At 57.9% G+C, this 57,671-nt stretch carries 45 protein-coding genes and 1 pseudogene (1 of these 46 running past the window's edge); 20 read left to right on the plus strand and 26 right to left on the minus strand.

What is annotated here, in order from left to right:
* Positions 1-153: 153 nt before the first annotated feature.
* From GS620_RS05420 to GS620_RS05445, 6 genes are all read right to left on the minus strand, one after another.
* Positions 154-1,557 carry an FAD-binding oxidoreductase gene (locus tag GS620_RS05420; RefSeq protein WP_171614513.1) on the minus strand — a complete coding sequence of 468 codons (1,404 nt, stop codon included), beginning with the start codon at positions 1,555-1,557 and terminating at the stop codon, positions 154-156.
* A gap of 37 nt (positions 1,558-1,594) precedes the next feature.
* On the minus strand, positions 1,595-1,981 hold the full coding sequence (locus GS620_RS05425; protein ID WP_216597832.1) for a nuclear transport factor 2 family protein: 387 nt from the start codon (positions 1,979-1,981) through the stop codon (positions 1,595-1,597).
* A gap of 26 nt (positions 1,982-2,007) precedes the next feature.
* Complete coding sequence (locus tag GS620_RS05430) at positions 2,008-2,502, minus strand: universal stress protein (RefSeq protein WP_152460448.1); 495 nt, start codon at positions 2,500-2,502, stop codon at positions 2,008-2,010.
* Positions 2,503-2,519: 17 nt separating this feature from the next.
* Positions 2,520-3,860 carry a TRAP transporter large permease gene (locus GS620_RS05435; protein ID WP_171614514.1) on the minus strand — a complete coding sequence of 447 codons (1,341 nt, stop codon included), beginning with the start codon at positions 3,858-3,860 and terminating at the stop codon, positions 2,520-2,522.
* A gap of 17 nt (positions 3,861-3,877) precedes the next feature.
* A complete protein-coding gene (locus GS620_RS05440; protein ID WP_152460450.1) occupies positions 3,878-4,414 on the minus strand; it encodes a TRAP transporter small permease in 537 nt (178 codons plus the stop codon).
* 67 nt (positions 4,415-4,481) lie between these two features.
* Positions 4,482-5,498 carry a TRAP transporter substrate-binding protein gene (locus GS620_RS05445; protein WP_171614515.1) on the minus strand — a complete coding sequence of 339 codons (1,017 nt, stop codon included), beginning with the start codon at positions 5,496-5,498 and terminating at the stop codon, positions 4,482-4,484.
* A gap of 157 nt (positions 5,499-5,655) precedes the next feature.
* On the opposite strand from GS620_RS05445, the gene GS620_RS05450 reads away from it, so the two are divergent.
* Positions 5,656-6,582, plus strand: coding sequence for a LysR family transcriptional regulator (locus GS620_RS05450; RefSeq protein WP_152460452.1), 927 nt, complete (start codon positions 5,656-5,658; stop codon positions 6,580-6,582).
* A gap of 80 nt (positions 6,583-6,662) precedes the next feature.
* Here GS620_RS05450 and GS620_RS05455 read toward each other — a convergent pair whose 3' ends face one another.
* Positions 6,663-7,007 carry a Rid family hydrolase gene (locus GS620_RS05455; protein ID WP_171614517.1) on the minus strand — a complete coding sequence of 115 codons (345 nt, stop codon included), beginning with the start codon at positions 7,005-7,007 and terminating at the stop codon, positions 6,663-6,665.
* 423 nt (positions 7,008-7,430) lie between these two features.
* Between GS620_RS05455 and GS620_RS05460 the strand changes: the two genes are divergently transcribed.
* Positions 7,431-7,643 carry a hypothetical protein gene (locus GS620_RS05460; protein WP_171229471.1) on the plus strand — a complete coding sequence of 71 codons (213 nt, stop codon included), beginning with the start codon at positions 7,431-7,433 and terminating at the stop codon, positions 7,641-7,643.
* Between the two features lie 132 nt (positions 7,644-7,775).
* Here GS620_RS05460 and GS620_RS05465 read toward each other — a convergent pair whose 3' ends face one another.
* On the minus strand, positions 7,776-8,237 hold the full coding sequence (locus tag GS620_RS05465) for an Lrp/AsnC family transcriptional regulator (RefSeq protein WP_171614519.1): 462 nt from the start codon (positions 8,235-8,237) through the stop codon (positions 7,776-7,778).
* Positions 8,238-8,346: 109 nt separating this feature from the next.
* Here GS620_RS05465 and GS620_RS05470 point away from each other — a divergent pair, with 109 nt between their 5' ends.
* The 3 genes from GS620_RS05470 to GS620_RS05480 all read left to right on the plus strand — a co-directional run bounded on the left by GS620_RS05470 (position 8,347) and on the right by GS620_RS05480 (position 12,086).
* Complete coding sequence (locus GS620_RS05470) at positions 8,347-9,489, plus strand: amidohydrolase (protein ID WP_171614522.1); 1,143 nt, start codon at positions 8,347-8,349, stop codon at positions 9,487-9,489.
* A 14-nt stretch (positions 9,490-9,503) separates the two neighbouring features.
* Entirely contained in the window at positions 9,504-10,676 is a 1,173-nt protein-coding gene (locus GS620_RS05475) for a diaminopropionate ammonia-lyase (RefSeq protein WP_171614524.1), read from the plus strand.
* Positions 10,677-10,817: 141 nt separating this feature from the next.
* Complete coding sequence (locus tag GS620_RS05480; protein ID WP_171169859.1) at positions 10,818-12,086, plus strand: MFS transporter; 1,269 nt, start codon at positions 10,818-10,820, stop codon at positions 12,084-12,086.
* A 48-nt stretch (positions 12,087-12,134) separates the two neighbouring features.
* Here GS620_RS05480 and GS620_RS05485 read toward each other — a convergent pair whose 3' ends face one another.
* Genes GS620_RS05485 through GS620_RS05495 form a run of 3 tightly spaced genes read right to left on the minus strand, consistent with a single transcriptional unit; the run spans position 12,135 to position 14,576 of the window.
* The gene (locus GS620_RS05485) at positions 12,135-13,052 is read right to left on the minus strand and encodes a U32 family peptidase (protein WP_171614525.1); all 918 of its coding nucleotides are present in this window, start codon (positions 13,050-13,052) and stop codon (positions 12,135-12,137) included.
* Positions 13,053-13,056: 4 nt separating this feature from the next.
* The gene (locus GS620_RS05490; RefSeq protein WP_171615258.1) at positions 13,057-14,034 is read right to left on the minus strand and encodes a peptidase U32 family protein; all 978 of its coding nucleotides are present in this window, start codon (positions 14,032-14,034) and stop codon (positions 13,057-13,059) included.
* Entirely contained in the window at positions 14,034-14,576 is a 543-nt protein-coding gene (locus tag GS620_RS05495; protein ID WP_371809773.1) for an SCP2 domain-containing protein, read from the minus strand. Before GS620_RS05495 ends, GS620_RS05490 begins: the two co-directional genes overlap by 1 nt.
* Before the next feature lie 137 nt (positions 14,577-14,713).
* On the opposite strand from GS620_RS05495, the gene GS620_RS05500 reads away from it, so the two are divergent.
* Positions 14,714-16,222 carry a UbiD family decarboxylase gene (locus GS620_RS05500; protein ID WP_171615260.1) on the plus strand — a complete coding sequence of 503 codons (1,509 nt, stop codon included), beginning with the start codon at positions 14,714-14,716 and terminating at the stop codon, positions 16,220-16,222.
* Entirely contained in the window at positions 16,219-16,836 is a 618-nt protein-coding gene (locus GS620_RS05505) for a UbiX family flavin prenyltransferase (protein WP_171614528.1), read from the plus strand. Before GS620_RS05500 ends, GS620_RS05505 begins: the two co-directional genes overlap by 4 nt.
* Before the next feature lie 61 nt (positions 16,837-16,897).
* On the opposite strand, the gene GS620_RS05510 is transcribed toward GS620_RS05505, so the two are convergent.
* From GS620_RS05510 to GS620_RS05520, 3 genes are all read right to left on the minus strand, one after another.
* Complete coding sequence (locus tag GS620_RS05510; protein WP_171614530.1) at positions 16,898-19,315, minus strand: FAD-dependent oxidoreductase; 2,418 nt, start codon at positions 19,313-19,315, stop codon at positions 16,898-16,900.
* Between the two features lie 28 nt (positions 19,316-19,343).
* A complete protein-coding gene (locus tag GS620_RS05515; RefSeq protein ID WP_171117950.1) occupies positions 19,344-20,594 on the minus strand; it encodes an aminotransferase class V-fold PLP-dependent enzyme in 1,251 nt (416 codons plus the stop codon).
* A 241-nt stretch (positions 20,595-20,835) separates the two neighbouring features.
* A complete protein-coding gene (locus tag GS620_RS05520) occupies positions 20,836-23,310 on the minus strand; it encodes a CoA transferase (RefSeq protein WP_171614532.1) in 2,475 nt (824 codons plus the stop codon).
* Between the two features lie 640 nt (positions 23,311-23,950).
* Here GS620_RS05520 and GS620_RS05525 point away from each other — a divergent pair.
* The 6 genes from GS620_RS05525 to GS620_RS05550 all read left to right on the plus strand — a co-directional run bounded on the left by GS620_RS05525 (position 23,951) and on the right by GS620_RS05550 (position 32,572).
* Positions 23,951-25,057, plus strand: a complete 1,107-nt coding sequence (locus GS620_RS05525) for a saccharopine dehydrogenase family protein (protein ID WP_171614534.1) — start codon at positions 23,951-23,953, stop codon at positions 25,055-25,057.
* 18 nt (positions 25,058-25,075) lie between these two features.
* A complete protein-coding gene (locus tag GS620_RS05530) occupies positions 25,076-26,572 on the plus strand; it encodes an aldehyde dehydrogenase family protein (protein ID WP_171615262.1) in 1,497 nt (498 codons plus the stop codon).
* Positions 26,573-26,815: 243 nt separating this feature from the next.
* Positions 26,816-27,103: a hypothetical protein gene (locus GS620_RS05535; RefSeq protein ID WP_171614536.1), complete on the plus strand. Its 288-nt coding sequence runs from the start codon at positions 26,816-26,818 to the stop codon at positions 27,101-27,103.
* Positions 27,104-27,110: 7 nt separating this feature from the next.
* Entirely contained in the window at positions 27,111-28,004 is an 894-nt protein-coding gene (locus GS620_RS05540) for a cyanophycinase (protein ID WP_152460469.1), read from the plus strand.
* A gap of 15 nt (positions 28,005-28,019) precedes the next feature.
* On the plus strand, positions 28,020-30,821 hold the full coding sequence (gene cphA / locus GS620_RS05545; RefSeq protein ID WP_171614538.1) for a cyanophycin synthetase: 2,802 nt from the start codon (positions 28,020-28,022) through the stop codon (positions 30,819-30,821).
* 14 nt (positions 30,822-30,835) lie between these two features.
* Positions 30,836-32,572, plus strand: a complete 1,737-nt coding sequence (locus GS620_RS05550) for a Mur ligase family protein (RefSeq protein ID WP_171614540.1) — start codon at positions 30,836-30,838, stop codon at positions 32,570-32,572.
* 306 nt (positions 32,573-32,878) lie between these two features.
* Here the strand turns inward: GS620_RS05550 and GS620_RS05555 are convergent, their stop codons facing one another.
* From GS620_RS05555 to GS620_RS05570, 4 genes are all read right to left on the minus strand, one after another.
* Positions 32,879-33,658: an IclR family transcriptional regulator gene (locus GS620_RS05555; RefSeq protein WP_171614542.1), complete on the minus strand. Its 780-nt coding sequence runs from the start codon at positions 33,656-33,658 to the stop codon at positions 32,879-32,881.
* 11 nt (positions 33,659-33,669) lie between these two features.
* Positions 33,670-35,028, minus strand: a complete 1,359-nt coding sequence (locus GS620_RS05560; protein WP_171331461.1) for a TRAP transporter large permease — start codon at positions 35,026-35,028, stop codon at positions 33,670-33,672.
* Complete coding sequence (locus GS620_RS05565; RefSeq protein ID WP_152460474.1) at positions 35,028-35,693, minus strand: TRAP transporter small permease; 666 nt, start codon at positions 35,691-35,693, stop codon at positions 35,028-35,030. Before GS620_RS05565 ends, GS620_RS05560 begins: the two co-directional genes overlap by 1 nt.
* A gap of 64 nt (positions 35,694-35,757) precedes the next feature.
* Positions 35,758-36,996 (minus strand): TRAP transporter substrate-binding protein, encoded by a 1,239-nt coding sequence (locus GS620_RS05570; RefSeq protein WP_152460475.1) that lies wholly within the window; start codon positions 36,994-36,996, stop codon positions 35,758-35,760.
* Between the two features lie 109 nt (positions 36,997-37,105).
* Here GS620_RS05570 and GS620_RS05575 point away from each other — a divergent pair, with 109 nt between their 5' ends.
* The gene (locus GS620_RS05575; protein WP_171117970.1) at positions 37,106-38,701 is read left to right on the plus strand and encodes a GMC family oxidoreductase; all 1,596 of its coding nucleotides are present in this window, start codon (positions 37,106-37,108) and stop codon (positions 38,699-38,701) included.
* Between the two features lie 93 nt (positions 38,702-38,794).
* Here GS620_RS05575 and GS620_RS05580 read toward each other — a convergent pair whose 3' ends face one another.
* Together GS620_RS05580 and GS620_RS05585 are read right to left on the minus strand one after the other, a co-directional pair.
* Positions 38,795-40,036: an acyl-CoA dehydrogenase family protein gene (locus GS620_RS05580; RefSeq protein ID WP_152460477.1), complete on the minus strand. Its 1,242-nt coding sequence runs from the start codon at positions 40,034-40,036 to the stop codon at positions 38,795-38,797.
* A gap of 11 nt (positions 40,037-40,047) precedes the next feature.
* A complete protein-coding gene (locus tag GS620_RS05585; protein ID WP_253283803.1) occupies positions 40,048-41,187 on the minus strand; it encodes a phosphotransferase family protein in 1,140 nt (379 codons plus the stop codon).
* On the opposite strand from GS620_RS05585, the gene GS620_RS05590 reads away from it, so the two are divergent.
* Positions 41,186-42,121: a LysR family transcriptional regulator gene (locus GS620_RS05590; RefSeq protein WP_171614544.1), complete on the plus strand. Its 936-nt coding sequence runs from the start codon at positions 41,186-41,188 to the stop codon at positions 42,119-42,121. The two genes, GS620_RS05585 and GS620_RS05590, sit on opposite strands and share 2 nt — an antisense overlap.
* An 81-nt stretch (positions 42,122-42,202) precedes the next feature.
* Here the strand turns inward: GS620_RS05590 and GS620_RS05595 are convergent, their stop codons facing one another.
* The gene (locus tag GS620_RS05595) at positions 42,203-43,273 is read right to left on the minus strand and encodes a glycoside hydrolase family 99-like domain-containing protein (RefSeq protein ID WP_216597833.1); all 1,071 of its coding nucleotides are present in this window, start codon (positions 43,271-43,273) and stop codon (positions 42,203-42,205) included.
* A 284-nt stretch (positions 43,274-43,557) separates the two neighbouring features.
* On the opposite strand from GS620_RS05595, the pseudogene GS620_RS05600 reads away from it, so the two are divergent.
* Together GS620_RS05600 and GS620_RS05605 are read left to right on the plus strand one after the other, a co-directional pair.
* Positions 43,558-44,909, plus strand: a pseudogene (locus GS620_RS05600) (IS3 family transposase).
* Positions 44,910-45,211: 302 nt separating this feature from the next.
* On the plus strand, positions 45,212-46,096 hold the full coding sequence (locus tag GS620_RS05605; RefSeq protein WP_253283804.1) for a glycosyltransferase family 2 protein: 885 nt from the start codon (positions 45,212-45,214) through the stop codon (positions 46,094-46,096).
* 73 nt (positions 46,097-46,169) lie between these two features.
* On the opposite strand, the gene rfbA is transcribed toward GS620_RS05605, so the two are convergent.
* The 5 genes from rfbA to GS620_RS05630 all read right to left on the minus strand — a co-directional run bounded on the left by rfbA (position 46,170) and on the right by GS620_RS05630 (position 51,947).
* The gene (gene rfbA / locus GS620_RS05610) at positions 46,170-47,036 is read right to left on the minus strand and encodes a glucose-1-phosphate thymidylyltransferase RfbA (protein WP_171229451.1); all 867 of its coding nucleotides are present in this window, start codon (positions 47,034-47,036) and stop codon (positions 46,170-46,172) included.
* 18 nt (positions 47,037-47,054) lie between these two features.
* Entirely contained in the window at positions 47,055-47,918 is an 864-nt protein-coding gene (gene rfbD, locus GS620_RS05615) for a dTDP-4-dehydrorhamnose reductase (protein ID WP_171614546.1), read from the minus strand.
* Positions 47,915-48,955 carry a dTDP-glucose 4,6-dehydratase gene (gene rfbB, locus GS620_RS05620; protein ID WP_171614548.1) on the minus strand — a complete coding sequence of 347 codons (1,041 nt, stop codon included), beginning with the start codon at positions 48,953-48,955 and terminating at the stop codon, positions 47,915-47,917. Before rfbB ends, rfbD begins: the two co-directional genes overlap by 4 nt.
* Positions 48,952-49,521: a dTDP-4-dehydrorhamnose 3,5-epimerase gene (rfbC, locus tag GS620_RS05625; protein ID WP_171169900.1), complete on the minus strand. Its 570-nt coding sequence runs from the start codon at positions 49,519-49,521 to the stop codon at positions 48,952-48,954. The genes rfbB and rfbC overlap by 4 nt, the downstream gene beginning before the upstream one ends.
* A gap of 377 nt (positions 49,522-49,898) precedes the next feature.
* Complete coding sequence (locus GS620_RS05630; protein ID WP_253283805.1) at positions 49,899-51,947, minus strand: dockerin type I domain-containing protein; 2,049 nt, start codon at positions 51,945-51,947, stop codon at positions 49,899-49,901.
* 160 nt (positions 51,948-52,107) lie between these two features.
* Here GS620_RS05630 and GS620_RS05635 point away from each other — a divergent pair, with 160 nt between their 5' ends.
* The 3 genes in view from GS620_RS05635 to GS620_RS05645 are tightly spaced (at most 47 nt apart) and all read left to right on the plus strand, a layout consistent with a single transcriptional unit that may run on beyond the window.
* Positions 52,108-56,019 carry an Ig-like domain-containing protein gene (locus GS620_RS05635; RefSeq protein WP_253283806.1) on the plus strand — a complete coding sequence of 1,304 codons (3,912 nt, stop codon included), beginning with the start codon at positions 52,108-52,110 and terminating at the stop codon, positions 56,017-56,019.
* 47 nt (positions 56,020-56,066) lie between these two features.
* Positions 56,067-56,900, plus strand: a complete 834-nt coding sequence (locus tag GS620_RS05640) for a SapC family protein (RefSeq protein ID WP_171614550.1) — start codon at positions 56,067-56,069, stop codon at positions 56,898-56,900.
* On the plus strand, positions 56,887-57,671 hold the 5' portion of the coding sequence (locus GS620_RS05645; RefSeq protein WP_171614552.1) for a TolC family protein. Its footprint extends 559 nt past the window's final position; only the first 785 of its 1,344 coding nucleotides appear in the window; its start codon is at positions 56,887-56,889; its stop codon lies beyond the right edge, outside the window. Before GS620_RS05640 ends, GS620_RS05645 begins: the two co-directional genes overlap by 14 nt.

Below are 57,671 nucleotides of genomic sequence, written 5' to 3' on the forward strand. Positions count from 1 at the left end.
GGAACAAGTCCGAGATCGGCATCATCGCAGATCCAATGATCCCGAACGCATGCTCAATCCCGTGCATCTGCAAAACCTTAACAAACGCCTCTTCCGTCGTCATCTTCATCTGAGTTCTTCCTTGTCTTTTCAGGGCGCCGAAGCCCCTGTGAGTTACAGTATTTCGTCTTTGAGGTAGTAGCCGACATACGCCATACGCTGTCCCAGTCGACGGAAAGGCGTCAGGATGCCGTGGCTCGGCAATGGGGAGGTGAAGATCGGCAGTTCAAACGCCTTGTCCTTTTTGCCGGCAACCAACTGCGCCATGCGTCGTCCGGCCTGGGCCGAGTACATGACGCCATTGCCGCCGTAGCCCATGGCATAGAACACGTTCTGATCTGGATCGGGCCGAAAAATGCGCGGCATCATGTCGTGGCTGACATCAACCCAGCCCCACCAGGAGTAGTCGAGGTTGATATCCTCGAGCGCCGGGAACTTGCGGGCAAGTCCCTTTTTCAGCAAGTCCAGATGTTTGCCGTTCTCGGCATCACGCCCTGTTACGGCGCTGCGGCTGCCGATCTGCATCCGATTGTCCGGCAACAGGCGGTAATAGTGGCGCAGCGTGCGCGTGTCGGTCAGGGGGGATCTGGTCTGAATACCGCATTCGTCCAACTCGGCCCGGGTCAGAGGCCGTGTCACCATCGAATTTGACAGGATCGGCATCAAGCGGTGCCTGGTGCGGTTGTTGAGCCCCGGGGGTGTATAACCGGCCGTTGCCAAGGCCACCGATTTCGCGCGCACAATACCGCCCGGCGTACGCAGATGATGCACTCTGTCCTTGGTTTGCCACCCCATGACCGGGCTGCCGGTATGGATTTTCACACCCAGCCTGCGCGCCATGTTGACATAGCCAAAAGCCAGCTTGCCGGCGTGGATACACGTTCCGTCCGGCTCCCACATCGCGCCTACGGCTTCCATGTCGCGCACGTGGTTTTCATGAAGTTCGTCCCGGGAAATGATACGCGAGCCGTAGCCGAACACGTCGTTCAGCAGCTTGCACTCTTTCTTGAGCGACGGCATGACCTTTTCACGGTGCGCGATATAGTAATGGCCACCCGGCTGCGGTTCGCAGTCGATGTCATCCGACGCGATGAGATCGTTGAACAACTCGAAAGCTTCGGTGACTTCGGCGTGCATGCCCTTGGCCACATCCGTGCCCCAGCGCTGAATCCATTGCGACCGTTTAAGCCGCCCGGATGAGATCTGGGCCTGCCCGCCATTGCGCGTCGAGCATCCCCAGGCCACGGTATTCGCTTCAAGAACAACCGCCTGGATTCCGTGTTCCTTGGCAAGGTGAATGGCGGTGGACAGGCCGGTATAACCCGACCCGATCACCACCACATCCGCATCCATATCGCTGGACACCGGACCATCATCGGCCGGGGGCGTACCGGCCGTTCCGATCCAGTATGTGGGCGCGTGGTCGCGATTGTGACCGGGACCCGCATCGATGATGGGGTCATATTTCGGGTCATAGCTGGCCTTGGGCCAATGACGCGGGATGCTGTTGTCCACCATTCTTGTTTTTCTCCGAAGCTGCGCACAGTGCGGCGGATCAGGCCTTGAACATGGGGCGCGTTTTGCGAAGCGCCTGTTTTACGACGATTTTCCCGTCACGCAGAGTGAACAGATCCGCACCTTCCGCTTCGATCCGCATGCCGTCTGCATCGGTTCCCGAAAACGTCCATTCCGATACGGCGCGATCACCGTGGACAAAGTGGCCGTGGTGATCCCAATGGGCGTCCTTCATGCCTGCCCAGACGCCTGAAAACGCGGCGGCGATAGCCTCTGCTCCTTCAATCTTGTTGCCGTATTTCTCGTCACCGGCCACGGTGTAGAACACGCAGTCGTCGGCGAAGTGGGTCATCACGCCGTCGATGTCGTGGCGGTTGAACGCGTCGAACGTGTCCGCCAGGTCCTGCGCGGTCAGGGTCTCGCTCATTTTGTACTTCCTTGTCAGTGGGGTTGTTACGTTTCGTCCGGGTTCGGAACGATCAGTGTCGGTATCTTGGAGCGCCGCAAAACACGCTTTGCGACGGTGCCCAGAAACGTATGCGAAAAGCCGTGATCATGCGCGCCCAGCACGATCAGATCACAGCCCAGTTCGACCGAGCGGCGCAGGATCACTTCGGCCGGGTGGCCATCTGTGACCTCGACCGAAGTGACCTGATCGCGAATTCTCTCATCGTCACCATCGAACTGAGCCCAGAACTTGGCTTGCCGTTCGGCCAGAACCTTGCGCACCATCTCGTGACGGCGCGCAGCGGCGGTTTTGCGGGTCTCTTCATTCAGGATGAAGATCTCCATCGTGATCTTGGCATCGTCCGACAGTGGCTCATTCACATGCAGCACGTGAATTTCAGCCCCCGTGGCCTGCGCGATGCTGGCGGCATGGCGCATGGCGTGACCCGAGTTTTCGGACAGGTCAGTGGCAAAGAGGATGTTTGTGACCAGTTGTTTCATGTCGTCATCCTTTCGGGTCAGTAGCCGAACAGCCGTGGAAGCCACAGCGACAGTTCAGGGAAGAAGGCGATGATGAAGATCGCCACCGTGTTGGCTGCGGCAAAAGGCAGAGCGCGCAACGAGATCTGTTCGATGGTGATGTTCGAGATACCCGACGCGATGAACAGGTTTTCGCCCAGCGGCGGCGTCTGGAAACCGATACCCAGCGTGCAGACCATCACCACGCCAAAGTGGATCGGGTCGATACCCACCGAATAGGCCACCGGCAGCATCACCGGAACCAGGATCAGGATGGTGGCCAGCGTCTCCATGAACATGCCGACGAACAGCAGGAAGAAGATGATCAGCGCCCAGATGACATAGAGGTTGTCCGTGAAGCTGAGCATCGAATCCGCGATGATCGCCGGGATCTGGTTTTCCACCAGCAGTCGGCCAAACACCGTCGCGGTGAACAGGATCAGCAGAACACGCCCAGTCAGCCATGTGGTGGCCTCGAGCGACTGGAACAGCGACTGCCAGGTCAGTTCGCGGTAGATAACCACGCCCACGAACAGGGTGTAGAAGATTGCTACGATTGCCGCCTCGGTCGGGGTGAAGAACCCGGTATAGATACCGCCCAGGATCACCAGCGGCGCCATCAGCGACCAGAATCCGCGATACATTTCGCAACCCACGTGACGGATCGACCAACCTTCGGAAACGCCTTTGTAGCCGCGCTTTTTCGACATGAAGAAGTTCAGGATCAGCAGGCTGGTAGCGATCAGGAAGGCCGGGACGAATCCGGCGATGAACAGTTTCGAGATCGAAACCGACTGGAAGGAACCGAACTTTTCCACCGCTTCCGGCGGCGGCGCCATACCGAGCGCGGCAATGCCGAAGATCACCATCGGGATAGAGGGAGGAATGATAATCCCAAGGCCGCCAGAGGACGCAGTGATCGCCGAGGCATAGCCGCGCTCATAGCCGCGGTCGATCATCGCAGGGATCATCAGCATCCCAACGGCCGCGGTTGTTGCCGGGCCCGAGCCCGAAATGGCGCCGAAGAAAAGACATGCCATGACCGTCGCAGCCGAAATACCGCCGGTGAAAGGACCGGCCAGGCTTTCAGCAACATTGATCAGGCGTTTCGAGATACCGGCGGCCTCCATCAGGGCCCCGGCAAGAATGAAGGCAGGCAACGCCATCAGGGGGAAAGCACCCACCGAGGTAAAGGCGATTTGCACGAATTTGATCGGGTTCTCGTCCAGGTAGAGGAATGAGACCAGCGACGCCACACCCAGCGCCACCGTGATCGGCGCGCCAATGAGCAGCAGAAACAGGAAAGACCCAAACAGGATTGTGACAATTTCGGATTCCATGGTTTATCCCCCTGCCCTTAGGATTTCTTTGCTGCTTCAGTCGCAGCTTTGATTTCGTCGAGGTCGATCTGATCAGGATCGTGAATATCCTCGCCCTTGATAAGGCGGCGGTAATTCACCTGAATGATGCGGACGGTCATCAGCGCAAACGCGATGGGCAGCACCATGTAGATGTACTTCATCTCGATACCCAGAGTCTGGGACTTCCAGAATTTGTTCATCTTGTTGAAGACAAAATCTGTCGCCAGATACAGGAAGTAGACATTGAAGAAGAGCCAGAAGAGATCGGCGAAGGCTTCGATGTATTTGATCGAGCCATCGGGCAGGAACTTGAACTGGAATGTCACGCGGTTATGCGCACCTTTCAGAGCGGCGTAACTTGCGCCGAAATAGACGAACCAGACGAACATGTAGACCGAAAGCTCCTCGATCCAGCTGATCGAAAAGCCGAAGACTTCGCGCGCGATGATCTGCACGAACAAAAGGCAGACGAAGCCGGATAAGAGGATCCGGCAGATGACACTTTCTATGTTGTCCAGAAATTTCCAGAACATGTGGTTTCACTCCTCCCTGAAACGAGAAGAGCGCCGCAGCGCTCTTCCCGGTATCGCCGTGCGACGATTATTGCTGGACCGGCTCGCGGCCGATGGCTTCGAGAACTGCATTCAGTTTCTCGACACCACCAATGGACTCGTAGAATTGCGGCCATACAGCTTCGGTCGCCAGTTGGATGAACTCGGCTTCGTCGTTCTCGGGGTCAATGATTTCCATACCCTTGGCCGTCAGCTCTTCCTTGATGGCTGCCTCCGAGTCCCGCAGGAACTGTGCCGAGACCTGAGTGGCTTCCTGCCCTGCTTCCAGGATCATTTGCTGTTCCTCTTCGGACAGGTCCTGGAACACGGCTTCCGAGATGATCAGCGGTTCGATCGAGAAGATGTAACGCAGGTTGGTGACGTGGTCCTGAACCTCGTAGAACTTCATCGCATTGATCGTCAGGTAAGGGTTGTCCTGACCGTCAACCACTTTGGTCTGCAGGCCGGTGAAGGTTTCCGACCAGGCCATCGGGGTCGGGTTGATGCCCCATGCCTTGTAGGTTTCGATCATGATTTCGTTTTTGGGAACGCGAATGATCAGGTCCTGCAAATCCGCAACCGATTTGACCGGCTTCTTCGAGTTCGTCAGACGGCGGAAACCGGTATACGTCCAGCCGATGATGCGGACGCCGGCATCACGGATGGTGTTTTCGATCAGTTCCTGACCGATTGGACCCTGGGTCAGTTTTTCGGCATTTTCCAGGCTGAGAATAACATAGGGCAGAGTGAAAACCCCGACCGAGGGCGAGAATGGCGTGATGTTGTTGATTGCCAGCAGTGACATGTCCAGCGTGCCGATGGCGGCCTCGTTCACGGTGTCCTGCTCGGAACCGAGCTGACCGTTCAGGAACAGAGTCGCGGTGTGCTCACCACCTGATTTTTCTTCGAGCGCTTTCACGAAAGCGAGCCCCAGCGCCTCTTGTGCGCTGCCGGCGCTGTCGCCGACAGCGATCTTGAAATTCTTCGCCTCGGCCGTGCCTGCAACCATCAGTGCGGCAACGGAAACGGCTGCGCTGAAAGTGCCAAGCTTTTTGATAAATGACATGGATTTCCTCCCATTTGTCGTGTTTCGAGGTGCGCGCTGACCTGGGGAGAAATAGGCCAGTCCGATTCTACCTCGGCGACACGAAGCTAACTTGCCAAAATGGTTTCGTCGTTGTTAATATTTGCGCGAAAGGTTTCATTAATCTCAAACATACGATATGAGTCAGAACAAACTTGATACCCGGATTGGCGACACGGATATCCGTCTGCTGCGCGTGTTCAAAACCGTCGCAGAAAGTGGTGGTATCACGGCCGCCGAGATCGAGCTGAACATCGGAAAATCGACGATCTCGAAACACTTGTCTGATCTGGAACTGAGGCTTGGCCTGAAGCTGTGCAACCGGGGGCCGTCAGGGTTTTCACTGACGGAAGACGGCGAGAAGGTGCTGGCCGCTGCGGAAGACCTGCTTATTTCCGTTGCGCAATTCAGAACCGAGGTCAACGAAGTCAAACAACAACTGGCCGGCAGTATTCGCGTGGCTTTGTTCGATCAATGTACAACCAACCCCGAAGCCCAACTTGCCCGCACCATTCACAAGTTCAATGAGGCTGCACCGGCGGTTCACATTGAGTTGTCGCTGGAACCCCCCAACGTGATTGAGACAATGGTCATCACCGGGCATCTGGATGTCGGCATCATCGCTTTGCACCGACCATCGGCAAGCCTGGATTACACACCGCTCTACGGGGAAAACATGTTCTTGTACTGTGGGCAGGAACACCCCCTGTTTGACCGGTCGGATCCAGAATTGAAGCTGAGTGTTCTTCGCAAGTTCAACTATGCCGGCCTGAACGTGAACTCTCCGAATCTCATCGTTGGTCAACAACTGGGGTTTCGACGTGCGGCCAAAGTTCAGAATGAACAAGCCCTTGTCATTCTGATACTGTCAGGTCGCTACCTTGGGTTTCTTCCCGATCATCTGGCGCAGGAATTTGTCGAACAAGGGCTTATGAAACAGGTCCTGCCCAAAGAGATCAAATACAGAACCCGTTTCGCGGCCGTGGCCAGAAAACAACCTGCGCCAACACGCGTGGCCAAGCTGTTTCTGGAAACTCTGGTAAAGGTACATTCTCAGGTACAATAGGAACGCGGACAGCGCGTCTTGTTTCCCAGGCCCAAACCCGCCCGTACCTGAAATCAGTGCATGGCGCGCGGCCGGGCGGATCAATCGCAGGCTGCGGTAACGATCATCTCGACCTTCAGAACATCACGGGCCAGTTTCGCCTCGCCACAGGCACGGGCCGGGGCGTGGCCCTCTGGCACCCAGGCATCCCAGACCGCGTTCATTTCGGCAAAGTCGGCCATGTCCGACAACCAGATCACACATTGCAGGATGCGCGTCTTGTCGCTGCCGGCCTTGGCCAGAAGGCCCTCGATCTTGGCAAGGATGTCACGGGTTTGATCCGCAACAGTTGCGGCATCGGAAACCTGACCGCACAAATAGGCGGTTCCGTTATGTTTGACGATGCGGCTCATGCGTTTGCCGGTCTCGATCCGAGTAATGGTCACGACTGCTGTCTCCTGTCACGATGGGTATGTTCCGGTTGGGCGATAGAGCGAAACGACGCCAACCGCCAGCCCGGACCTTTAATCATCGAATAATTGCCAGCCTGCTGCGCGGGGGCTTTCAACCTAATAGCACGCTAATGTCCGGTGCTCGGAGACGTGATAAGCGGTTGCCAGCGCCTTGCGGATAGGACGTTTTCACCGGTGCTTTTTTTCCTGTCTTGCACTCTTCGGCCAACGCATTTGGTGAAACATCGCGGCCCTGGTTCACAAGGCGTTTTACGGAGATTTCCCATTCTGCTTTCAATCGGCTAAGAGCTCCTCCGCTCGCCCCTATATCGGAGCGCCATATGCCACCCGACACTGCCGAAACGCTGCTTTTTTGCATGCCCGATGCAGGACAGCGAAGTTGGTCGGCTGACGTAAATGGTTTCAAAAAAGGACGGGTGGTCATGCGATGTGCTGCTGCAACCCAATCAGCTGAAACATCTGACGCAGAAGAACAGGATCTGGACCTATTCCGAACAACGGGCAACGGCCACCGAGTTTCATTTGATCTCGCGCCTGAAGGCATGGTCAGGAGAGGAGTTGATCTTTGAGGAAGAGAAAGCGCATGTCATTCCGCGCAATGGAATGTAGGTGAAAACACGGTGGGACAATTGCGTTGAAACCCTTGACGGGACTTGCCTTTGCGGTTCCGTCGATTAAACCAAATGGTCGAGGCATAGGACGAACACGTCTCGTCGGGTTCGGCACTGCACCATGTTTCGGTCAGAACCCCAAAGCGCTGCCGGATTTGATGGTATCCATTGAAACGAAGGTTTTGAACTTTCGGATATTTCCGTTTTCAAAGAACATCCGGCGGGTGAAATCTTCGTAGACCGCCATGCTTTCGACGACCACGACAATCATGAAATCAACCTCTCCGGTCACGTAAAAGCATTGCTGGACTTCCGGAGCATTCAGCAGGGTTTTCTTGACGGCATCAATCTCGTCCGGGGTTTCGCTGACCAGTTCAAGTTCAACGAAGATGGTAAGCTGAAGACCAACGGCCGCCGGGTCAACGACGGCCACATTGGCTCGTATCACGCCCTCGGCCTCCATCCGGCGGATACGGCGCTGCACCGAGGGTGCGGACAGGTTTACCGCCTCGCCAATCTTGTGCTGCGTGGTTCTGTTGTCTTGTTGCAAAATCCGCAGGATCGCGCGGTCAAAGTCATCCAATTGCGTCATGTGAAAGAAACTTGCATGGCTTGCCACCAACTAGAGCCCTTTTTTCAGGTCTCTTGCAATAAACTTGTTTCGCACATTTGAAGCAACACGTCGAAGGGGAAGTTTTGCCGTGACAGCATTGACAGAACGCCTGCGTGCGTTGCGCCACGAGTTTCATCGCAACCCCGAGCTTGGATTTCAGGAAGTTCGGACCAAAGCCCGGATTGCCGAGCATCTGCGCAACCTGGGCATCGAGGTGTTTGAAGGGGTCGGTGTCGTGGGCGTGTTGAAGGCGGGCAACGGCAATCGCGCCATCGGGCTGCGCGCGGATTTCGACGCGCTGCCGATCACCGAGGTCAACACGTTTGCGCACACGTCGCAGAACGAAGGTGTCATGCATGCCTGTGGCCATGATGGCCACACGGTGATGCTGCTTGGGGCCGCCGAATTGCTGGCCAAGGATCCGGCGTTTGACGGCACGGTTGTCTTCCTGTTCCAGCCCAACGAAGAGCATGGGCTTGGGGCAAGGGCGATGATCGATGAAGGGGTTTTGCAGACCTTCCCGATTGAAGAGGTTTACGGCGCGCACAATCTTCCGGGCGAGCCTGTCGGGCGGGTTTCCACCCGCGCTGGTGTCATCTGTTGCAGTGAAAGTCTGTTCGAGATCACGATTACCGGTCAGGGCGGTCATGCCTCGATGCCCCATGTCGGGCGCGAAACGATCACGCCTGCCGCGGAACTGGTATTGGCCCTGCAAACCATCGTTTCACGCAAGCTTGCACCTTCTTCCGGCGCCGTGGTGTCAGTGACCGAGTTGATCACCGACGGACAGCGCAATGTGCTTCCGGGGCGCACTGTTCTGAAAGGGGACGCGCGGGCCATGTCACCGGCAGATCGCAGGCTGATCGAGCGCAATATGCGCCAGATCGCAACCGGTGTGGCCGAAAGCCATGGCGTCGAGGTGAGCGTGGATTTCCGTACCGAATTCATCGAGGCAAACAATGATGCCGATGCCGCATCGCATGTCGTTGCAGCGGCTTCGGCCATGGGTCTTGAGGTGGACGGAGACCGCCCTGCCATGTCTTTTTCTGAAGATTTTGCCGAATTTGCTGCCGTTGTGCCCGGGTGTTTACTGCTTATCGGCAACGGGACCGAAGGATCAAATGGCCAACCGCTGCACTCGGCTGATTACGATTTCAACGACGAACTGCTCCCGCTGGGTGCAGAATTCTGGGCAGAGCTGGTGCGGCAGCGCCTGCCACTGAAACCCTGACAGGACACACGACCATGACGGAAAACATCGCCCATCAGGCAGGCAGGCCGAGCTTCGGCCCCGCTGCCGAAACCGTTTTGCCACGACGGGATTTCGATCGCGCAGCAAGGGAAATCACCCAATGGGAGGGGTATGCGCCCACGCCGTTGCATTCCTTGCCCGCGTTGGCAGCCGAGATCGGCGTCGCGGAGGTCCACTACAAGGATGAAGGTCCCCGGTTTGGGCTTGGCAGTTTCAAGGCATTGGGGGGGGCCTTTGCCGCCTTGCGTGTTCTGCAACGTGAAATATCGCGCCGCACCGGTCAGGATGTGTCATTGGAAGATATCCGTACTGGCCGCTGCGCCGACATGGTTGCCAGTATCACGCTTGTTTCGGCGACCGATGGCAACCACGGTCGATCTCTCGCGTGGGGGTGCAAGCGGTTCGGCGCGCCTTGCCGGATCTACATTCACGCCGAGGTCAGTGAAGGCCGCGCGCAGGCCATGTGCGATCTGGGGGCCGACGTCGTGCGCATCGATGGAGACTATGACGCCTCGGTGGATCAGTGTCGGCGGGAAGCCGACGAGAACGGCTGGTTCGTGGTTTCGGACACATCCTGGCCAGGCTACACCGACCCGCCGCGCGACGTGATGTCGGGCTATGGCGTCATGGTCAAGGAAGTCGTGAATGCAATGGACGCGGCACCGACGCATGTCTTCCTGCAAGGTGGAGTTGGAGGGCTTGCCGCGGCAGTTGCGGCAGCTTTGCGTCAGGCCTGGGGTGATGCCGCGCCGCGCGTCGTGGTCGTGGAACCGCATCTGGCGGCGTGTTTGTTCGAAAGCGCAAGGCAGGGGCAAGCCGCGTCCGTAGATATCGATGAAGAGACCATCATGGCGGGTTTGTCCTGCGGGGTGCCGTCTCCGATGGCGTGGGAGGTTTTGCACAGCGAAGCCTCGGACTTTCTGACAATCGACGATCAGCTGATACCGCCCACCGTCCGTCGTCTGGCGCGTCCGCATGGCAGTGATCCGGCGATCGAAGCCGGAGAGAGCGGCGTTGCCGGATTGGCTGCATTGATCGAAGCAGCCAACAACCCCGAGCTTTTCCAGAAGCTTGGATTGACGCCGCAGTCTCGGGTTTTGACGATCGGTTCCGAGGGCGTGACGGATCCCGATATCTATGCCCGGATCATGCAAGGCGACGTGTAGCTCAGCCCAAAGCCCAGTTGCAGTGGGCCCTGGGACGGTTGAATCCGACATGGTGGCCTGCGACGGAGAAGTTCCATCAAACGACATCCCGATGTCGTAGGAGTTGTATACAGGCCAGACCCGCATCAGTAGCGGTTGGCTATGATACGCGCGTTAAACGAAAACTGGGCACTGTTCCTGGGGATGTTCATGCTGATGGTTGCCAACGGTCTGTTGGCGACGTTGCTGACAATCCGGGGGGCCAGTCTGGGCTTTAGTGACTTCACGATTTCCGTCATGCAGGCAAGCTATCCCTTGGGCGCGCTTGCGGGGACGGCACTTGCCCCGAGGCTGGTCGAAAATGTCGGGCATATTCGGGCATTTTCGGCCCTCGCCTCGCTGGTTTCGATTGCGGCCATCGTGCATCTGCTGACCAGCGACGCGATCAGCTGGAGCGTGATGCGTCTGTTGGGCGGGTTTTGTTACCCGGGGCTTTACGTCATCACCGAAAGCTGGCTGAACGCGAAATCCGAGAACAACATGCGCGCTCAGGTTCTGTCGCTATACTTCATTATACAGCTTGCCGGCCCGGCGCTTGGCACCGCCATAGTCGGCTTTCCCGACCCTACCGGGAACCTGCTGTTCGGGCTTGTTTCCATCCTGATTTCGCTTTCGATCGTGCCGCTTCTTCTGTCGGGCAACAAGGCGCCGGAGTATGCCGCGCCGGAACGCATGTCGGTTCCCGTGCTCTACAAGGTTTCGCCCATCGCAGTCATCGGAATCGTTCTGGTTAGCATCGGTGTCGCCGCGTCCTATATCTCGTTGCCGCTTTATGCGTTGCAAAACGGCTTTACGACGGCGCAGGCGTCAGGGGCGCTGGTGGCGGCGCTGATCGCCGGTGCGGTGGTGCAATACCCCGTCGGCTGGCTGTCTGATCACACCGACAGACGCTATGTCGTCATCGGGCTGGGAGTCGTTACGACCCTGTCCAGTCTTTGGATGGCCATCGATACGTCTCCGTCTCATATCGTCTATGGTTTTGTACTGATCGCAATCGGGCTGTATCCCGCGTATTCGATCCTGACGGCGCATGCCAATGATCAGCTCAAGCTGTCTCAGATCGTTCCCGCCAGTGGCACGATGGTGCTGCTGCTGAATGTCGGCCTGCTGGTGGGAACCATGCTGGGGCCGAACTCTATCTCATTGTTCGGCGGGCGCGGTCTTCCGTTTCTTCTGGCGGCTATCGGTATTGCGGTCGCCCTTTTCGCATTGATCCGGCGCGTTCAGGTGGCCGCGCCCACCGACACCGGCGATGTGCAGGTTGTGGGGATTATCGGCACCGGGCAACCCGGGGTCTTGCAGGCCGAAACCTGGGTTCAAGAGGAAGAATCCCGGACAAACCCGGACTCATCCCAAGGGTTCAAAGCATAGGCTTTTTCATTCGTGTCCGGCGCGACGGACGTCGTGCCGATGCCGCGATCAAACCGAGATCGAAGCCGCCTTTGAAGCACCGGACCATTCTGCACCGCAGGACCCCGTCAGAAATCCGTCGCTCAACCGAATATCAGGATCAGCGCCACGCAGGGCGCGCTCCACTTCTCCTTGGGGAAGATCACCGTCGATACGTTTTCGATACAGTTCGCACAGCTGACGGAATCCGCCAGATTGCGGCGACAGACGCAACGCCGAGATGCCAGCCTGTTTCAGAAGGTCGATCTGATGATCCGTACAGGCATGGCTGTCTGACAGGGTCTGCACACCGTTCATGGCCATAAAGGGCTTGCCGTCGCCGGTCAGAACGTCCAACCCGTCCGGATCGTCTTCGCAGGCAAACTGGCAATTGTCCTTGCTGCGCCCATGCAATCGCGCGTGGTAACAGCGCCCGGAAATAGCCAGTGGCAACCTGCCATGCCCCCATATTTCGATCGCGACGCCCAAGTCCGAGGCAGCTTGCGCCAGCGTTTTGACCGAAGCGATGGGCAATTCCGGCGGAAGACAAACCCGGCGCGCACCCCGAGCAGCCAACCATCTCAAAGTGCCTTCGTTGTAGACATTTACCAACGGGCCAACGGCAAACGTGCAGGTGCCGGGCAAATGTGCCAGCGCGGTCAGATCGTTGATCTCGACCATGACGCCCATTTCTGCAAGCTCAGCGGTGAGTTTGCGCTCGCGTTTCAGGGTCACAAGGGCCAGGCTTGTCAGCGCAACCTCTTTGCCCGCCTCCACCAGCCGGGAAATCGCCGCGGGGATACGATCCTGGTAAAACGGCAAGCGCTTGGAACAGACCAGTTCCCCAAGCACGACGCGGTCGACGGGCGATCGGGCCAGATCATCGTAAAATGCAGCCCAGGTTTCGGCGGGCCAGAAGAACTGGTTCGGACCTACTGTCAGTTCCATCGGATCACCTCCACGTCTTTTTGTAAGCGCCGGTCGTCATGGCCTGCCCTTCCGACAATCGCGCAAGCATACCTTCGGGCATCGGCTGGCCTGACTCCAGTGCATCGACCGCAGCGCGAAAATTCCGAACGACTTGTGCGACATAGGATTTTGACCGCTGGCGCCCTTCGATCTTCAAGGCTGTCACACCTGCCTTTTGCAATTGCGGGATCAGCCGTTCTGCGTTCAGACTGACGGGATCCTCGAACAGGTGCCCGGTTTTTTCACCTGCGGAAAAACACCCTTTGCACAAAGTCGGATACGGTGCGGGCTCATCCCGTTCGACCCGGTGGATCAGGTACCCGCCAAGGCGCGCGTTCAACGCGCCCTGTTCTTCTTGATACTGCACATGGCTGGCAGGAGAACAGACACCGTTCATGTTTGGAGACAACCCGGTAGCATAAGAGGACAGCGAGCATCGCCCCTCGGCCATGACGCAAAGACCGCCGAACACGAAGACTTCGGTTTCGACGTCGGTTTCAGAGTTGATCGCGGCAATTTCCGGCACGGACAAAACGCGCGGCAAGACCACCCGCTTCACACCGAAAGTTTCAGCATAGAAATTGATCACGTCAGCATTGGCCGCCGCGGCCTGCACGGACAGATGTCTGCGCAGCTTGGGATGATGTCGCGCCGCGTAGTCCAGCAAGCCCAGATCGGCGAGAATGACAGCATCTGCACCGCAGATTTCGGCATCCGCCACGGCTTGTTTCCAGATCCCTTCGTTGCCCGCCTGCGGGAAGGTATTGATTGCAATCAACACCTTCGATCCGTGACCATGGGCAAAGGAAATTCCGGCCCGCATTTCAGCGCGGTCAAAGTTGAGCCCCGGAAAGTTCCGCGCATTGGTTTCGTCATTGAAGCCACAATAGACCGTGTGAGCCCCGGCCTTGACGGCTGCACGCAGGGCCGCGGGCGTTCCCGCCGGGCAAACGATTTCCATTACCATAGGATCGCGTCCTCGGGTCGGGTCAGGCACAGACCGGTCCGACGCTCTGCAAAGGCGATGATCTGCTTCAGCGGGCGTGCAAGCGGGCCGGAAAGGGCTGCGGCCTCGTGCGCGAGGTCCAGCTCTGCGTCGTCAATTGCGTTGCGCAGCGCCAGTGCCGCGGCTGTGTCGCCCTCGATCACCAGATCGCGCGAAAAGAACAGGGCGTCACCGTCAAACGCACCATGCACCAGCCCCAAGAGCGCGGCCAGTGGGCCGGAAATTCGCGCGGCCCCTTCCACGCGCCTTCGGCTAAGTCTTATTCTCGGTGCGCCGTCATTCGGTTCAAGCAGAAGGACAACGGGCAGATCCGTTGGATCAAGCACAAAGGCTGCCCGGCTGTATTTACCGAGCCGGTTGAGCAAGCCGGGGTGTTTCTTGGTTATTTTGCGGGAAAACGCCGTCAGTGACAGCGACAAAGGTGCAAGCGGAACAAACTGCAGGGCCGCGGCCAAAGCGGCAGGGCATCGCGGTATCGGGTTTCGGGGATCGGACAAACAGACCTCCTGCTGTCTCAACAAAGTGAACCGGTGCAGCCTTCCTAAAGCCGCACCGGCGCCCGGGACTTGACGGTTGTCAATTCGACCGGCCTCTTTCGCTGCTAGAGGGTGGGCACCACCGCCGGAGCAAACCCATTCGCACTCTGTCGCCATATCCCAGCCTTCGACATTTTCTGAAATGGTGTGAAGAAACAGGGCAGTTCAGGCGCATCGCCGAACCGGTTTCCGTGCGCCATCAAATGACCGCTGTCCACCGCGCCGTGTTAGAGGCCAATGGGCCCGTGTTGCAATTCGACACACCGACGGGCGTGCCCTCGGGGCAATGCGACATACCGGTTGTGGTCAACCTGTTCGGAACTTCGGAACGGGTCGCCGCGGGACTGGGCGTCTCTTCCGATGGGCTGGATGATCTGGGCGCTTTTCTGGCCGCGCTTCGGGCCCCGACGCCGCCGGGCGGGTTGCGGGATGCGCTGTCCCGGTGGCCTATGCTGAAGGCCGCATTGTCCACGCGGCCGAAGCAGGTCAAAACCGCCGCTGTTCAGCAGGTTTGCAACTGCGAAGCCGATGTTGATCTTTCAGCGCTGCCGATCCAGACACACTGGCCCCGGGACGCGGGGCCTCTGATCACCTGGCCTGTGGTCATCACCCGGCCCCGTAGCAGCGAACCCGACGCGGCACAGACCTACAACGCCGGCGTCTATCGCGTTCAGGTGCTGGACCGGAACCGTCTGATCATGCGCTGGTTGCCACATCGCGGCGGGGCCGCTCATCATCGCAGTTGGGCGCAGCACGGTGAAAAGACGCCGGTCGCAATCGTTCTGGGCGCGAATCCCGCGACCTTGTTGTCGGCGGCTCTGCCCCTGCCCGAAATGGTGTCTGAACTGACATTTGCCGGGGCCCTGAACCAAAACCGGCCACGATTGGTTCCGGCCAAATCCGTCCCTCTGCTCGTACCGGCAGATGCCGAGATTGTCCTGGAAGGCTGGGTGTCGCCAAGCGAGACAGCACCCGAAGGCCCGTTCGGGGATCACACCGGGTACTACAACTCCGCCGAACCGTTTCCGGTGATGCATGTCACGGCCGTGACCCATTGCGAGGCGCCGCTGTATCTGTCGACCTATACCGGTCGCCCGCCTGACGAACCTGCGATCATTGGCGAAGTGTTCAATCGCCTTGCCTTGCCGACCATTCGCGCTCAGATCCCCGAAATACACGACCTTTGGCTGCCGCCTGCCGCCTGTTCCTATCGCATTGCCATCGTCGCCATCGACAAGCGGTATCCGGGTCAGGCCCGACGTGTGATGATGGCGCTTTGGGGGATGCTGCCGCAATTCAGCTATACGAAGATGATCGTTGCGGTAGATGCCGATATCGACCCCCGAAACTGGGACGATATCGCCTGGGCGATTGCCACGCGAATGGACCCGGGCCGTGATGTGATGATCCTGGACAAGACACCCATGGATTATCTGGATTTCGCCTCACCCGAACCCGGTCTGGCCGGAAAGCTTGGCATCGACGCCACGACAAAAACAGGCAGTGAAACAGGGCGGGAATGGGGGACGGTCATGCGCACCGAAAAGGTTGATCACGCATTTGCGGAAGACCTGATAGACAGATTGATGCCAGAGCTGATAACATGACGAAAACCCGAGTAGTCTTAGGCGTGTCAGGCGCTTCCGGTGCGGTTTTGAGCCTTGCGGTCGCACGGTATCTGACATCGGCGGATATCGAAATCGACCTTGTCGTCAGCCCCGCCGCCCGTCTGACGCTTGCGCAGGAATGCGGCCCGGATGCCCTGAAGGAACTGCGGCAGTCGGCAAGCCGTCATCACGCGCCCGCCGATATCGGGGCCAGTATAGCGTCCGGTTCGGTGCCGGTATCCGGGATGATCGTCGCACCCTGTTCCATGCGCTCACTGGCTGCGATCGCGCATGGCCTGGACGACAACCTGCTGACACGCGCGGCGGGCGTGCAGCTCAAGGAACGACGCCCACTGGTACTGCTGACACGAGAAGCGCCGCTGACACTTGCTCATTTGCGCAATATGACGGCGGCCGCAGAAATGGGAGCCATCATCCTGCCCCCTGTGCCAGCCTTCTATTTGAACCCCGTCAACATAACCGAAATCGCGGATCAGATCGCAGCGCGCGCGGTTGATTGTCTGAAGGTTTGCGCACCGGCCGCAAAACAATGGCATCCCGAAACCGAGGCGGACCCTGTCGAACGATTCGAAAGCAAATTGCACATCCCATAGCCACAGATCGCGGATGAGATCTGTGGCCACGGGATGAGCTTGATCGGGCGGGCCGGTTGTTTCAGCCGCGCAGCCTGCCGCCCAAAGGATCGAACGGCGCATCTGCCAGCACCCGAGCCTTATGCGGTTTGCCAATCACCTGGATCACCACTTCATCCCTTGGCCGCGCTACCTCGGGGTTGCGGAAACCCAAAGCCAGAGATTTCCCGACTGAATACCCGTACGCCCCCGATGTGACACGGCCGACAGGCACACCATCGGGTGTAAAGATCGGCTCACTGCCGGTGGCGTCGGCATCCTCGGTCACGTCCAGTTCAAAGATGGACAGGACCTCGCGCGGAGCTTTTTCCTTGATGGACAGATAGGCGTCTTTGTGCAGGAAATCCTTGTCCAGCTTGATCAGGCCCGTTAGCCCGACCTCTTGCGGCCAGTATTCTTGGGAATATTCCCGCCCCCAGGATCCATAACCCTTTTCGATGCGCAGCGACCCAAGCGCCCGTCCACCCACAGGGCCGCCACCGCAGTCTTTGGCGGCTTCGAGCAATGCAGAGTAAAGCGCGACCTGATCGGTTTCGGCGCAGTGCAGTTCCCAACCCAGATCGCCGGTAAAGCTGACCCGGATGGCCACGCAATCAACACCTGCTACGGTGATCTTCCGGGACCGCATGAAGCGGAACGCTGCGTTGGAAAGGTCTGCATTGGTCAGGCGCGCCAATGCCTCGCGTGATTTTGGGCCGGCGATGTTGAACCCGGCAATGCGGTCCGTTGCGACGTCAAGAGTTGTGCCCTGAGGCATTTCCACCATCTGAAAGAAGCGCTGATGATAGCGTTCAGCCATGCCGGAGCCAATCATCATGTATTCGTCTTCCGCCAGCTTGGTGATGGTGAAATCCCCCGCCACGCCACCGCGGACCGAGATCAGCGGCGTCAGGCAGCTGCGCCCAATTTCGGTCGGCACGCGATTGGCCACCAGGCGGTCCAGCCAGTCATAGGCGCCAGGCCCCTTGATCACGTAATTGGCGAAGTTCGAGATGTCGATCACGCCCACGCTGTCGCGCAGCATCTGAACCTCGCGCCCGACCGGATCGAACCAGTTCTGGCGGGTGAAACCAGTGGTGTCTTCGGTGCCGGGTTCATCGGCAAACCACAACGGGTGTTCCCAACCACAGTTGAGACCAAAGACACAGCCCATCTGTTTCTGCATCTCGTAGGCGGGACGCACACGAGCCGGGCGGCCTGCACTGCGTTCTTCATTCGGGAAGTGGATTTTGAACCGATGCGTATATGCGTCTTCGACCCGGGCCTTGGTGAACTTTTTGTCGGCCCAGTCGCCAAAGCGGGCGAGATCCCAGGCGAACATGTCATATTGCGGCTCACCCTCGATCATCCATTGCGCCGCCAGCAGCCCCAGCCCGCCGGATTGCGAGAAGCCGGGGATCAGACCGCCGCAGAGGAAATAGTTCTTCAGTTCGGGCACCAGCCCCCACAGCATGTTGGCATCGGGCGACCAGATCATCGGGCCGTTGATTACCCGTTTCACCCCGGCTGTGGCGGCAACGGGCACGCGTTCGGTGGCGCGGATCACGTTTTCCATGATCCGGTCCAGATCGTCGGGGAACAGATCATGCGCAAAGTCGAGCGGCGTGCCGTCTTCGGCCCAGAACTTCATGTCTTTCTCATAGGCCCCGATCAGCAGGCCGTTGCCCTCTTGTCGGAAGTAATACTCGCCGTCCCGGTCGGCGATTGACGGCAGACGACGGCCCAGACTGGCCACTTCGTCGATGCTTTCGGTCACGAAATACTGATGTTCGGTCGGTTGCAGCGGCAGGGTCAAGCCTGCCAGCGCCGCCACCTCGCGCCCCCAGAGGCCCGCCGCGTTGACCACCCATTGGGCATGAATGTCACCCTTGGGCGTACGAACGATCCAACTGCCATCGGGTTGCTGTTCCGTGGCGATCACCGGGCAGAACCGTTCGATGGTGGCCCCCATCGCACGGGCCCCGGCGGCATAGGCGTGCGGTACGCCGGACGGGTCCACATTGCCGCCATCAGGTTCGTACATGATGCAGCGGATGTCATCGAACTGCGCCAGCGGGTGCAGCTCTTTGGCCTCTTCCCGGCTGACCTCGTGAAAATTCAGCCCATAGAACCGGGCCTTCGCCTCTTGCAGGCGCAACTGTTGCTCGCGCTCTTCGGTCTGGGCCAAATAGAGCGATCCGGGCTGGAACACCCCGCAGCTTTGGCCGGTTTCCTTCTCCAGCTCTTTGTACAGGTTCATCGTATAGTGCTGGATGCGGGTGATGTTGTTGTTGTCATGCAGACCGTGGATGTTGGCCGCCGCGTGCCAGGTCGATCCGCTGGTCAGCTCGTCGCGTTCCAGCAGGATGGAATCCGTCCAGCCAAGCTTGGCAAGGTGATACAGAATCGACGTACCGGCAAGGCCGCCGCCGATGACAACAGCTTGTGCATGGGTTTTCATGAGGGAATGTCCTTGGATATGGCGCGGCTCAGGCGGCGATTTCTTTCATGACGGCAAGGAATTTGGCGACTTCGCCGATCGAGTTGTAGTGACACATCGAGACCCGCACACAGGCATCATAGCCAAGCGGTGTCAGGATATTGCCGGAATAGTGATCCGCCTTGCGCAGATGCGTGCGGATACCGTGTTCGTTCAGCCGTTTGACGACCTCGGACGAGGCCACGCCTTCGACACGCAGCGATACCAGACCTTCTCGCACCGGGTTGTCGGCCCCGCCCAGAATGGTGACTTTTTCCATCTCGGCCAGACCGCTCAGGTTGCCGGTGCCATGGATCATCGCGTCGGTCAGCGCCTTTTCCTGCGCATGGATCGCGTCACCCGCCGCCAGAAACTTGCCGCGCCGGTCTTCGGCATCGCTGACCTGACTGCCCAGCCATTCGAAATAGGATACGACGTCGGACATCGTGGCATAAGCTCCGGTGTCGCGCGTGCCCATTTCCCAGTTGTCCGCGGGGCCATCCAGCAAGGCGTTGTGCTCCAGCGCGGTCAAGCGATCAGAAATCCACGCCACGCCGTAGCCATGACGCGAAAACACCTTGTAGGGCGAAATCACATAACCATCGACGTCATAGGCGGTCAGATCGATCCGGCCATGCGCTGCGTGCTGAATGCCATCGACGATGATGAAACAATCCGGAGCCACGGCGCGGATGGCCTGAGAAACGGCAGCGACGTCAACGCCCATTCCCGTCACCGGCGAGGTATGCAGGATCGTCGCCACTTTGGTATCCGGTGTCACGGCCACGGCATAGGCTTCGGCCGAGACGGTACCGGTGGCGTCATCATGGGGCACCAAAACGTGGGTTTGCCCGGAAATGCGGGCCCAACGATCACAGGCCGAACGCGTCGCCGGGTGTTCCAATGTTGATCCCAGCACAACGCCCGGACCCGTTCCCAGACATGCGTTCATGATCAGCCGGAACAACAGCTCTGTACCGCTTTCACCCACAAAGAACTGCCCGCCGGGTGCGTTCATGAAATCCCGCATATCCGCCTTGGCCGCGTTGATCGTGGCGACCAGCGCATGGGATCCCGGATTGTCGCGCCCCTGGTTGTCCGGGATGGCGGCGTAACGAACCGAACTTTCCAACACTGAATTCAATGTCAGTGCGCCTCCGGCATTCTCGAAAAAGATCCGCTCACCCTGTTCGGGGCAATGATCGATCTGGGCAAAGCGGCTGCGGATTTGGTTCAGCAGGCTCTCTGATATTTGGCTCATGGTCAGTGGTTCTTGTTTCGTTGTGTGTGCAAAGCTGTGCTTTGCCGACCCTAGGACGGTTCTTGCCGCAAGACATGCAAAAAAAACTGTGGCAAAGCGGTAGAATATTCTGTGCAAGTCGCGCGGGTGCCAGCCCAAAGCTTATCACGACGGATACCACCCTTCGCCGGGCCGGGGACCCCGTGCCTGCGGCGGCGGATGGCATATCTTCTTGATTTCCGAGCCATCTGTGGCTGGTCGACTACTCGGGCAAGTACTTTTCCGACCAGCTTTCGGCGGCCGATCCAGCAGAGATCATCGCGTCGATATCCTCATCTGCATAACCGACGTTTCGCAGAATGCTGCGTGTATCCGCGCCGTATTTCGGCATCGGTCCGGGAATGACGATCCGGGCGCGTTCGGGTCGCACGGCGTTTGGGGCAACCAGATCACACCACCGGCCCATTGGATGCATGTCATGCCGAATGACGCTGAACGTTCCCCGCATCAGGTCGATATTCCCGGCACTTTCCGGCTGCAACACGGCGTCGCGCGTGTCATGCAGCGATCCCAGAGGCATGACAGTGCTGGCGGAACCGGAAAACGCCTTTTGCCAGTAATCAACAGGTTGCCTTGCAAAATGATCCGCAAGCGCATCCGGCAATTCCTTCTCCGGTGTATCGGCCACGCTGGCGAGGTCCGAGACACGGCGCAGGGCTTCGCGTTGTTCGGTGGGTGCGGCAAAGAACATCCACCCGTCCGCCGCGCGGTAACAATGGTAGAATGGTCCCCAGCCCATAGCTGCGCGCCCGGCTGGTTCGTCAAAGGGCGCGCGGCCTTCGAAATCATACATCAACTGCGCCTGAATGAGGTTGCCGGCCGCCGCCAACGCCGCCCGCGCAATCCCGCCTTTGCCGGTTTTCTGCAATCTCAGCAGGGCCGCGCCAAGCGCAACACACGCGCAATAGCCGGTCAGAACGTCAATCGTACCGAAATGCGCATGCTCTTCGGGCGTGGCCATGCCACCGCCAAAACGCACCATGACCCCTGTCGCCGCCTGCGCCAGGTCGTCATACCCCAGATGGTCCGATTTGGGTCCGCGCGCTGGACCGCCAAAGGCATCAAGTTGCACCAGTATGAGGCGGGGGTTGACCGCCGCCAACTCTTCCTCGTTCAACCCCAGGGCATCGCGCTGCTCATCCGTGCCGTTCATGGTGATGACATCCGAGGAGTCGATGAGCCGTCGCAACGCCTGCTTCCCGTCATCCGAGCTCAGGTTCAGCAAAACGTTTTGTTTTCCGCGATGTGCGTGCAGACCGAAAACCACGGTGTTCCACGGATCGACTGATGGCTCTGCCGGCTGAACGGAAGTCACCTGAGCGCCAAATCGCGCCAGCGTGGACCCGATCGTCGGACCGGCGATCACGTTGGTCAGGTCCAGCACCTTCAGCCCTTCCAGCCAGCCCTGGTTGCTTGCGGCTGGTGGTCCGCTGCGCGGCGGTTCGGCAAGGATCGTTGAAACGGGTGCGTCATCGGGATCGGGGCTCGGTTTTTTGACCAGCGCAGCGCCATCATCCGCAAGCCACGCAACATTTCCCATCTGCTTCATCTTCCCATGACGCGGGTCTTCGACCTCCAACACCAGACCCGAGGCCAAAGCGTGCGGATCGGCCAGCCATTCCTTGCTGAACCGTTGCGCCGTTCCGGGCGCCTTGGCGGACCCGAAAAGGGCTTCCCACTCATGAGAGGGCCTTGTCAGAAAGGCCTTTTTCATCGCCTCGGACACACGCGTGCGATCCCTTGCTCCGACGGGGTAGTTGCGCAGCGACCATTCATCCGGCCAGTCTGCGGTATCGAGATAGGCGTCGAAGTCCGGCAATTGATCGGCAAGGTCTTTGAGGCCAAGCGTCTCCAACACCCGCCGGGGATGTGTTTTTACACTGCCCGCGACCACATAGAATCCGCGCCCGTCGGCGCAGGTATAAGTTCGATAGAAAGGGTCCAGGAACTCTTCCAGTTCCGCAAAGCTCAGATCCGTTGGCAAGCCTTCGGCTGCGCGCCTGTCAAGTTCCACTTCGCGAGGGGACTTGTAGCGTTTGGGATAGTCTTCAATCTGCTCACAGTTATACACCAACCCTTCCAGCAAGGCCGAAGCCAGAGGCACCTCGATGTGATCGCCTCCGTTCCGGTCGCGAGCAGCCAAAGCGAACTGCGTGGCCATCGCGCCGAACGAAGCGCCATAGGCAGATGCCAGCGTCAAAGGTGAAAAGGATGGGTTGATGCCCATCAGGCGCCGGTTCAGCCCCATATCCGTGAATTGCCCGGTGCGGGCCGCGATCACGGCTTCCCACGCCGGAAGATCGGCCAGTGCGGGGTCGGTTGAGGCAAACCCCGGCAATGACAATGACACGATGCGCGGATTTATGTCGCGCAGAGCTTTCGGACCCAGGCCCAGCCTCTCCATCACGCCGGGCCGGAAGTTCTCGATCACCACGTCAGCCCGCGCCACAAGTTCGCGCGCGACCTGAAAACCCCCTTCGGATTTGAGGTCGATCGTCACGGCGGTTTTGCCGCGTGACAGCATGTCAGTGGCCGGTTCTTTCAATCGCGGGCCACCGGGCGGGTCGATGCGGATCACCTCTGCCCCCAAATCAGCAAGCATCATGCCAACCAGTGGACCAGCCAGGTATTGGCCAAAATCGAGAACACGAATATGATCGAGCGGCCTTGCAGTCATCCGTTGTGACCCTCCCAGGGTGTTTAGTGTGTTTGTTGCGAAGCGGCGTGCAGGCAAGAGGTCACAACGCCCTTCCCGGAACAGGCTGAGTTTTCAGGCTTGGGACATAACGCGATCAATGCAACACCTGCCCTTGTTCAACACGCGACAAGGCGGCCACGACCGAGCTTCACAGCCTTCTCCGGCGACCGCTGGGCGTACCATGCAGCCGAGCAATGCCAAGAAGTTGTTCGATTTGACCAAGCCATGTCGCAAACGAGAAACATCGCTCAAAAATCCGCGTGTGCCGCATACTTGGAAGCGCTCCGAGGCCCGGATGGAAGCGGATCAGTCGCGTTGCAAGATCACCGGACTGTTGCGCCCGGCAGTCAGAAAACAAGTTATTGGAATCGCTTAAGAACGTGGAGCTTCCCAAGTGTCGGGCGCCACAAGACAAAAGGTCACGGCGCAATCGGCCAAGGGCCACGTTGGCACGTGGCAGGACCTGTCGCGACACATGGCCGGCAATTGCGCTTCCGATAAAATATCTCATTTTCCGCCAATATGACGGCCACATACATCAATTCGTCAAATTGACACCTATGAATTGTCGAGGCCGCGCGTCACGCTTGGAACAGGATGGGAAACAGCGGAGATCTTTATGTCCTGGAATGTGTGCGTTGTCGGCGCTGGAAAGATCGGACAGATGATTGCAACCCTGTTGAAAGGGTCGCCGAATTACTCTGTGATGGTCGCTGATCACGATCTGAAAGCGCTTGGTGATATCTCGAAGATGGGCATTGGAACCAGACAGATCGATGCCAATGACGCGGACGGGCTGGCCCGGGAACTGACCGGTTTCGACGCAGTCATCTCGGCAGCGCCGTTCTTCTTGACCCCTTCGATCGCCAAAGCGTCCAAAGCGGCGGGGGCGCATTATTTCGACCTGACCGAAGATGTTGCGGCCACGAATGCGGTACGTGAACTGGCCGGGGACAGCGCAACTGCGTTTATGCCGCAATGCGGTCTGGCGCCAGGTTTTGTCGGCATCGCCGGAGCGTCGCTGGCGGCGGAGTTTGACGAGATTGACAGCCTGCACATGCGGGTGGGGGCATTGCCGCTTTATCCGACCAACGCGCTGAAATACAACCTGACCTGGTCCACCGACGGGTTGATCAACGAATATTGCAACCCATGCGATGCCATCGTGAACGGCAAGCTGGTCAAGACCGCGCCGTTGGAGAACTACGAAATTCTGGGCCATGACGGCGTGGAATACGAATGCTTCAATACCTCTGGCGGTCTGGGCACGTTGCCGGAAACGCTGGAGGGCAAGGCGCGGGATGTGTCCTATCGCTCGATCCGCTATCCGGGTCATTGCGATATCCTGAAGCTGCTTTTGAACGATCTGGGACTGGAACGCCGCCGCGACCTGCTGAAAGAGATATTCGAGGCCGCCCTGCCCCGCACCGATCAGGACGTGGTACTGGTATATTGCACCGCAAAAGGCGTCATTGATGGCGTGCTGCGCGAAAAGTCCCTGATCAACAAATCCTTTGCCCGCACCATCAATGGACAGGTCTGGAGCGCCATTCAGGTCACGACCGCCGCAGGCGTGCTGGGGGTGGTCGATCTGATGCGGATCGGAGTGCTGCCCTCGAAAGGCTTTGTCCGGCAGGAACAGGTCAAGCTGGACGATTTCCTCAACACTGAGTTTGGCCAGCTGTATCGCGCTGGCGACGTCACCGAACAGAACAAGGCGGCCTGAGATATGAAAGACATCGTAATGACAGCCCAAACCACGCTTGCAAACCTGGATCTGACCGAGGCCCAACTCAAAGGCGGCACGCTCAAGGTCACGTCGCCGATTGACGGAAGCCTGCTGGCCGAAGTGCACGAGACGCCGATCTCGGACATGGACGCCATCTTTTCCCGTGCAAAGGCCGCGTTCAGGGAATGGCGCGTGGTCTCCGCCCCGCGCCGGGGTGAACTGATCCGCCTGTTGGGTGAAGAGCTGCGCGCGGCCAAGGATGATCTGGGTGCTCTGGTCAGTTGGGAAGCAGGCAAGATCACCTCGGAAGGTCTGGGCGAAGTGCAGGAGATGATCGACATCTGTGACTTTGCCGTCGGCCTGTCGCGTCAGCTTTATGGTCTGACCATCGCGTCCGAACGTCCAGGCCACCGGATGATGGAAACCTGGCATCCTGCTGGCCCGGTTGGTGTGATTTCCGCGTTCAATTTCCCTGTCGCGGTTTGGTCGTGGAACGCTGCTCTGGCCCTCGTATGCGGTGATCCGGTGATCTGGAAACCGTCCGAAAAAACCCCGCTGACGGCGCTGGCCTGTCAAAAGGTTTTCGAACGCGCCCTGGCCCGGTTTGGCGATGCGCCGGACGGTCTTCTGCAAACGCTTATCGGTGGCGCCGATCTGGGAGAAAGACTGGTGGCCAGTGAAGATGTTCCGGTGATCTCGGCCACGGGATCGACCCGCATGGGCCGTGCTGTCGCCCCCATCGTCGCACAGCGCTTTGGCAAGTGCATTCTGGAACTGGGTGGCAACAACGCAATGATCGTCGGCCCTTCGGCTGATTTGGAGATGGCGGTGCGCGCGATTGTCTTTTCGGCAGTTGGTACCGCCGGTCAACGCTGCACCACGCTGCGTCGCCTGATCGTGCACAACTCGATCCGCGAAGAACTGGTGAGCCGTCTGAAAAAAGCCTATTCGGGTCTGCCCATCGGCAATCCTCTGACAGACGGCACGTTGGTTGGACCGCTTGTGGACGAAGCGGCGGGCGCGGCGATGACCGCGGCTTTGAAAGCGGCCGAAGCGGAAGGCGGTTCGGTGTTCGGCGGCAACCGCGTTACCGAAGGCGTTCCGGCAGGCGTATACATGGAACCTGCGATTGTCGAAATGCCGGGTCAGACCGCGACCGTGAAAACCGAAACCTTTGCGCCGATCCTATACGTCATGGGCTATGACGATTTCGACGACGCGGTAGAGCTTCAGAATGACGTACCGCAAGGCCTTTCATCCTGCGTGTTTACCCTGAACATGCGCGAGGCCGAGCAGTTCCTGTCCGCAGCCGGATCCGATTGCGGAATTGCCAACGTCAATATCGGGCCCTCAGGGGCAGAGATCGGTGGCGCCTTTGGCGGAGAGAAGGAAACCGGCGGCGGGCGCGAAAGCGGTTCGGACGCGTGGAAAGCCTATATGCGCCGACAGACCAACACCGTGAATTACTCGGCCGAACTTCCACTGGCCCAGGGCGTCAAATTCGACATCTGAGTGTCGCTGGATAGTTGTCGGGCAAAAACTTGAAAAGCCCGCAAAAACACCACCCGGGACGACCAGTCCCGGGTGTTTGTTTTTACCTATATGTAGAAGCCGTGTTCAGGCTGCGGGTTTCGATGTAGACGCTGCGGCGGTCATTTCGATGCAGATGGGTTGTCGTGAATGTCGCCAGGGCGGCGGCAACGCGCGTATCGTTTCCATGATGGCGATCCGACGCGTTTCGGCAGGAGGCCATCCGTGACTTCGAGCAACCTCATAGATCGGGGAATGTCCCTGTTCGATGCGCGTGCGCCATTCACCTCAAACGTGACCGATGCGCTAGAACCGTATCGCAATGGGCGCCTGAAGGCGGAAATGGACGGCGATCTGGTGGTTCTTGACGAAAACCTTGCTGTACGGCATGTGATGGCCGGGGGGGGGGAGCAGCATGTCCGCGAAGGCCAAATAGCCCGACGTGGCATGCATGAACAGTTCAAAGCGTCCGCGCGGTCCCCGGTGACTGCCCGCTTCAGCACCGGAAGGTAGTTAACACATGTGCCCTGCACCCATTGATGCAGAGACCCCACGCGGGTTCATTATCCCGATCGGGGGCGGCGAAGATCGCGTCAAGGAAATGCAGATCCATCGCAAGTTCGTTGAGCTTTCCGGCGGCAGCGATGCCGACATCGTCGTGATCCCGACAGCCTCGATGCTGGAAGAAACCGGGCCCGATTATAACCGTATCTTTTCCGAACTGGGTGCGGGCAAAGTAGAGTTCCTGCCTATCTCGCGCAGGGCGGATTGCGACAACCCCGAGTATGTCGAGATGCTTGATCGAGCGACCGGAGTTTTCATGACAGGTGGAAACCAGTTGCGCCTGTCAGCGATTCTTGGGGGAACTCTGGTCGCCCAAAAAATCCGCCGGCGGAATGCAGCCGGTGTTCCGGTTGCCGGAACTTCGGCGGGTGCTTCGATCATGTCTGAACACATGGTTGCAGGTGGCAGCAGCAACTCGGCTCCGGCGGAAGGCAACATTACACTTGCACCAGGTATGGGCCTGACCAATGCCGTCATCATCGATCAACATTTCACCCAGCGTAACCGTCTGGGTCGCCTGCTAACGGCTTCATCTTTCAACCCATTTTTGATTGGTTTGGGAATTGACGAAGATACGGCCGCCTTCATTGGGCCCGACAATGTCTTTGAAGTCATCGGCAGCGGCTCGGTTACTGTCGTGGATGCCAGCCAGTTGACTCATTCATCAATGTGGGATGCCCGGCGGGGCGAAGCGCTTAGCCTTCTGGGACTTCGGCTTGACGTTCTGGGTGAAGGGTGCCGTTATGACCTGACGGCTCGCCAGGCTTTTCCGCCGGATGAGCATTTGGCGTTCTGCACCTTGCCGGATTTGTCCGGGGAAGAGGCCGCCAACGGGGGGAATAAAAGCTAACCAACGGGGAGCCTCATGAAAATAATCTCGACCAATGTCTTTGTCGGCCCGAATGTCTGGGCAAGTTTCCCCGTTATTCGCCACGTCATCGACCTGGGTATTCTGGAAGAGTGGCCATCGGCAAAAATTGGTTCCGAGTTTATCGACGAGTTGATCGAAGCGCTTCCTGGCCTTGCGGAGCATGGCTGTTCCTACCGCGAACCCGGAGGTTTCATCCGCCGTCTGCGTGAAGACGAAGGCACGTGGCTTGGTCACGTTCTGGAACATTGTGCCATCGAGGTTCAGAACGTAGCGGGCACTGACGTGACCTTTGGCCGGACACGCGGCACAGGTGAGCCGGGCCAGTACAACATGGTGTATGAATACCGTCAGCGCGACGTTGGGCTGGACGCAGGGAAGCTGGCAATGCGGTTGCTGATGCATCTGTTGCCTCAATCCCTGAAAGATCTGGTGGATTACGATTTCGACCCGGACTTTAACTGGGACGACGAACTGCGCAGCTTTGTTCTGCGCGCACAGCGCAAGGAATTCGGCCCGTCGACCGGGTCGCTGGTCAAGGCGGCGCAAGAACGCGACATTCCCTGGATCAGACTTAACTCTGGCTCGCTGGTGCAATTCGGGCACGGCAAATACCAGAAACGCATTCAGGCGACGATAACATCCGAGACCAAACATATCTCGGTCGAGATTTCCTGCGATAAGGAAGATACCCACAACCTGCTGAACGATCTTGGCCTGCCGGTTCCACAGCAGCGCATGGTCTATTCCGCACGCGAAGCTGTGCGCGCTGCGGCGCGCATTGGCCATCCGGTGGTCGTCAAACCATTGAACGCCAATCATGGGCGGGGCGTTTCGATCAATTTGAATTCGGATGAAGAGGTCGAGGCTGGCTTCGCCGAAGCAAAGGAACATTCCCGAAGCCGCGCCATTCTGGTGGAGAGCTTTGTCACCGGGTTCGATCACCGGATGCTTGTGGTGAACAACAAGCTTGTTGCGGTGGCAAAACGGGTTCCAGGCCATGTGGTCGGTGATGGTACGCACACGATTGCCGAGTTGGTCGATATCGTGAACGAAGACCCGCGCCGGGGCATCGGGCATGAAAAAGTACTGACCATGCTCGAGATCGATACTCAGGCCAGGCGCCTTATGGATGCCGCAGGCGTAACCGAAGAGACCGTCTTGCCGGACGGTGAAATTTTCTATCTGCGTTCGACGGCAAACCTTTCGACCGGCGGCACTGCGATCGACCTGACAGATGTGGTCCATCCCGACAACCGCGACATGGCGGAACGAGCCATAATGGCGGTTGGGCTGGATGTTGGCGGCGTCGATTTCCTGATCGATGACATCACCAAATCCTACAAAGACATCGGCGGTGCCATTGTCGAAGTGAACGCAGCACCCGGTTTCCGCATGCATGTGGCGCCATCCGAAGGACAACCGCGCGATGTAGCCGGCAAAGTGATCGACATGCTGTTTCCAGCCAATGAGGAAACCCGCATTCCGATCGCCGCGATCACCGGCACCAACGGCAAGACGACGACGTCCCGAATGCTGGGCCATATTATGAAGACCAGCGGCAAAACCGTTGGCATGACCTCGACCGACGGGGTCTATGTCGATGGTAAGCTGAGCGTCAAGGGTGACATGACCGGGCCAAAATCCGCGCAGATCGTCTTGCGCGACCCGATGGTTGATTTTGCCGTGATGGAAACCGCGCGCGGCGGGCTTGTGCGGTCTGGTCTGGGATACCAGCGCTCGAACGTGGCGGCATGCCTTAACGTTTCGGCCGACCATCTTGGCCTTGGCGGCATAAACACAGTCGAGGAACTGGCCGTGGTGAAACGCGTGGTGGTGGAAAGCGCGACGGATACTGCGGTTCTGAATGCTGATGACATCAATTGTCTGAAAATGGCTGACTACGCCGGGGCGGATCAGATTTTCTACGTCACGACCAACCCCGGCCACAGCCTGGTCAAGGAACATATCAAGGCGGGCGGAAAGGCCATTGTTCTGGAAAAAGGCATGAATGGAGACATGCTGACGATCTATGACAACGGGCTTCACATTCCGGTCCTGTGGTCGCATCTGATCCCCGCCGCACTGGAAGGCAAAGCGATCTTCAACGTTCAAAACGCCATGTTTGCTGCCGCCATGGCCTACAGCTTCGGGGTCGATCTGGACAACATCCGGCATGGGTTACGCACCTTCGATACCAGCTATTTCCAGGCGCCGGGGCGCATGAACGTCTATGACGAACATCCATTCAAGGTCATTCTGGATTACGGCCACAACCCCGCCGCTCTCAACGCGATGGCCGCGTTGGCGGATCAATTGGAGATCAAAGGTCGCCGATTGTGTGTCGTTGCCATGCCCGGCGACCGGCGCGATGAAGATATCATCGACGGAGCTGCCGCGCTGGCCGGGCATTTTGACCATTTCATCTGCAAGGCCGATGACCGCCGCAGAGGCCGAGGACATGATGAAGTACCGCGGATGATGCGTCAGGCACTGATTGACAATGGCGTTGACGACGCATCCATTACGGTTATCCCGGATGAGGTCGAGGCCGTAAATGCCGGGCTGCAACAAGCGGCACCGGGGGATCTGTTGGTAATTTTCGGCGACGACACTACGCGCTGCTGGAAACAGATCATCTATTTCAGCTCTGACGGTGCAACCCCAGATGCCGAGGTTGCACCAAAGACCACGGCCGTCGACACATCCTTCGAGGACATGTTCGAAAACGATCAGAATCTGATCAGAGACGAGCGCGGTGTGCGCCTGGCGCGTGAAAACAGCGAAGACGCGGACTGAGCGAGGGCACCGGAATGGACCGGATTGAAGAGCTTGAAACCGCGCTGACCATAATAAGCGCGACCGCTGATCATATTCAGGTCGACGATGCCCGGCGTCTGACGGGCCCTGGCCTGTTATGGAACAAACCCGGCGCGGTGATGGATGTATTTTTCACCGGAATTGATCCATCCACGGTCTCGGCCCTGTGGGAAAAAAACGCCCGGCGAGTGCTGGACGCGCTGGGATGGACGGATCAGGATTTGACCCATCGCACATTCACTGGCGGTGTAAATCTGGCGATTTCCGCACCAATGGATCAGCTGTATTCGGCGATCTTCGCGGTGCAGACGGCGTGGCACTTCTGTGCCGCCGAGTTGTTGGATGCAACTCCCGGTGACTTTGATCAAATGGTGGCCGATGTCAAAGCTGTTGTGGTCAAAGAAGCCAATCCCCGCCTGATCGACCTGATCGCTGCGGCCGAGGCGCATGGCGTGGATATTCTGTGCGACGACGATGAGGTTTCAATCGGGCACGGTACAGGTAGTCAGGTCTGGCCGGTTGATGCCCTGCCCGTCCCTGGTGATGTGGACTGGTCCAGCCTTCACAACATTCCAGTTGCGTTCATCACCGGCACCAATGGCAAGACCACGACGACCCGGTTGCTTGAGGCGATCGCGCGGGCATCTGGCAAAGTTGCAGGGCTGACCTCGACCGAGTTTGTGCGGGTCGGCAACGACATTCTTGACCGAGGCGATTACTCGGGCCCGGGTGGCGGCCGGATGCTGCTGCGCGACAAGCGCCTTGAGATCGCCTGCCTTGAAGTGGCCCGCGGGGGTATTCTGCGCCGTGGTCTGCCAACGCGTGCGGCCTCGGCGGCCGCTGTCACAAATGTTGCGAATGACCATTTGGGTCAGTACGGCGTCAATACCGTGCCGGAACTGGCACAGGCGAAGTTCGCCGTGCATCGCACACTTACCGATGGTGGCGTGCTGGTTCTGAACGCTGATGATGCGTATGTCCGTGCCGAGGCAAAAAACACGTCGGCAAATATCTGGTGGTTTTCCTTGGATGCACAAGCGGATCTGATCCGTGAGGCGCGCGATTCCAACAAATGCTGCGCCTATGTGCAGCAGGAAAATATCGTGTTTTTCGATGGCACTTCCGAAAAGACGGTGATTGCCGTGTCAAACGTGCCCGTGACCATGGGCGGGGCGGCGAAATACAACACCCTGAACGCCTTGGCCGCCATGTGCCTTGCTCTGGCGCTGGACCTACCCCTTCAGGCAGTGCGAGATGGATTGGCCGGTTTCAAACCCGATGCAAAGGACAATCCGGGGCGCTGCAACGAGTTCAACTATCATGACGCCCGTGTTTTTGTAGATTTCGCACATAACCCGCACTCGATCTCTGCCGTGTGCGAAGCGCTGTCAGGACTTCCGGCAAAACGTCGCTTTATCATGCTCAGCCATGCGGGCGACAGATCGGATCAGGACATTCGGGACGTCACCGCGACGGCTTTGAAATTCCAACCTGACGTAATCGTTGCAGCCGAACTGGAAGGCTATCTGAGAGGCCGGGCGTTGGGAGAAATCCCGGACCTGATCGAATGGACGGCCTTGAAGCACGGATACAACGCTGATCAGATCCAAAGGGCCCCATCCCCTTCTCAGGCCGCGGCCAGGATTCTTAAACAACTTGAGCCGGGCGATCTTGCTTTGTTGCTTGTCCTGTCAGAACGCGACGCCGTTTTTGAGATGCTGGGCGCTTAGGTACGACACCTATTGGCGTACCCCGGCGATCTATTGGAAAACAAACAAACCCCGCATTGGATTTGCGGCATCTAAGAAATCACGGCCACGAATGACTGTCGGCCTGATCATGGGTTTTCTATATTTGTGAGGACGTAATCCACCGTTCAATCTCGCCTGGGGAAACTGAGCGAAACCAATCGCCCGAGTTGTCAGGTCACGGTCGATCTCGGCAGGCATTCGGCGATCACGAAGCTTTGGAACACAGTCCGGGCCTAACAACACAACCCTGATGTTTTTCGATTGCCGATTATCCCGGTGCCCCACTTACTCGCTCAACAGCTGCGACAGTTTTTCTGCACCCCGGCGCAAAGTGTCGAGAAATGACTTCAGACTGCCGACATCATGCCGTTGCGTCGGGGCATGAACTGAAAGCGTGGCAACCAGCCTGCCCTGCGCGTCCTGCACCGGCACGGCGATCGCCACCATGCCCGCCATGAATTCTTCGTCGTCGGTGGAAAATCCCCGCTCGGCGGTGATCTTGATTTCACTCAGCAGGGCCTTCGGCTCTGTCAAAGAACGGGCAGTCTGCTCTTTTAGCTTCCCGGCTAACAGAAACCCGTTCAGAGTTTTGGGGCGCAAGGTGGAAAGGTACATCTTGCCACTGGCCGTGCAATGGAACGGCACCTGGGTTCCGATCGGCAATTGAATCCGCAACGGCCATTTGGTTTCCACCCGGTCTAGATAGATCATGCCTTCGCGATCCGGGATGGCCAAATTGCATGTTTCGCCCACTTCATCGGCCACGCCGCGCAGGATGGCGAGACGCGCGGTCCGCAGATGCTCGGCGGACATGGTATTCACGGACAACAGCCGCAGTCTTCTGCCCGGACCATAGGACCGTCCGTCAAGATCGCGTTGCAAGAACCCTTCTGCCTCTGCCGTTTGCAGCAAACGATGGATGGTGGGTTTGGCCAATCCCAATGCATCGATCAGATCCGAGGGTTTGACCGCAACGCCGCGCCGTGCCACCTCTTCAAGGATCAGCAACAGGCGCAGGTTGGTGGGAATCTGAGTTTCTCTGTCTTTAGTATCAGTCTCGGCCATCCTTCAACATTCTAGTTATTTGGCAGAAGGATCAAGGCCAGTTCGGGGACCAGCGACACCAATATCCAGACGGATAGCAGGGACACCAAGTAAGGCACCGTATAGCGCAGCAACCGGAAGTACGGCACGCCCGTCACGCCTGAAGCGACATACAGGTTAAGCCCGTATGGTGGTGTGATAAACCCGATGGACGCCCCGACCAGGAAGATGACCGAGAAATGGATTGGATCAATTCCAACCGAGGCTGCGATCGGCGCAAGGATCGGGGCCAGGATGATGGTGACCGGAAGGCTTTCCAGCACCATGCCTGAAAAGAAGACGATCACCATCGATGTGAACAGAACCGCATGGTACCCCCCCATGGAGGTCACGAAGTTTCCGATTGTTTCCTGTGCGCCAAGCAGGGACAGGATCTGCTGCATCACCACCGAAATTGCGATCAAGGGGGCCAGGATACCCGTAATCTGGGCAGACCTGATGACGATTGAGGGGATCTCTGGGATCGTGAACCCTTCGACCACGAACATTTCAGCGAAGCTCTTTTCGGTTGGCGGTATATCGTTCCGGGCCCCCATGATGCGGTTGATCGGGTAGCTGACCAGCCCCGCGATGACACAAAAGCCCACGGTCACGCCGGCGGCCTCTGTCGGAGAGAACTTGCCGGTATAAATGCCCCAGAGCACAAGACCGATGGCGAAAAAGCCGAGCCAGGCACCAAAGGCGGTTTTCAGCACCCGGTTCAATTGCAGTGGGATCAGATAGCCCCACCCGTTCATGCGGCAGATGACCCAGCATGCCAGTTGCATCCCGATGACCATCAGCGCACCGGGCAGAATACCGGCCACGAACAATTCGGAAATCGGCAGGTTCATCAGAAAGCCATAGACGATGAAGATGATCGAAGGGGGAATGATGATACCGACAGTACCGCCCGCAGCAGCGGTCGCGGCGCTGAACCGTTCGTCATAGCCGCCCTTTACCATCTCGGGATGCAGCATCGACCCGATAGTCGCCGTCGTGGCGGAGTTCGACCCGGAAATCGCCGCGAACAACCCGCAGGCCCCCAGCGACGCCATTGCAAGTCCGCCGCGTATCCAGCCCAAACAGGCATAGGCAAAATCACTGAGCCTTCGCGCGATACCGGATTTGTTGATCAGATCTCCGGTCAGGATGAACAGCGGCATTGCCAACAGGGCGAAGCCCTTGTTGAAGACGTTCAGCAGTTCGGCCCCCATATTGTCCAGCGTCAGACCAAGGACAAAGGAACATCCAATGACCCAGTAACCGATGACCAGCAGCACCGGCACGCCCAGCATGAACAGAAAGGTGACCCCCAGCGAGATCAGTGTAACAAGTGTTCCGTCTGTCATCAGTCTGCCCCGATCACGGCCTGCTTGATCAGCGGCTCGCCTGTTTTCCAGTTGTGCAAATCATCGGCGAGGTTCTGAAACACGCGACCGACCATCAAGAAGAATGACAATGGTGCAGCCAGCAGGAACCACCACTGCATGATATTGTCCGTGCCCAGAACGATCTGAAAGTTCGAGGCCGAAAGCGCCACCAGTCGCGAGGTGGTCACGATAACGATCACCGCAAAGATGAACCACAGTACCGCGTCAAGAAACAGGCAGGCTAATTGCCCTCCGCGGGGCATAGCGGTGCGGAATTCACTGAAACTCAGATGCGTGCGCAGGCGTACGTTGTAGGACGCTCCAAACCAGGCCATCACCATGAAAAGAAGCGGAGGAATGGTCGTGGACCAGGGTTCCTGATCATTGAAGACAAACCGGTCGATCACGCCCCAGAAAATGATCAGCGCGATGGCAAGATAAGAATACACCATGACCGACCGTTCCAGATGACGTTCGATCAACGGCACCTTGCGATAGATCAGCATGACCAGCAAACCGCCGATCGCGGCAACGACCGCACCAACGATCCAAGCGGCGTCGGATTCCAGAGCAAGTTGAATCTCGAAAGAATCCTGGCTGAGAAATGCGCTGAATATTGCGCCAATGTCCGCCCAAAGTGACATGAAGCCCGTCCTCCCAGTGGGTATTGATTGAACCGGCCCGTTCGGGCCGGATCTGGCAGTCTAATCAGGCCTCGCCCTTCCACCAGCGGCGCGGCTCGACATTTTCCGGCAGCGTGTCCGCGGGGATCTCGCGCGCGATGTCGTAGATCTCCTGGTATGTGTCGATGCCACCGGCCCATTTGTTCAGCCGCTCGCGCCACTGCGCCCACGGCTCGGGGTTGTAGTTCGGAGCACACATTTCTTCGGCCAGTTTGATCTGGTCCTCCGGCAGGAAGGCAGGGCGCACACCGTTTTCCGCAAAAATGGTTTGCGGCAATTGCGGATCCGAGAATCCGACAGTGTTCAGCAGTGCCGCCTCGTTCGCTCCCTGAATCAGAGCCTGGGTGAAGTAAGACGACTCCATCACGGCATCCTGCAATTCACCGCCCAGCCCATCGAATACTTTGGCTGACATCGAAGTGTGTTCGGTACCGCAGAAGAACTTCAGGTTCACCGATTGCGAGACCACAGGTGCCATGTTCGCATAAGCCACCGCCGAGGCCCAGGTTTCCGCACCATCGATCAGACCGGTCTTGAGCGCATCCAGCGTTTCTTCCCATGCCACCGGCACTGGGTTCAGGTTCAGTAGTTGCATCGCGATCCGGCCAAGCTGCGTGCCCGTCACGCGGTTCTTGGTGCCGAACAACTCTTCCAGCTTGGTGACGGTCGGCTTGTCGGCAAAGGTCGAGCCCATTTGCAGACCGCGCAGTTCACAATGGGTGAACAGGAATTTCAGCCCGTGCCGCTTTTCCAGCGGGTCGCGCAGGATGCGCTGGCTGGCGGGGCTGTAGAAGAAATGATACTGCGCCGCCCGGCTGGGGAACATGTAGGCATAGTCCAGAACGTTCAGATACGGCGCACCGCCGGCCGAATTCTGGGTCGAGGCCGCGTAGATATCGACGATTCCCTGCTGGGTTTTTTCAACACAGCTCAGTTGTCCGCAGATCTGGTTGTCGCCGATGAACTCGATGCGAATCTCGCCATCTGTGCGTTCTTCCAGGTCGCGTGCAAACTCGATGGCGCCGGCGCGCTCGATTAGCAGGTTGCGGGTGTTGAAGCCCGACGCACCAAATTTCAACGTGTGCTTCGGTTCTTTCGAAAAGCGTTTTTCATACGTGGATTCCGCCGCTTGCGCCAGATTGGCCAAGCTCATTGCCCCGCCAAACCCTCCTGCTGCAAGCAGCGTCGAGCTCATGCCATAGCGCCCTGCCACCCGAAAAAAATCCCGCCGAGAAATACCACTCAGTTTCCGACCAATCTCCATTGCTTACCTCCCTGTTCGCAATTATTGAGACGTTTTGTATCAAAAAAGGCTAGTATATTTCTTGCATCTTGCATAGAGTTTTTTTCAACGACGTTGGAAGGAGGCGGTCATGGAAGTGGATTATGCGGTAGTTGGCGCGGGGTCTTCGGGCTGTGTCATCGCCAATCGGCTCAGCGCCGACCCCAACACGACCGTCGCGTTGTTGGAGGCTGGCGGCCGCGACACCAATCCCTGGATCCACATCCCGGTTGGCTATTTCAAAACCATGCACAACCCTTCGGTGGACTGGTGTTACAGGACCGAGCCCGATCCGGGCCTGAACGGGCGTTCGATCGACTGGCCACGCGGCAAGGTGCTGGGCGGCTCATCCTCTCTGAACGGTCTGCTCTATGTGCGCGGCCAAAAAGAGGATTATGACCGCTGGCGCCAGATGGGGAATGTCGGCTGGGGCTGGGACGACGTGCTGCCTCTGTTCAAACGCAGCGAAGATCAAGAACGCGGCGAAGACCCGTATCACGGTGTCGGTGGGCCGCTGTCGGTGTCGAACATGCGCATTCAGCGACCGATCTGCGACGCATGGGTCGCGGCAGCGCAAGCCGCCGGATACCCGTTCAATCCGGATTACAACGGCGCAGATCAGGAAGGCGTAGGGTATTTTCAGCTGACCACCCGCAATGGGCGCAGGTGCAGCTCGGCAGTGGCGTATCTGAAACCCATTCGAAACCGACAAAACCTGAACATCATCACGAACGCATTGGTGACACGCATAACGCTGGATGGGAAACAGGCGACCGGACTTGTCTATCGGGATCGCGCAGGCAATGAGAAAACCCTGAAGGTGCGGCGCGAAATCATCCTGTCCGGCGGTGCTATCAACTCTCCTCAGATTCTGATGCTGTCGGGTATCGGCGATCCGGACCACTTGAAGAAAAACGGCATCGATCCGGTCCATGCCTTGCCCAATGTCGGCAAAAGACTACAGGATCACTTGCAGGCCCGTCTCGTTTTCAAATGCAATGAGCCCACATTGAATGACGAGGTGCGCAGCCTGATCAATCAGGCCCGTATCGCGCTCAAATACGCTTTGTTCCGCGCCGGTCCGATGACCATGGCGGCCAGCCTTGCGACCGGATTCATGAAAACGCGCCCGGACGTGGAAACACCCGACATTCAATTCCATGTACAGCCTTGGTCCGCCGACAGCCCCGGCGAAGGCGTGCACCCGTTTTCCGCCTTTACCATGTCCGTGTGCCAGCTGCGGCCGGAAAGCAGGGGTGAACTGCATCTGAACGGCCCGGACCCATCACAGCATGTAAAGATCATTCCGAACTATCTGTCGACGGAAACGGATTGCCGAACCATCGTCGACGGCGTGAACATCGCCCGCAGAATCGCACAGCACAATCCGCTGGCATCGAAAATTTCCGAAGAGTTCCGCCCGACATCCCAACTTTCGACCGACGATTACGAGGGCACGCTGGACTGGGTCAGGTCGAATTCCGTTTCAATCTATCACCCAACAGGGACCTGCGCGATGGGTACGAATGAAACCGCAGTCGTTGACCCCGCGCTAAAGGTGCACGGCATCGGAAACCTGCGGGTCGCGGATTGTTCGATCATGCCGGAAATCGTCAGCGGCAACACAAACGCCCCCGCGATTATGATCGGAGAAAAGGCGAGCGACTTGCTTGCCGCCGGAACATAGCGCGCCACGCTCCGTATCCGAATGCCCGGGGAAAATGGGCAACTCGGCTTGCGTGTCTCAGAGAATTTCCGGTGCTGCCATCCCTGCCCTGACCTACCGCAGAGGCGGTGTCAGCCACTGCGCCGACATCCCATAATTGGAATTCTTCAACTCCTGTTTGGCGATAGCCTGAAGATGGACCTCATCCGGTCCATCCGCATAGCGCAACGCCCGGGCCCAAGTGTAACTGTCGGCCAATGGCGTGTCGGGTGTCATCCCCATTGCGCCAAAAACCTGCATTGCACGATCCGTAACCTTTGCATGTACCTGGGGCGCCACGACCTTGATCAGGGATATTTCACGGAAGGCCTTTTTCGCCCCCACCTGATCTATTTTCCAGGCCGCCTTCAGGGTCAACAGCCGCGCCTGTTCAATTTCCAACCGTGATTTGGCGATCCATTCACGGATCACGCCTTGTTCCGAGAGTTGCTTGCCAAAGGTCTTTCGTTCCTGAGCACGTTCCACCATCAGGTTCAGTGCCATTTCCGCCGCCCCGATCGAGCGCATGCAATGGTGAATTCGCCCCGGCCCAAGCCGCGCCTGAGCCAGTGCAAAACCGCTGCCTTCCTCGCCCAGCAGATTGCCGACCGGGACGCGCACGTCCTTGAACACCAGTTCAGCATGGCCTTCGGGATCGTGCATGTTCAGGATCGTCGGATTGCGCACGATCTCCAAACCGGGCGTATTCTTTGGAACGATGATCATGCTTTGCTGTTTATGGCGATCGGCGTTCGGGTCGGTTTTGCCCATGACGATGAACAGTCTGGTATTGGGGTGGCACGCATTGGTGATGAACCACTTGCGGCCATTGACGACGTATTCGTCACCCTCGCGCCGGATGGATGTCGTTATGTTGGTCGCGTCCGAACTGGCCACGTCGGGTTCGGTCATGGCAAAGGCCGAGCGGATCTTGCCGTTCAACAGCGGCACCAACCAGTCTTCGCGCTGCTCGGGCGTGGCGAACATGTGCAGCAATTCCATGTTCCCGGTATCTGGCGCGTTGCAGTTGAAGACTTCCGAAGACCAGCTCACCTGCCCCATCAGCTCGGCCAGGGGTGCGTAATCAAGATTGCTGAGCCGCGTTCCGGGCTCATCATCCCGCAAAGAGGGCAGGAACATGTTCCAAAGCCCTTCGGCGCGGGCCAGCGACTTGAGGTCTTCCATGAACGAAACGGGGAAATTGCCGGCTTCTATTTCCTCTTTGTGGTCGCGAATGCGCGGATAGATATGCGCCTGCATGAAGGCTTTCAGCCGGTCGTGCATTTCCGTGGCGCGTGGCGATGGAGCAAAATCCATTGTGATCCTCTTCAGTGCGTTGCAGCAGCGATTTCGTCGAGCGCCATTTGCGCCAGAGGGGCCACCAGACCCTTGAACGCCATTGCGTTCTCGTTCGATGCGTTTCCCGCCAGCGCACGGCTGTAAACACCCTGTGCAATCGCAGCCATCCGGAAAAAGGAAAACGCCAGATAGAAAGTCCAGTTTTCAATCTCCGGCAGGTCACGAAGCGAACAATACCGCTCGATCATCTCAGCTTCGGAAGGGATGTTCAAAGCAGCGCGATCCAGCCCTTGCAGCCCCCGGATCAGACCGGTGGGCGGCAATCTGAGACACACACAGAAATAGCCCAGATCAGCCATCGGGTGGCCCAGCGTCGAAAGTTCCCAATCCAGAACCGCGGTGATCTGCGGGGCATCCGAAGCGAAGATAAAATTGTCTATGCGAAAGTCACCGTGGATCAGACTGACCGAACCGTCACCATCGGGCAGGTTGCGGGACAGCCAGCCCATAAGCTGTTCCATCTCGGGAAGATTACTTGTTTCTGCGGCGCGATACTGTTTGGTCCAGCGGCTGTACTGGCGTTGGAAATAGTTTCCCGGCTTGCCGAAGTCGGACAGGCCGACAGCGCCTGTGTCAACCGAATGCAGCGCGGCCAGAACCCGGATCATTTCGTCGAACACCGGATGATGGTCGGCCACGTCCAACTCGGGCAGCGCCGGGTTCCAGAAGATACGGCCCTCCTGGAAGCTCATGACATAAAACATGGAACCGATGACATCCGTGTCCTCACACAGCACGTAAGGTTTGGCGACCGGAACCGCAGTGCCATGAAGTGCCTTCAGAACACGATATTCCCGATCCACGGCATGGGCCGAAGGTAACAGGTCACCTGGCGGTTTGCGGCGCAGCACGTATTTCGAACCACCGGCCTTCAGCAGATAGGTTGGGTTCGACTGCCCACCCGAAAACTTTTGATAGGACAATGGGCCGGCGAAGCCTTCGATATGACGCCCCAAATAGGTCGAAAGCCGCTCGGTATCGAGTTCGAGGCCGGATGAGGTCATGCATGAAACTCCGTATTCCGCCGGGATGCCATTCAGCTTACCGCCCCCAATGACATTTGTGAAATTTACTTGCATGATCGTCAGCATAAATTTGGTGAATGACATGACGACCAAGCTCAACAAGATCGACCTGAACCTTTTTGTTATTTTTGACGCCATCTACACCGAACGAAATCTGACCCGCGTTGCCGAACGCCTGTCGATCACGCAACCCGCCGTCAGCAACGCCCTGACCCGGTTGCGCAAGACACTGAACGACCCGCTTTTCGTGAAGACTAGCACGGGGATGCAGCCCACGGCCCTGGCAGAGAGCATTTCGGACAGGATCTCAGCCGCTCTTCACCAGTTGCAAGCCGCATCGGCGCAGGGTGAACGGTTCGACCCGTTCACCAGCAAACGGCTGTTCCGGGTCAGTTTGGTCGATCTTCACAGCCTCATCATCCTGCCCGGGCTTTTGTCCGGGTTTCAACGCACGGCACCACAGGTCGAACTCAGCCTCGTGCGCATTCCCCGCCGGGATACGCGCAAGGCGTTGCAGCAGGGCACGATCGACATCGCGTCGGACATTCCGATGCCGGACAGTTCGGATCTGATCAGCCGGACCATCATGAAGGACCGCTATGTCTGTGCCATGCGACCCGACCACCCGCTGGGTTCGGGCCCATTGACGCTGGAGCGTTATCTTCAGCTGACACATCTGCATGTTTCCTCACGGCCTCAGGGGGCGAGTCCGGTCGACATCGTCCTGCGCAAACTGGGCGCACGGCGCAAACTCGGGCTTCAGATGCAAAGTTATCTGAACATCCGGGATATTCTGCACAAGACAGATATGGTTGCCACGCTGACCGAATGCAGCGCGCGTGAAATGGGGCTGCGCATGTTGAGGCTGCCGGTTGAAGTGCCTCCGATCGAACTTCGCCTTTATCGGCATATCCGGTCCGACGGCGACGAAGCCGTACAATGGATGTTCGACCAAATCGCAAGTCGCACCGTCAGAGCGAACGAAACGGAACAGCATCATAGGGTCGATCAGAATTGATACGGAACCCCGGGCAACTTGTGTCGTCAGGATATCGGAGGCGCCAACCGTCAGGTCCGCGAAACCTCAAGGTCGGAAACATCACGTATTGATCTGACTTTCAGACTTCTTGGGTAACGCGTCATAGGTCGCCTGAAGATAGGCAAAGCCATATCTTCGGTCAGGCTCCAGATGCGTCCCCTCTGCCCACTCGTTCCACGCGTTTATGAAAACGATTTTTTCGTCGGCACTGTATTTTTCCTGCGCAAGAACCTGGCGGCACAAATGTTCCGTCCAGCGCTTGTAGGCATCGATCGTGAACCGCCCCATAATCCGGGGGGCATCCTGATTGCGCGCGGTATTGTCCCACGAGAGCGTAGAGGACCGAAACAGCTTGTACCGGGGTTCCGGCTTTTGAAGCTCTGCCTCGACCACGGCCTGGTAATCCAGAACGGCACCCGTGAACTCTGGATTGTAGATCCCCATCTCATCCGTGATGTCGGTGCGCTTTACCTGATGCGGTGGGAACTCCATAGCAGCGTCAAAACCCAGTTTCTCTGGGTCGCCGATATCGAAAGTCTGGGCAGCTATGAGATACAGGTCCGGCTCGCCCCAGCTTTGTGCCTCTTTTCGCCAAGCTGCGGTTGTTTCCTCGATATTCGGTATGATGTTCGCTCGGTACACGATGAAAACCGGTTTCCCATCTATCCGAATATAACGCGGATCATCAAAATATTTGCGTATGTGACGCAGAAGGTTCAGGGAATCCTCGATCGAATGGTTCTGCGCGATAAGAACGTCGTGCGCCCGTCCGTCCCAGCGGCGCGTCCAGTTTTCATTTGCCCATGTCAGGCAAAACGGCATGTCGACTTCCGGATTGCCCAACATTTGTTCGAGCGGGTGCTCCATCAGGGTCTTTCCGCCGAACCAGTAGTAGTAATAGGAGAACCCTCCTATCCCGTAAGACTTCGCGATCCGCGCCTGTTCGACCATGATTTCTGGCAACCGCAAGTCGTAGTAACCCAGATGAATCGGACAATGAGGTTGGTAATGGCCCGGATAATTCGGGACGGCCTTTCCGACATTGGACCATTCGGTAAAGCCTTTGCCCCACCATTCATCATTCTCTTTGAAGGGATGGAATTGCGGCAGGTAATGCGCAATTGCCCGCACTGCGGGTTCAGCTTTAGCAGGCGGGTCGAAGGGTTTGAACTCTTCTGCCCGACCGATGGCTTCAAAACCCTGCCTGTTGGATTGCCCCGGTTTGTCCCAACCCCTTTTGGGGTCTCTTTTCTTGGCTGAATTTCTGAACCGCCTTGCCGTACGTGGCGACAAAGGTGGGCTGAGTTTCGACGCCTCAGTCAGCAAATAGTGTCTGACATCAGCACCTGTAGGCCTGATTGTAGGATTTGCATAACGGAAGGTTTCTGGCTCATCTGAACCGTTTAGAAGTGAAGATGAGACGGAAAGCTGGAACCGACGAAACTACAGCTGAACAGGTCGTCAAGGACATTCGCCGCAAGACACGCAAGCACCATTCTGCGGAGGAGAAGATCCGCATTGTACTGGAGGGTTTGCGCGGCGAGGAGAGCATCGCCGCGCTCTGCCGTCACGAGGGGATTGCCGCGAGCCTGTACTATTCCAGGCCGAAAGAGTTCCTGGAGGCCGGAAAGAAGCGGCTGGCAGGCGACACAGCCAGGCAAGCGACGAGCCCCGAAGTGAAGGAACTGCGGGCCGAGGCATCGGCCCTGAAGGAGGCCATTGCCGACCTCACCCTGGAAAACCGCCTACTCAAAAAAAGTATGCTCGCTGATGGGGACGACGACATATGAGATACCTCGCAACGGAGAAGCTCGAGATCATCCGACTTGTCGAGCAGTCCCACTTGCCAACGAAGAGGACGCTGTCGAGGCTGAGCATTCCGAAAACCACGTTCTACCGCTGGTGTGCCCGGTATGAGGCGTTTGGTGAAGCCGGGCTTGAAGATCGCCGTCCACACGCCGGCCGGGTCTGGAACCGCATCCCTGACGAGATCCGGAAGGCCGTCGTTGACCTCGCTATTGATGAGCCGAAACTATCGCCCCGCGAGCTGGCATTCCGCTTTACAGACACGAAAAAGTACTTTGTGTTAGAGCCTTCGGTCTATCGTATCCTCAAGGAGCAGGATCTGATTACTGGGCCGGCGTTCAACGTGATCAAGGCTGCCGACGAGTTCCATGACAAGACTACGAGACCGAACCAACTTTGGCAGACCGACTTCACCTACCAAAAGGTGACTGGCAGGGGTTGGTTTTTTCTCTCGACGATCCTGGGCGACTTCAGCCGTTACATCATGGCATGAAAGCTTTGCACAACGATGAAGGCCGACGATGTTACCGACACTCTGGAACTGGCGTTGGAGGCATCAGGCTGTTCGTCGGCGACCGTCCGACAAAAACCGAGGCTGCTCAGCGACAACGGCTCATCATACATCTCTGGTGACCTGGCGGATTGGCTCCAAGATCAAGGAATGGACCACGTTCGAGGGGCATCAAATCATCCGCAGACCCAGGGCAAGATCGAGCGGTGGCGCCAAACGCTCAAGAACCGCATCCTGTTGGAGAACTATTACCTACCGGGCGCACTCGAGGAAGCGATCAGAGCCTTCGTCGACCACTACAATCACCGCCGCTATCAAGAGAGTCTCGGCAATCTGACACCGGCCGATGTCTACTTCGGTCGCAGCGACGGCATTCTGAAGGAAAGGAGAACCATCAAGGAAAGAACACTGAAACAGCGACGCTTGCTCAACCTCGGGAGCGCCGCGTAAGATCGCAATCAATGAGCCAGGCCGTCCTAAACGCCGTCGGCTCAATCGGAATACTTCATTCGATGACGGACAATCTTGCCGCTCCGATCAAAAAAGGCTTTGCATCCCCTAACGCGGCTTTGCCATTTGGCTGCGCTTGATGATCGGTTTCTTGCCTTCGCTTCACCGGTGAAAAACCAATTCAATCGTTTCTCAGATTGGCGTCGCTGAATGCAAAAGATCACAGACCTTATTCAGCAGCCCGGATCCGTCGTACTGGAACCGGGGTTGACCCTAACTGTGTTTGCGAGGAAGTAACGATCATGCCCATTCCACAGGTACGGCAGGCAGGATTGTCACAGATTACGATCATAAGCGTTTGTTACTACAGCAGTGGTGTACTGCCGAAGATGCTGAATTCCATCCCAGAGGGCGTGCCGACAATTTTGGTCGACAATGGCTCGGACGAAATAGAAGCGGTTCGGCAAATGGCCGAGACACATGGCGCAACTCTGATCGAAAGCCAAGACAACATCGGGTTTGGCCGCGCACGCAACCTTGGTGCCGCCAAGGCAACAACGGAACTGCTTTTATTTCTGAACCCGGATTCCCACTTGCTGCCCGGAGCATTGGACGCGTTGCAAGAGGGGGCCGACAATCATCCGGATGCGTCAGCCTTCAACCCTGCAATTCTGGACCGGAAGGGGGCACCTCGTTTCAGGCGATACAGTGTGATCATTCCCCGAAATGAAACCCTGCCCAGGAAAACAGCCGATTCCGACTTTGAATTGCCGGTCCTCGTCGGCGCCGCCTTCCTGGTCCGCCGCGAAGCGTTCGAAGCGGTCGGCGGGTTTGATCCCGAAATCTTTCTGTATCATGAAGACGATGATCTGAGCCTGCGGCTCAAAGCCGTTTGCGGGCCACTTTACTACGTTCACAACGCTCAGATGCGCCACGCCAGAGGCAAATCCTCGCCGGGAAGCCCAGCCATCGCTGGCCTGAAGGGCTGGTATATGGGGCAATCGCGCGTTTACGTCGCCCGCAAGCATGAAGTCCCGATGGCCTTCGGTCGGGCCCTGGCATCGGCGCTACTGCAAGTGCTGTCTCCGGCTGTGTTGTTTTCAGCGAGAAAACGCGCCAAACAATGGGCCTTCTTGCGCGGCGTTTGGCATGGCCGGAATGCCCGACCAGCCCCGTTCAGGCCTTGATCACAAAGCGTGAAGCAGTTTGCAGCCCACGCAAATTCCAGCCTGAACACGTAACCATGAAACAGTTCGCGGCCTAGCTCAGAAGCCCTTTCAGATAGGTGCCGTAAGTGGACTTGGCGAACAGGCGCGCGCGCGCCTCAAGAGCCTCGTCGTCGATCCAGCCATTTGCCCATGCGATTTCATCCAGGCTACCGGTCTGCATACCCTGACGTTCCGTGATCGTGCGCACGAAGTTTCCCGCATCCAGCAAAGACCCGTGCGTGCCGGTATCCAGCCAGGCAAAACCGCGCCCCATGGTCTGCACATCCAGCAAACCTTCGTCCAGATACATTTCCAGCAGCGACGTGATTTCCAGCTCGCCGCGATCTGACGGTTTGACCTCATGTGCGCGGGCCGGAGCGTCGCCATCCAGAAAGTAAAGACCGGTCACCGCGTAATTCGACGGAGGCACCTTGGGCTTTTCGACGATCGCGCGGGCTTTATTCCCTTGGAAATCCACAACGCCGTAGCGTTCTGGATCAGCAACCCGGTACGCAAAAACCGTACCGCCGCGCTTCAGTTGATCCGCCTCAAGCAGCAGGTCCGGAAGGCCATGTCCGAAGAAGATGTTGTCACCCAGAATCAACGCTGACGGGGCACCGTCCAGAAAATCCTCGGCCAGAGTATAAGCCTGCGCCAGACCGTCAGGAGACGGTTGTACGATCCATGTCAAGGACAACCCGTATTGACTGCCATCCCCCAACAGGCGCTGAAACTGATCCTGATCCTGGGGGGTGGTGATGATCGCGATTTCGCGGATCTGCGACAGCATCAAAACACTCAGCGGATAAAAGATCATCGGCTTGTCGTAGATCGGCAGCAATTGCTTGGAAATCGCCATGGTGATCGGGTAAAGCCGGGTTCCGGACCCACCGGCAAGAATAATGCCTTTGCGCTGCATAATCTGTCCTTTCAAGGTTCAGCTGGTCGCTGACTTCAACTCGCTCAATATCTCGGCCAGTCCGGCTTTCCAGTCGGGTCTCTGGATTCCGAACACATTTTCCAGCCGCGAACAGTCCATACGTGAGTTCAGCGGCCTGGGCGCCGGCGTTGGGTAAGCCTCGGTTGGAATATCCTCGATTTCGACCGACAAGCCGGATTGAGAAACAGTTTCACGGGCGAAATCCGCCCAGCTGGCATCAGGTGCACCGGAATAGTGAAACACCCCACCTTTGGCTTCGAGGCCAGCCTTGGCCATTTTCAGCAAGGTTTCGGCGATGTCTGCAGCAGGTGTTGGCCCGCCGATCTGATCTGCGACGATGGTCAGCTTGTCACGGGTTTCTGCCAGTCGGAGAATGGTCTTTGCAAAGTTCTTTCCGTGGGCCGAAAACACCCAGCTTGTGCGCAAAATGGCATAGTGGCCGCCAGCCTCTGCGATCTGGTGTTCGCCGTCCAGCTTGGTTCGACCATAGGCCCCCAAGGGCCCGGTCGGGTCATCGATGTTCCAGGGGGTCGTACCAGAGCCGTCAAAAACGTAATCCGTGGAAACATGCAGAAAAGGCAGGTCGCGGGCCGCGGCGGCACGCGCCATTGCACCGGGTGAATCTCCGTTGATCCGTTGCGCCAGGTCGCTTTCCTCTTCGGCCTGGTCCACCGCCGTATAGGCGGCCGCATTGATGATCACGTCCGCATCCGTATGCCGGATGGCGTCTGCACATTGCGACGGGTCAGACAGGTCCGCCGCGGTGCGATCCAGAGCTTCAACCAGGACACTATGCGCCTGTCCGCGACGTCGCAACTCGGTCGCCACCTGCCCCCCGTGGCCGAACACCAGCGCCTTCATTTGGCAACACCCAGCCGCTCACCCACGCCACTGCGGGCCTGCAAGGCGTTCAACCATGCGCTGTTGTCCAGATACCACTGAACCGTCTGTTCCAGCCCGGTTTCAGGCGTGTAGGAAGGACGCCAGTTCAGTTCGGTGCGAATCCGAGTCGGATCGATGGCATAACGCTGATCGTGACCGGGGCGGTCAGCGACGAACGTGATCAAATCCGCATAGGGCGTTTCACCCGGCTTGAGGCGATCCAGGATCGAACACAGCATTCTGACAAGATCAAGATTGGTCATCTCATTCTCGCCACCGATATTGTAGCTGCGGCCCAGTTCACCCTTTTCGAGCACCAGCAACAGGGCTTCGGCATGGTCATCGACATGCAGCCAGTCGCGAATGTTGTCGCCTTTCCCGTAAATCGGGATCGGTTTGCCCGCCAGCGCGCTGAGGATGACAACGGGGATCAGCTTTTCCGGAAACTGGTAAGGGCCGTAGTTGTTGGAGCAATTGGTAAGAACCACTGGCAGGCCGTATGTTTCACGCCACGCCCGCACGAGATGATCCGATCCCGCTTTCGAGGCCGAATAGGGTGAGTTCGGCTGGTATGGGCTGTCTTCGGTGAAAAACCCGGTTTTTCCCAAGGACCCAAAGACCTCGTCGGTTGATATGTGATGAAACCGGAAATGCTCGGGCCGGCCGGCACCCAGCCAATAGGCGCGTGCTGCTTCCAGCAATACATAGGTCCCGGTCAGGTTCGTGTCGATGAACGCGGCCGGGCCATCGATCGAGCGGTCAACATGGCTTTCAGCGGCCAGATGCATGATCGCGTCTGGCTGGTGCCTGTCCAGTATCGCCGACATGGCGGCGGCATCCCGGATATCCGCATGTTCAAAAACGTATCCCGGCGCATCCGCGACAGAGGCAACATTGTCCAGACAGGCCGCGTAGGTCAGGGCATCGACATTGACGACCGAATGCCCATCGGCAATCGCGCGACGGATAACGGCAGAGCCGATAAAGCCCGCCCCGCCCGTAACCAGAATTTTCATTGTGTGTCCTCGAATACGAAAGGAGATTCAATTTCGCGCAGAAGTGGTGCGATCCGATCTTTCTCGGACAGCTGGGGTTCTGAATTGCTCTGTGGCCATTCAATGCCGATATCGGGATCGTCCCAACGAACCGCGCCTTCGGTTTCCGGCGCGTAGGTATCAGAACACTTGTAGACGATCTCGGTCTCCGGCTCCAACGTCACGAACCCATGCGCGAACCCCGCAGGAACCAACAGCATCCGCCCGTTTTCGAAACTCAGTTCTTCACCGACCCAGCGACCATAGGTGGGCGAGCCTTTGCGGATATCGACCGCGACATCAAACAGCCGCCCACGACCGCAGCGCACCAGCTTGGCCTGCGCCCTTGGCGGAGCCTGAAAATGCAATCCGCGTACCGTGTTCACCGTGCTCGAAAGGGAATGATTGTCCTGAACGAATTGCGTATGAATTCCTTGTGCCGCAAAACTGTCGCCATTGTAGGTTTCCTCAAAAAACCCGCGATGATCGCCAAAACGCTTCGGGGTGATCAGTTTCACTTCCGGAATGGAAAGCGCCAATATTTCCATTGTTACTAATTTTCATCTATGTGTTGATGTCTCGGCCTGCTATGTCACATTTGCTCCACCGACGCCAAGACCTATGTTGTCTGATCAGCAATTTGAGCGGCTTATCGGTTCCGAAGGTCGGGCGATTATCGCAGGCAAGTTGCGATTCTGGTAGAATTCATTGAAATTATTGGACCATCTCTGCATGAAAACACAGGGATGTAACAGATAGTGAAGCCGCAGGCGCGCCAACGCTTGGGTCGAAACCAAAAGCACCGCGACATGGGGCGGTATTCGAGCGCTGAGGCTGGGACGTGTCAATTTGGCCGCAAAAGCCGATCCACACCTTACTGCTTAAAAAGGTACAAGCCTGCTTTGGCCGAGATATCTTTCGGCGCTCAGGCCGCTTCGAGATTTCCCAACAGGATGGAGGTCATGTCCACGTTGATGACCCCATCCACCGCCACGACGTCGACACCTGTCTGATAGGTTACATTGTCTCTGGTAATCCCTGAAAGGTCCGCGTTCTCATCCAGAAATACCCATTCAGGGTCATGGGCCGTGGACTGCCCAACGGCGACTTGCAAAATTGCAAGCGCATCCAGGGCGTTCACAGTGCCATCCCTGTTGACGTCTGCGGCTATCAGGTTTTCCGCGGTCGCGGGACCCCATGTCGGGTCGAGACCAACCGAGATGCGCAACACTTGCAAGGCGTCCAGCGCGTCAATCTTTCCGCTCGCCGTGGAATAGTGTTTGGTGATGTCCAGCACTCCGGGAAAGGTGCCATCGGGCAATTCCAGATCGAACCGCCCCTGATCATCTGCGGTGCCGGATACCGTGCCCCCGCCGTCCGGCGTGAACCGGATTTCCGCATCCGTCAGCCCCGGATTCGCAGCCTCGCTGTCCACCGTAATCTGCCCGACCAATCCACCAGAGCTGCCCGGTGTCTGCCCGCCCAGGTCCCCGAAATCTACCGGGATGTGATCCGGTCCGGCGAAGCCTGCGCCAAAGATATCCGTGCTTGTCAAAGCGCCGCCCGAGGCGGATTGGACCTGCACGACCTCGCCACGATATTCGATCTGAGCCCCGTTTGCCGTGCTGGTAAAGGTCAGTTGCTGAGGCGACCGCAACAGCGGGTAGTCGAACATATCCAGACGATCCACGCCCGCCTGAAAATCGGTTATTGTGGTCAGACCACTACCGGACTGCATCACGAAGATGTCGGCCCCTGCACCACCCGACATCGTCGTCGCACCCTTCCCCACGATGAGAATGTCGTCTCCGGCGCCCCCCAGAAGGGTCGTGTCCAGAATACCGCCGCTGAGGATATCGTCCGACGCGCTCCCGTTCACGGTACCGAACCCCTTGCGCACCACACCCAGATCATCGACCGGGACCGTCAGGACGTTCACCCCGGCATCCTGTTGTGACGTCACGAGAATTTGCAGCTCGTCGCCCACATGTGCAACCGCCAGCGATTCGATATTCTGCAATCCACTGGCCAGCGTATCCTCGAAACTGTCCATTTGAACAAGTTGACCTTCGGGTGTCAAAGTGAACAGAGACAGGCCATCATCGCCGCCGCCTGCAACCACAAAGACCCGACCGTTCACGTCTATGACCTCCAGATCCTGAACCGATTCAAACCGCGTATGAAGCGTATCAAGCACATGGTCCGTCGCCTTCAAACTACCATCGCTGTTCAATTGAAGAACACTGAGAGAGTTGCTGCCGGACCCCGCCACCACGACCCAGGATTTACCGTATGCCTCTACGGTCTCGACATCCGTTGGAGTAGAAACACCAAGGGTTCCGAGCGCCGAATCATTGTTGATCTCGGTTAAAGTACCGGTGCCGGAATCGATGCGATATGTCGAGACAGAGTTTGTTGCCGTGTCACTTGAGATCAGAAAATGTTCCGAACCCGACCGCAACGTCTGCATGGCATCCGCTGTGCCGGCAATCAAACCCACAAGACTGAGCGTCCCGTTCGCGTTCACATGGTAGGTTCCGATATTGCCTGTATCCTCATGCGCCATCGCAAGGACACCCGAAGACCCAAGTGAAAACTGTACGATGGCCGAGATATCTCCGCCTCCGTTGAGCACACCCGTTTCCTTCAGGTTACCGATCGTTCCGTCCGCGTTCACGTCATACCCGACCAGGCCCGTGGCAGTGTTGATGTCGAGCGCAATCTGCTCGGTTCCCGCCAGCGTTATCGACGTGGCACTGCGCCCCACCTGGAAGGTGATCGAACCGCTGTAATACTCGGTATCAACCAGCTGCGGCAGGGCACCGTCGACCAGCCGCCAGACCGCGACGCCGCCACCCGGGCCGGTCACCGTGTAGAGATACGTATTCCCGTTAAGCGTTTTTAAAGCCGTATCGCCGATACCTGAATCGAGCGCCGTGCTCCCCGTTGCCACTACACTTTCGAACTGAAGCATCACAGCCATCACCTCCCGCGCCACCCCTGGCAGTTACGGCAAGATGACCAGATGAGCAGACCGAAACCGAAGCAGAATTGTGGTGAAAACGAGAAGTTCGGTTTCAGTTTAACTCAATTTTTTCAGGTCCGATCGCAACGGCAACAAATGGGAAAGACAGATGAGCAAAACGCCAAACAGCACATCCTTTCCTGTTGCGATGATCGCGGACACCACATGCGAGGGCAAGATGACCAAAGCACCTGAGGCCAACAATCGTCCGGCGGCTGACTCGACGGACGGAGATCGCAAATCTCAAGTTCAACAATGGATCAATGGTAAGCTTGGTCGTTGGGCGGGTCGCGGCGCGGCTGGCGGCCTCATGTCCACATTGATGGCCTTGCCTGCCTTGTCACAAGCAACCATCGAAGAGCTTTACGCCTTCCAGTTCGCAGAGACAATTCCGGGTGTACGCTCCGCCAAGTTGCTGACAAACGGCGATGTTCTGCTGAAAATGGCGGACGGTCGGACCATGATCGTGGCGGCGGAAAACGTGCAGGTTCTGGACAGCGGCGCAATCATGATTGCGGAAGCGGCGGTTGCTGAAATCGCCCAGTTCAGCGCAGCTGAAGCCGGTGCAGCAGCTGGCGGAATCAGCGGCGCCGGGGCTGCATTGGGCGGCCTCGGGCTGGCCGGCGCAGCTGCCGCTGCGGGCGGAGGCGGTGGCGGCGGCGGCGATTCCCCGGAACCTGTCGCGCCAGCGCCTAAACCCCAACCCCAACCGGAACCGAGCTATACCAGCCTGAACCTGGCCGAACTTCAGGCAACGGCATTGAACAGTGCCATTACCAATGCCGCCGCACCCGAAGGAACATCGACAGTCGAGGTCACGATAGGTTCGCTGGTCAAAACCGTAACACCCAACGATGACGGCAGTTGGAGCATTTCTCTCACTGCGGCCGAAGCAAATGCGCTTCCGCAAGGCGTCTCTACGGTGACAGTGAGACATCTGGACGATTCAGGCACGGAACTGTCCAGCGAATCCGTCAAGTTCGATATTGATACAATTCCTCCAACCCTGTCGATCACCGGGTTTTCCGATGGCGCTGTTTTGAATTCGATCGAACAGGCAACGGATCTGACGGTCACCGGAACAACCGATGCAGAAGACGGGCAGACCGTTACCGTCTCAATGAACGGGCAAAACTATTCGGGAACGGTATCCAATGGACAATGGAGCGTCACCGTTCCGGCGGCAGACCTCTCAGCCCTTCCTGATGGCGCGACGATTGCCGTTACGGCGGATGTTGCCGACGCGGCGGGAAATTCAGCACCACAGGCGAGCGGGAGCTTCGATACTGATTTCACTGCACCAACTGTTTATCTGGATCCCGTGGCTGGCGGCTCGATAGAACTGATCGACGTAGCCGGCGACCTGGCCTTGACTGGTTCCACCACGGCAGAGGATGGTCAGACCATCATCGTTACGTTCAACGGACAAGTGCACACAGGCACCGCTTCTGGCGGAAGCTGGAGTGTAACGATCCCCAATTCCGATCTGAGCAGTCTTTCCACCGGAATACCTGCATCTGTTCTGGTAGCCGTCGAGGACGTGTCGGGCAATCCGGCAGTACCGCTTCTTGTATCGGTTCCCGTGGACCTGACCGGTCCTTCCATTTCGATAACACCCCTTCCTGTTGGTTCCGTACTGAACGCAACCGAAGTCGGATCCGACTTGACCATCAGCGGGCTGACGTCAAACGTTGAGGATGGTCAGCAAGTTACTGTAACCCTCGATGGTCAAACATATTCCGGAACAATATCCGGCGGGGCCTGGAACGTGACTGTGCCAGCTGGGGATCTGGCGTCCTTGTCGGATGGAGGCAACTTCTCTGTTACCGCAGATGTCGACGACGCCAGTGGCGTGACGGCACCGCAGGCCGCAGTGACGTTTTCCAAGGATGTGACCGCGCCGACGCTCAGCATCGACAGTTTTTCGGACGGAGCTGTCATGAACGCAGCCGAGCGGGCCACGGATCTTTCCATCTCGGGCAGTACGACAGCTGAAGACGGGCAAATCGTAACCGTCAGTCTGAACGGGCAGTCCCATAGCGCAACGGTTTCCGGCGGTAATTGGAGCGTAACTGTACCTGCTTCGGATCTGGCAGGTCTATCTGACGCGTCGACCGTCACCGTGACCGCTGATGTCTCGGACGCTGCCGGGAATCCGGCTCTGCAAGCGAACAACAGCTTTACCACCGATTTCACGCCACCGACGATCGGAATTTCAACCGTATCCGACGGGGCCGTCATGAACGCCGCTGAACAAGGAACCGACCTGACGGTGTCAGGAACTTCCGATGCGCCGGACGGAACCGTTGTTACCGTCGAAATCACGCGCGCTGACGGCACTACGGACGTCACCGGAACGGCAACGGTAACCGGGGGCACTTGGACCTATACGGCAACCGTGACAGATTTGTCTGCCCTGCAAGACAACGAGACTTACAATATCAATGCGTCGATCTCGGACGCGGCGGGAAACAACAATCAAACCACGACAAGCTTTGCCACTGACTTTACAGCACCTTCGATAACCATAAACAGTCTGCCTGTGGGTGCCGTGTTGGACGTGACCGAAAGGGGCGTGGATCTTGCAATCTCAGGCACAACCACGGCTGAAGATGGCCAGACCGTTTCGGTCACATTCGGCGGGCAAACCTATACAGGCGTTGCATCAAATGGTTCGTGGGCAGTTACCGTTCCAGCAAGTGATCTTGGAATGCTCTCTGACGGAACGAGCTATTCCATTTCCGCCACTGTTGACGATCTGGCAGGAAACAGCTCAGCCGCGGCGAACAGCTCACTTTCCACAGATTTTCGCCCCCTGTTGACGTTGAACGATGTCGGGGCCAACAATTCGATTGGTCTTGCCGATGCCAAAGCTTCCGGAATTACTCTCGGCGGGTCATCGACCGGATTGTCAATCGGCCAGTCGGTGGATGTCACGTTAAACGGCAGTTCGGTCGGATCTGCAACGGTGGCCGCAGACGGATCCTGGTCGCTGGCTGTCGCGGCGTCCAACTTTTCGGCAGTGGAGGCAGGTGATGACCTTTTCTTTTCCGCGCAGGCGACCGTCGCGGGTGGACCAGATCCGCTGCCGGTTTCCGAGCAGGCCGTTGCGCATGAACCCGCCGCCTATGTGATCTCTGAAGTTGGGCGCTCGGGATCTACGGTGACATTCGCAATCCATGCCGAAGCCGACCGCGATATCTCTGGCGGTCTGGCTTTGACGGCAGAGCTCGGATTTGACCCTTCGGTTGTCACATTCAACACGGCGTCGGTTTCGGAAAACAACGCCTTCGATTTGTTCTTGGCCAGCCCGGGCGCCGGGGGCGCGATGAATTTTGCCGGCGCCGCGACAACCTTTACAGATCTTTCTCAGCCGCTTGTCACCTTCACGATGACGATCCAGGACTCCAGCCAGCCTATTGAGCTGACAATCAAAACGTCTGATGGCGGACCGACGACAGTGCAGTTTGGCACCAATGGTGATGACACGCTCACCGCTGCGAATACGGACACCATCACGCGCGGCGGTGACGGCGACGATACCATTGATGTTTCTGCAGCAGGGCGAGACATCGTCGTCTTCGAGGCCGACCCGGCCAGCAATGGTACAGACGCTGTGACTGGCTTTACGATTGGCCCGGCTGCGGATGTAACCGACGCACTGATGTTCCACGGGCTGGACACCAATACGCTTCGCGGCGATGGCACCGGATTCGAATTGCTTTCCACCGGAGACACGTTGGGCACGAACACCGGATTTGTCGGCCTCAGCACGGTACTCACCGACCTCAACCTCAGCACAATCGAAGCCGCTGTCGAGAGTCTTGCCGGAGTCATGGCGGGCGATGAGCTTTACGTGATGGCAACCGACGGAACAGACAGTGTTCTGGTCAAGGTATATTCCCAGGCGGCGAACGATGCCAGCGTTGAAACCGTGGCCACGTTCCAAGACCTGAGCGATCTGAGCGGCCTGACCGCAGATAACATCCTGCACACCGACCCGACCGGGGCAACGGCCTGATCCAGACCGGCGCACATACAGACGTAATTCAACATCATGAGGCGGTTATGGCACAGAATGGCTTAACTCCGGTCAGTCTTGGACGACATGGTCATCGGTTCTGGAGGCGGTTCACCTCGTTCGATTTCGCACGGACTATGGCAGATTGCCCTGTGGTCGAAGCAGAAGTTCTTCAGGCCGCCGCCACATTTCCAATCACTTTTCGGAAATCTGAACACGGGTTTTATCCAGTGGCTGTATTGTCCATGCAACCGGACCAGCCTACGCCATTTGTGTCAGCACATGGCAAATGGCTCGCGACTTATGTGCCATGCGTCTTGCGCTGTGCTCCGTTCCGGCCACGACTGATTGAACCGGATGGTGACGGCCGTGACGAATTGCTTGTTGACGAAACGGCGGGGCTTATCACTGACAATCCGGAAGACGAGGTATTCTTCGACAAATCAGGTCAACTTGCGCCGGAACTAAAAAAAGTCGCAGCTTTCTTTCGCGCCCTGAAAGAGTCGATGAAACACACAATGCATCTGTGTCGTGTTCTTGCTGACATGGGATTGTTTGGTCCGCTCACCACTTTTCAGGGAGTTGAGTTTCCGAGCGGGCATTTTGGCGTCACGCAGAACGCCCTGGAGAAAATTCCCCGCGCGCACTTGTCACTGCTTACTTCGAATGGGGGGTTGCGACTGATTCACGCTCATCAGATTTCGCTGACCCACAGTATCTGGCTGACACATGCACATGCCCGCGCACATCGGGAAGCCGATGGTTCTCTGACACAACAGATCACCGGTGTTTCAGGGTTCTTGGACGCGTTGATTGCGGCGCAACAGAAAGACGAAGCCATGGACCATTGCAGGCAGGAGGGTCATCATGCGTTCCTGTAAAGCAGTGTTGTCCTGGGTTGCGTTCGCTCTGCTCGCGATACCGTTGTCCGCCTGCTCGCCCCCTCCTGATTTGACTCTAGTGGCAGTGTCTTTTGCACCCGGGACCACCGGTGCCGGGGCAGCAAAGCCATCGGCAAAGCTCAGCAGTAGTGCATTCGGGCAACGCGTGCGCCAGGCCGTAGAGACAAGCCCGACACTGGCGCAAAGCAATACCAGGATGGATATCGCATCAGCCAATAAAGATGCGGCGGAAGGCGCCTTCCTTCCGCAGATCTCGTTGGGAATAAATGCACGGTCCGAACGGGTCGAATCGGACATTGCAGATGTTTCACCCTATCTGAGAATTTCACAATTGGTTTATGACGGTGGGGCTGCCTCGGGGGATCTGACGGCAGCCCGGGCACGTGTTCTGGAAACACGGGGCGATCAAATTCAGACGGCATCAGCCACGGCGCTGGCCGCCATCGAGACCTATGTGCTTGTCATTGATCAAAGAAAGTTACTCCGCATCGCGGCCGACAATGTCTCGGTTCATGAAGAACTGGTGCGTCAGATTTCGGACCGCACAGCGGGTGGCGCCGGTTCAAATGCTGATGTTCTGACCGCGCAGTCCAGAATGGCAGATGCACGCACAAGACTGGCTGACGCACGAGCACGAACTGATCGGGCCGAAGCGCGGTTTCGAGAAGTGTTCGGAACTTTCCCCGGCTCATTGCCCCCTCCTGTACCAGCTCCACCGCTGAACAGAAGTGATGCCCAGATCGTGATAAA

The sequence above is a fragment of the Ruegeria sp. HKCCD6428 genome, from assembly GCF_013110595.1.
Lineage (GTDB): Bacteria > Pseudomonadota > Alphaproteobacteria > Rhodobacterales > Rhodobacteraceae > Ruegeria.

Bases quoted from the DNA above. Each gene is read 5' to 3' on its own strand.
- GS620_RS05420 (WP_171614513.1), bottom strand. From the start codon at position 1,557: ATGGTGGACAACAGCATCCCGCGTCATTGGCCCAAGGCCAGCTATGAC.
- GS620_RS05425 (WP_216597832.1), bottom strand. From the start codon at position 1,981: ATGAGCGAGACCCTGACCGCGCAGGACCTGGCGGACACGTTCGACGCG.
- GS620_RS05430 (WP_152460448.1), bottom strand. From the start codon at position 2,502: ATGAAACAACTGGTCACAAACATCCTCTTTGCCACTGACCTGTCCGAA.
- GS620_RS05435 (WP_171614514.1), bottom strand. From the start codon at position 3,860: ATGGAATCCGAAATTGTCACAATCCTGTTTGGGTCTTTCCTGTTTCTG.
- GS620_RS05440 (WP_152460450.1), bottom strand. From the start codon at position 4,414: ATGTTCTGGAAATTTCTGGACAACATAGAAAGTGTCATCTGCCGGATC.
- GS620_RS05445 (WP_171614515.1), bottom strand. From the start codon at position 5,498: ATGTCATTTATCAAAAAGCTTGGCACTTTCAGCGCAGCCGTTTCCGTT.
- GS620_RS05450 (WP_152460452.1), top strand. From the start codon at position 5,656: ATGAGTCAGAACAAACTTGATACCCGGATTGGCGACACGGATATCCGT.
- GS620_RS05460 (WP_171229471.1), top strand. From the start codon at position 7,431: ATGGTTTCAAAAAAGGACGGGTGGTCATGCGATGTGCTGCTGCAACCC.
- GS620_RS05465 (WP_171614519.1), bottom strand. From the start codon at position 8,237: ATGACGCAATTGGATGACTTTGACCGCGCGATCCTGCGGATTTTGCAA.
- GS620_RS05475 (WP_171614524.1), top strand. From the start codon at position 9,504: ATGACGGAAAACATCGCCCATCAGGCAGGCAGGCCGAGCTTCGGCCCC.
- GS620_RS05480 (WP_171169859.1), top strand. From the start codon at position 10,818: ATGATACGCGCGTTAAACGAAAACTGGGCACTGTTCCTGGGGATGTTC.
- GS620_RS05485 (WP_171614525.1), bottom strand. From the start codon at position 13,052: ATGGAACTGACAGTAGGTCCGAACCAGTTCTTCTGGCCCGCCGAAACC.
- GS620_RS05490 (WP_171615258.1), bottom strand. From the start codon at position 14,034: ATGGAAATCGTTTGCCCGGCGGGAACGCCCGCGGCCCTGCGTGCAGCC.
- GS620_RS05505 (WP_171614528.1), top strand. From the start codon at position 16,219: ATGACGAAAACCCGAGTAGTCTTAGGCGTGTCAGGCGCTTCCGGTGCG.
- GS620_RS05510 (WP_171614530.1), bottom strand. From the start codon at position 19,315: ATGAAAACCCATGCACAAGCTGTTGTCATCGGCGGCGGCCTTGCCGGT.
- GS620_RS05515 (WP_171117950.1), bottom strand. From the start codon at position 20,594: ATGAGCCAAATATCAGAGAGCCTGCTGAACCAAATCCGCAGCCGCTTT.
- GS620_RS05520 (WP_171614532.1), bottom strand. From the start codon at position 23,310: ATGACTGCAAGGCCGCTCGATCATATTCGTGTTCTCGATTTTGGCCAA.
- GS620_RS05525 (WP_171614534.1), top strand. From the start codon at position 23,951: ATGTCCTGGAATGTGTGCGTTGTCGGCGCTGGAAAGATCGGACAGATG.
- GS620_RS05530 (WP_171615262.1), top strand. From the start codon at position 25,076: ATGACAGCCCAAACCACGCTTGCAAACCTGGATCTGACCGAGGCCCAA.
- GS620_RS05540 (WP_152460469.1), top strand. From the start codon at position 27,111: ATGTGCCCTGCACCCATTGATGCAGAGACCCCACGCGGGTTCATTATC.
- cphA (WP_171614538.1), top strand. From the start codon at position 28,020: ATGAAAATAATCTCGACCAATGTCTTTGTCGGCCCGAATGTCTGGGCA.
- GS620_RS05550 (WP_171614540.1), top strand. From the start codon at position 30,836: ATGGACCGGATTGAAGAGCTTGAAACCGCGCTGACCATAATAAGCGCG.
- GS620_RS05555 (WP_171614542.1), bottom strand. From the start codon at position 33,658: ATGGCCGAGACTGATACTAAAGACAGAGAAACTCAGATTCCCACCAAC.
- GS620_RS05560 (WP_171331461.1), bottom strand. From the start codon at position 35,028: ATGACAGACGGAACACTTGTTACACTGATCTCGCTGGGGGTCACCTTT.
- GS620_RS05565 (WP_152460474.1), bottom strand. From the start codon at position 35,693: ATGTCACTTTGGGCGGACATTGGCGCAATATTCAGCGCATTTCTCAGC.
- GS620_RS05570 (WP_152460475.1), bottom strand. From the start codon at position 36,996: ATGGAGATTGGTCGGAAACTGAGTGGTATTTCTCGGCGGGATTTTTTT.
- GS620_RS05575 (WP_171117970.1), top strand. From the start codon at position 37,106: ATGGAAGTGGATTATGCGGTAGTTGGCGCGGGGTCTTCGGGCTGTGTC.
- GS620_RS05580 (WP_152460477.1), bottom strand. From the start codon at position 40,036: ATGGATTTTGCTCCATCGCCACGCGCCACGGAAATGCACGACCGGCTG.
- GS620_RS05590 (WP_171614544.1), top strand. From the start codon at position 41,186: ATGACGACCAAGCTCAACAAGATCGACCTGAACCTTTTTGTTATTTTT.
- GS620_RS05585 (WP_253283803.1), bottom strand. From the start codon at position 41,187: ATGTCATTCACCAAATTTATGCTGACGATCATGCAAGTAAATTTCACA.
- GS620_RS05605 (WP_253283804.1), top strand. From the start codon at position 45,212: ATGCCCATTCCACAGGTACGGCAGGCAGGATTGTCACAGATTACGATC.
- rfbA (WP_171229451.1), bottom strand. From the start codon at position 47,036: ATGCAGCGCAAAGGCATTATTCTTGCCGGTGGGTCCGGAACCCGGCTT.
- rfbD (WP_171614546.1), bottom strand. From the start codon at position 47,918: ATGAAGGCGCTGGTGTTCGGCCACGGGGGGCAGGTGGCGACCGAGTTG.
- rfbB (WP_171614548.1), bottom strand. From the start codon at position 48,955: ATGAAAATTCTGGTTACGGGCGGGGCGGGCTTTATCGGCTCTGCCGTT.
- rfbC (WP_171169900.1), bottom strand. From the start codon at position 49,521: ATGGAAATATTGGCGCTTTCCATTCCGGAAGTGAAACTGATCACCCCG.
- GS620_RS05630 (WP_253283805.1), bottom strand. From the start codon at position 51,947: ATGCTTCAGTTCGAAAGTGTAGTGGCAACGGGGAGCACGGCGCTCGAT.
- GS620_RS05635 (WP_253283806.1), top strand. From the start codon at position 52,108: ATGAGCAAAACGCCAAACAGCACATCCTTTCCTGTTGCGATGATCGCG.
- GS620_RS05640 (WP_171614550.1), top strand. From the start codon at position 56,067: ATGGCACAGAATGGCTTAACTCCGGTCAGTCTTGGACGACATGGTCAT.